Here is a 57671-nt window from a genome sequence, read left to right on the forward strand (position 1 = left end):
TTTTTTTACCGCTTTCGATCGAGAAGATCGAATCGCCGATAGAGCCAAACAACACCGCCCTATCAACTCCTTCAGCACTTCGATGAACTGAAGCGCCTGACTTGCCGAAACCATCTAACTCATTGAAACTCAAGGAGTTTTCCGTTTCGACTGCGCCGGAAGTGGGGCGAATTATAGACATCCAGAATTTGCCGTCAACCGTTATTTTCACAATTGTGTCATATCAGTCAGAAAGCCCCATAAATACAGAGGCCGACGCCCAAGGGCGCCGGCCTCTTCAGTTACCAACTACAGGCTTGGAAATGCAAATTGTGAAGCTTCATGGCTGGCACGCTGCGGCCAGCGTTGGGTAATGGCCTTGCGACGCGTATAAAAACGCACCCCATCCGGACCATAAGCATGCAGGTCACCAAAGAGCGAACGCTTCCAACCGCCAAAACTGTGATAAGCAACAGGCACTGGCAATGGAACGTTGACGCCGACCATGCCGACTTCAATCTCATCACAGAACAACCGCGCCGCCTCGCCGTCTCGGGTAAAGATGCAGGTCCCGTTGCCATATTCGTGATCATTGATCAGTTGCATCGCCTCTTCCAAGCTGTTGACCCGGACGATACACAGCACTGGCCCGAAGATTTCTTCCTTATAGATGCGCATCTCAGGTGTCACGTGATCGAACAGACAGCCGCCCAGGAAAAAGCCGTCCTCGTGCCCAGCGACACTCAAGCCACGGCCATCGACAATCAATGACGCCCCCGCCGACACGCCCTCTTCTATATAGCCACTGACCTTGTCGCGGTGTTGCCCGGTAACAAGCGGCCCCATGTCCAGTCCGCACGAAGTCCCCGCACCGATCTTCAATGCCTTGATCTGCGGAACCAACTTGGCCACCAGCGCATCCGCCACCTGATCACCGACACACACTGCCACCGAAATCGCCATGCAGCGCTCACCGCACGAACCGTACGCAGCGCCCATCAAGGCGCTGACTGCATTATCCAGATCGGCGTCGGGCATCAGGACTGCATGGTTCTTCGCACCGCCCAAGGCCTGGACGCGTTTACCGCGAAGAGTCCCCTCGGCATAGATGTACTCGGCAATCGGCGTCGACCCGACAAAACTCAGCGCCTTTACTTCCGGCGCTTCAATCAACGCATCCACCGCCGCCTTGTCGCCATGGACCACGCTCAACACACCTTTGGGCAAACCGGCTTCCAGCAATAGCTGGCCAATCAGCAATGTCGAGCTCGGATCACGCTCGGACGGCTTGAGGATGAAGCAGTTGCCACAGACGATAGCCAGCGGATACATCCACAACGGCACCATCGCCGGGAAGTTGAACGGCGTGATACCTGCCACGACACCCAAGGGCTGGAAGTCTGACCAGGCATCAATGTTCGGTCCTACATTGCGACTGTATTCGCCCTTCAGGATTTCCGGCGCGGCACAGGCAAACTCAACGTTTTCGATACCACGCTTGAGCTCACCCGCGGCATCTTCCAACGTCTTGCCATGTTCTTCGCTGATCAATTGGGCGATACGCGCTTCGTTCTGCTCCAACAGTTGTTTGAAACGAAACATTACCTGGGCGCGCTTCGCCGCCGGTGTGTTGCGCCAGGCGGGGAAAGCCGCCTTGGCAACATCGATCGCCTGTTGGACAGTCGCGCGATCCGCCAGCGGAACCTTATGGATGGCTCGGCCAGTGGAGGGGTTGAACACATCGGCCGTCCGAGCGCTGTCGCTCAACAGTTCGCCATTGATCAAATGCGGGATGAGGCTCATGGGGACTCCAGGAAATTCGGTCACCGGACGCTCAACAATGAGCGTCTCTTTATAAAGAAGAAATCAGTCGATCTTGTTCAGCACTTCACCAACCGCATCGAAAAGGCGATCCAGGTCGTGCGGCTTGCTGTTGAATGTCGGCCCGAACTGCAAGGTATCGCCACCGAATCGCACATAGAACCCAGCCTTCCACAGGGCCATGCCCGCCTCGAATGGGCGTACGATCGCGTCGCCATCGCGCGGGGCGATCTGGATAGCCCCGGCCAAGCCAAAGTTGCGAATGTCGATGACGTTTTTTGAGCCCTTCAAACCATGCAAAGCTGCCTCGAAATGCGGCGCGACCTCGGCCACGCTCTGCACCAGGTTTTCCTTCTGCAACAGGTCCAGCGCCGCCAAGCCTGCCGCGCACGCCACCGGGTGCGCCGAGTAGGTATAGCCATGGGGAAATTCCACGGCATATTCGGGCGTCGGCTGGCTCATGAACGTCTGGTAGATTTCGCTGCTGGCAATCACCGCCCCCATCGGAATCGCACCGTTGGTAACTTGCTTGGCGATGCACATCACGTCCGGGGTCACGCCAAAACTGTCGGCACCGAACATCGCACCGGTACGACCGAAACCGGTGATCACTTCGTCAAACACCAGCAAGATGTTGTGCTGGTCGCAGATTTCCCGCAGCCGCTTGAGGTATCCCTCCGGCGGCACCAATACGCCGGCGGAACCGGCCATTGGCTCGACAAACACCGCGGCGATGTTGGAAGCGTCGTGCAGCTCGATCAACTTCAGCAGTTCATCGGCCAAAGCGATGCCTCCCTCCTTCGGCATGCCACGGGAATAGGCGTTGCTGGCCAGCAAGGTGTGGGGCAGATGATCGACGTCAATCATGGCTTGGCCGAACAATTTGCGATTGCCGCTGACGCCGCCCAGGCTGGTACCGGCGATGTTCACGCCGTGATAACCGCGAGCACGACCTATCATCTTGGTCTTGGTGGCCTGCCCCTTGAGGCGCCAGTAGGCGCGAACCATCTTCACTGCGGTATCAGCGCATTCGGAGCCGGAGTCGGTGAAAAACACATGGTTAAGGTTGCCCGGGGTCAGGCTGGTGATTTTTTCCGCCAACTGGAAAGACAGTGGATGGCCGTATTGGAACCCCGGCGAATAATCGAGGGTGCCCAGCTGCTTGGCGACCGCCTCTTGGATTTCCTTGCGCGTGTGTCCGGCGCCGCACGTCCACAAGCCCGACAAAGAGTCGTAGACCTTGCGCCCCTTGTCGTCGGTCAGCCAGCTACCTTCGGCGGCCACGATCAGGCGAGGATCGCGCTGAAAATTGCGATTGGCCGTGTAGGGCATCCAGTGGGCATCCAGCTTCAACTGGCTGGCCAGGGAACCGACAGCGTGTTCGGGCATGTTCATCGACAAAACCTCGCAAGACATAAGCGGACTGAATCAGAGCGTTCTTGCGACTACGTTGCCACGGCGATAAAGTCGGTGAAATCCAGCTTTTCTAACCTTCAGTCAGCGGATCACTAAACTATGAGTCTTCGTCGTTCCGATCCGCTGGCCCAGGTCAGCGACTTCGATATCCGCTTGCTGCGCATTTTCCGCAGTGTGGTGGAGTCCGGTGGGTTTTCCGCCGCCGAAACGGTGCTTGGTATCGGTCGGTCGGCTATCAGCCAGCAAATGAACGATTTGGAACAGCGCCTCGGGCTGCGCTTGTGCCAGCGTGGTCGCGCAGGTTTTTCCCTGACTGAAGAAGGCCGCGAGGTCTATCAATCGGCCCTGCAACTATTGAGCGCGTTGGAAAGCTTCCGCACCGAGGTCAACGGCCTTCACCAACATTTGCGCGGCGAACTGATCATTGGCCTGACGGACAACCTCGTCACCCTGCCGCACATGCGCATCACGCACGCCTTGGCCCAGTTGAAAGAACGCGGGCCCGACGTGCAGATCCAGATTCGCATGATTGCCCCCAATGAAGTCGAACAAGGCGTGCTAGATGGTCGCCTGCATGTCGGCGTGGTTCCCCAAGCCAGCGCCTTGTCAGGTCTCGAGTACCAGCCGCTCTACAGCGAACGTTCGCTGCTGTATTGCGCAGTGGGACATCCGCTGTTCTATGTGGATGACCAACAACTCGAAGACGCTCGCCTCAATAGCCAAGACGCCATCGCGCCAACCTTCCGCTTGCCGGCAGACATCCAGGCCCATTACCAGGCACTGAACTGCACCGCCAGCGCATCGGACCGCGAAGGCATGGCCTTTCTGATTCTCACTGGACGCTACATCGGTTATCTGCCGGATCACTATGCCAATCTCTGGGTCCAGCAAGGTCGGCTGCGCGCCCTCAAGCCCTTGGCGCGTTTCTACGATCTGAGCCTGGCATCGGTCACTCGCAAGGGTCGTCGCCCTCATCTGGTGCTGGAAAATTTTCTCGAAAGCCTGGCAGCAACACGCTGATAGTCTCCACGATACGGCTTTTATAGCGGCAACACTTGTCGGATCCTCGCCGGTGCGCTATGAACGCATTTGGCCCGCACCCACAGACCCAGCCCGGAAACGTCCATGACCTTTGAAGTTCCTGCCCATGGTGGCAAGCCGACCGGCCGCATTCGTCAACAGAACGAAGAGACCATCCTCAGGGCCGCCGAGGATGAGTTCGCCCGTCACGGTTTCAAGGGCACCAGCATGAACACGATTGCCTTGAAAGCTGGATTGCCCAAGGCAAACTTGCACTACTACTTCACCAACAAGCTCGGACTCTACGTCGCGGTGTTGAGCAACATCGTCGAGTTATGGGACAGCACGTTCAACTCCCTGACGGCCGAGGACGATCCGGCGCAGGCGTTGACCCGCTACATCCGCGCCAAGATGGAGTTCTCCAGGCGCCAGCCCCAGGCATCGCGGATTTTCGCCATGGAAGTCATCAGTGGCGGCGAATGCCTGAGTGAGCATTTCAACCAGGATTATCGCGCCTGGTTCAGGGGCCGGGCGGCTGTTTTCCAGGCTTGGATCGATGCAGGCAAAATGGACCCGGTCGATCCGGTGCACCTCATCTTCCTGTTGTGGGGCAGCACCCAGCACTACGCCGACTTCGCCACCCAGATCTGCCGCGTGACCGGTCGCAGCAAGCTGACCAAGCAAGACATGACCGACGCCGGCGACAACCTCATCCGTATCATTCTCAAAGGCTGCGGCCTGACACCTGACCTCTAGGATTACATGCCTTATACCCTCGCCGGCTTTTGTGAGTACCGTGAAGAAATCCGCAAAAGCCGTTTCATTACCCTCGCCGCCCCCATCAACAGTCCCGCCGAGGCCCAGGCCTTTATCGAACAGCACAGCGACCTCGATGCCACGCACAATTGCTGGGCATGGAAACTGGGTGATCAGTACCGCAGCAGTGACGATGGCGAACCGGGCGGCACCGCCGGGCGGCCGATCCTGGCAGCCATCCAGGCCCAGGCCTGTGACCAGGTCGTGGTGTTGGTCATCCGCTGGTACGGCGGAATCCAGTTGGGTACCGGAGGGTTGGCGCGGGCTTATGGCGGCGGCGCAAACAAATGCCTGCAAAATGCCGAAAAGATCGAGTTGATCAGCCGCGTGGCGCTGCACTGCGTTTGCGGGTTCGCGGAACTGCCCTTGGTAAAACTACGTACAGCCGAATGCGGTGGCTTGGTAAATGCCGAGCATTTCACCGCTAACGGCGTGGAACTCCAATTGGCGGTGGGTGAAGAACACATTGAAACGCTGCAGACACGACTGGCCGACCTGAGTCGCGGGCAAATACGCCTGGACCGCCAAACAACCTGATGACAGATGTCCCTCGATTTGCCCACATGCGCTGTGCACCTGCTTGTGGATAACCTGGGCGCATCACGCTGTAACCCTTCTGTCATGCGGCTTTCGGCGATTTGTACGTTTTTTATACACGCGCCTCAAGGGTCGCCGAAATATTCAGGAAAACAAATGGTTGCAGTGCTTTATCGCCTTTAGAAGAAAGCCGCACGAGGCTTATGCCCGACTGTCCAGCTTGCACACAATTACTGTGGAGCAACCTGTGGATAACCCGTTCATGGCTCCGGCTGCACCAAGAGCAGCATGGTTTGCGGCCGCTTGATCATTTTTTAATCAATCGTTACGGTGATTGAGGAAGCTTCCTTGCGATCGACTCGACGCGCTGCGTCACGATCTGAAACAACGGCTCGGTAAACGCTGTCCATTAATCCCATGACCTTTTTTTTCAAGGATGCCCTCATGAATTACGCAAAAAACGCATTGATCATCGGCGCTTCCAGGGGCTTGGGCCTGGGTTTGGTGAAGACCTTGCTCGGCGATGGCTGGAACGTCATTGCCACCGTGCGCAACCCGCAGAACGCAGACGCGTTGAAAGCGCTGGGGCGGGTGCGCATCGAAAAGCTCGACATGGACGACCAACAAGCCGTCATCGCCCTGAGCCAACAGCTCAAGGACGACACCTTTGACCTGCTGTTCATCAACGCCGGCGTCAAGGGCCCGGACAACCAGAGCCCGGGCGGCGCAACGTTGGCGGAGGTCGGCCAGTTGTTCTTCACCAACGCCGTGGCGCCGATCAACCTGGCACAGCGCTTCGTCGGGCAGATTCGCGAGGGCAGCGGAGTACTGGCTTTCATGAGCTCTGTGCTCGGCAGCGTGACCATGCCCGATGCGCCGGAACTGGCGCTGTACAAGGCAAGCAAAGCCGCCCTCAACTCGATGACCAACAGCTTTGTCAGTCAACTGGGCGAGAAATCACTGACCGTACTGTCGCTGCATCCGGGCTGGGTGAAGACGGATATGGGCGGAGAAGGCGCCGACATAGACGTCGAGACCAGCACGCGTGGGTTGATCGATCAGGTCAATGCCTTCGCCGGCAAGGGTGGGCATCACTTCGTCAATTACAGGGGCGAGACGATTCCCTGGTAAAACGCCGCTCCCACAGTAAACCTCGCTGAGCACTGGATGGGTGCCGGATAAACTGAGTAAACTGCAAACCGCGCCCTTCCAAGGGCGCCCCTGGATCAGCAGACAGGGCATCACTGAGCTGGCTAACCTGAACCCACTTTCAGAGGAGCCGGCGACCATGCCTGCGACCCGTATCTGGTTAAAAAATCCCCTCGCCGTCTTCACGGCCAACGACCTCGATGCCCGTGGCGGTCTCGTCCTGCAGGATGGTGCGATCGTCGAACTGCTCGGCCTCGGCCAGCACCCCGACCATCCCTGCGATGTTGTCTTCGACGCCCGCGAGCATGTCATCCTGCCGGGGCTGATCAACACTCACCATCATTTTTATCAGACCCTCACCCGCGCCTGGGCCCCGGTGGTCAACCAGCCACTGTTCCCTTGGCTGAAAACCCTCTACCCGGTCTGGGCACGACTGACACCGGAAAAACTGGCCCTGGCAAGCAAAGTGGCGCTGGCCGAACTGCTCTTGTCGGGCTGCACCACGGCGGCTGACCATCATTATCTGTTTCCGCAAGGCCTGGAGAATGCAATCGACGTGCAGGTTGAAAGCGTCCGCGAACTGGGCATGCGCGCAATGCTCACTCGCGGTTCCATGAGCCTGGGCGAAGCCGACGGTGGCTTGCCGCCGCAGCAGACTGTCCAGCAGGGCCAAGTGATTCTCGACGACAGTCAGCGACTGATCGCCCGTTATCACCAACGAGGCGACGGCGCGCAGATCCAGATTGCCCTGGCGCCGTGCTCACCGTTTTCGGTGACACCCGAGATCATGAGCGCCAGCGCCGAGCTCGCGGAAAAACTCGACGTACGCCTGCACACGCACCTGGCCGAAACCCTCGATGAAGAAGATTTCTGCCTGCAACGCTTCGGCCTGCGCACCGTCGATTACCTGGACAGCGTCGGCTGGCTGGGTCCGCGTACCTGGCTGGCCCATGGCATTCATTTCAATCCGGATGAAATCGTCCGTCTGGGCGCAGCCGGCACCGGTATCTGTCATTGCCCCAGTTCGAACATGCGCCTGGCCTCGGGCATTTGCCCGACACTCGACCTCACGGCCGCCGGCGCGCCACTGGGCCTGGGCGTGGACGGCTCAGCGTCCAACGATGCCTCGAACATGATCCTCGAAGCCCGCCAAGCGCTGTACATCCAACGCCTGCGCTATGGCGCGCAAGCGATCACGCCGGAACGGGTGCTGGGTTGGGCGACCCGCGGTTCGGCGCGATTGCTGGGGCGCAACGACATCGGCGAACTGGCGGTGGGCAAACAGGCCGACCTGGGGCTGTTCAAGCTCGATGAGCTGCGCTTCTCCGGCAGCCACGACCCGATCTCGGCACTGCTGCTATGTGGCGCTGATCGAGCGGATCGGGTGATGATCGCCGGCGAGTGGCGGGTGATCGACGGACAGGTCGAGGGCCTTGACCTGAACGGGTTGATTGCCGATCACAGCCAGGCGGCTCGGGAGTTGATCGCAACATCCTGATCAAACCGAAAACGAATGTGGGAGCCAGCCGGCTCCCACAGAGACTATGACAAGTCAAAGCCCCAGCAACGACAACATCACAAACGTCGCAAACAACACAAAGTGGGTCATGCCCTCGATGGCGTTGGTTTCGCCATCGTTGAGGTTGATAGCGCTGACGATCAAGGTGATGAAGATCATCACCGTCTGCACCGGCGTCATCGCCATCTGGAAAGGCTGGCCGGTATAAAGCGCCATCGCCTCCATCACCGGCACGGTCAGGATCACGGTGGACAGCGACGCTCCCAACGCGATGTTGACCACCGACTGCATGCGATTGGCCAGGGCTGCACGCAGGGCGGTGAGGATTTCCGGCGCTGCGGAGATGGCCGCCACCAGGATAGCCGTGACCACCGGCGGCGCGCCGGAGCCTTCCAGTCCCAGATCGATGGCCTTGGACATGACCTCGGCCAGCGCACCGATCACCACCACGCCAAACACCAATGCGCCGATGGAGAATGCCAGGCTGATGGGTTTCGGCTCGGTTTCCACCGGCTCCTTTTTTCGACGTTTTTCCGGGTAGTTGTAGCTGAAGAAATAACTGTGGGGGCCCACCTGCATCCGCAGGAACAAGGCATACAAGACCATCATCGCGCCGATGGTGAACGCCGAATAATGCTTCCAGTTTTCTTGGGGAATGAACTCAGGCACCACCATCGACACGCCCATCGCGGTGAGAATCATCACGCTGTAGGTGCGCGCCGAATCGTCGTTATAGACCTGCTCGCCATGCTTGAGCCCTCCCATCAACGCCGCGAGCCCGAGGATACCGTTGATGTCGAGCATGACTGCCGAATAAATCGTGTCCCGTACCAGGGTGGGCGATGCCTCGTTACTCATCATGATCGCCAGGATCACGACTTCCACCAAAACCGCCGACAAGGTCAGGATCATGGTCCCGTAGGGATCACCCACTTTTTCCGCCAGGAGTTCCGCGTGATGAGCCACGCGCATGGAGGCAGAAACGATGAAACCGATCAGCACCAACCCACTTGCCAGCGCCACGGCCCGCCCGCTGCCCAGCAGCCAATGTTCCAGCGGGTAGGCAACGAAGGCGGCTATCAGGGCCAACAACAGCAGTTTTTCTTGCTTGATCAACGAGAACATCGCGGGCCTGGCAATGGACGGGTCATGAGCTACTAGACTGTGGCAGGCCGGGAACGTTTCGTGCGGATGCAGCACTGCACAGTGGATCACCCGGTCAGGTTTTACCCGACATCGGCGCCTACCCCCTGTAGAATGCCCGCCATTGATTCGCTGATGAGAAAAAGACATGTACGACTGGCTGAATGCCTTGCCCAAGGCCGAACTGCATCTGCACCTGGAAGGCTCGCTGGAGCCGGAGCTGCTGTTTGCCCTGGCCGAACGCAACAAGATCGCCCTGCCTTGGAGCGACGTGGAGACCCTGCGCAAGGCCTATGCCTTCAACAACTTGCAGGAGTTTCTCGACCTGTATTACCAGGGCGCCGATGTGCTGCGCACGTCCCAGGATTTCTACGACCTGACCTGGGCCTACCTGCTGCGCTGCAAGGCGCAGAACGTGATCCACACCGAGCCATTCTTCGATCCGCAGACCCACACCGATCGCGGCATTCCATTCGAAGTGGTGCTCAACGGCATTGCCGCCGCCCTCAAGGACGGCGAGCAGCAACTGGGCATCACCAGCGGCCTGATCCTGAGTTTCCTGCGCCATCTGAGCGAAGAACAGGCCGAGAAAACCCTCGACCAGGCGTTACCGTTCCGTGACGCGTTCGTGGCCGTGGGCCTGGACAGTTCGGAGATGGGCCATCCACCGAGCAAGTTCCAGCGAGTGTTCGATCGCGCTCGTAACGAAGGTTTCCTGACTGTCGCCCACGCTGGCGAGGAAGGCCCGCCCGAATACATCTGGGAAGCGTTGGACCTGCTGAAGATCCAGCGCATCGACCACGGCGTGCGGGCTATCGAAGACGAGCGGCTGATGCAGCGGATCATCGACGAGCAGATTCCGCTGACGGTGTGCCCGCTGTCCAATACCAAGCTGTGCGTGTTCGACGACATGTCGCAGCACAACATCCTCGACATGCTTGAACGCGGCGTGAAGGTCACGGTGAACTCCGATGACCCGGCGTATTTTGGCGGTTATGTCACCGAGAACTTCCATGCGCTGCACACTCACCTGGGCATGACCCAGGACCAGGCCAAGCGGCTGGCGCAGAACAGCCTGGATGCGCGACTCGTAAAACCTTAAGCCTGGCGTTCATCCCCTGTGGGAGCGAGCAGGCTCCCACAGGGGATCGTGTTCAATCCGCTACTGCGCCTTCGCTCAACTCCTCCAGCGTCTTGCCCCGCGTTTCCATTCCGAACAGCCAGACTACCCCCGCCGCCACGGCAAAGCACAGCGCACCCAGGGCAAACACACCGCCCTGCCCGGTGATGGGAAATACCAGCCCGGTCACCAAGGGCCCAAGCAGCGAACCGATGCGACCAACCGCCGAGGCAAAGCCCGATCCCGTGGCCCGCGCCGAGGTCGGATACAGCTCCGGCGTGTAGGTATAGAGCACCGCCCACATGCCGAACAGGAAGAACTGCATCAACAGTCCGGTGCCGATCAGCAGGCTGACGTTGCCACCAAACACCGCGCTCTGGCCATACAGGAAAGCCATGACCCCGCCGCCCAACAGCGTGATGATGCACACCGGCTTGCGTCCCCAGCGCTCAACCAGCCACGCCGCCATCAGGAAACCGGGGATCCCGCCCAGGGAAATGACCACGGTGTAGTAGACCGATTGCGTCACCGCGAAGCCCGATTGCTGCAACAACGCGCTGAGCCAGGACGTCAGGCCATAGAACCCGAGCAGGGCAAAAAACCAGACGCTCCAGATCATCACGGTGCGCTGGCGGTACAACGGTGACCAAATCTGCGCCAAGGCCGAGAAAAAATTGCCAGGGACAGTCGCCAGCCTCGGCAGGCGAATCGGCTCGGGCAAATCCCGCGTCCCCAACGAAGCCCGGACCTTGTCTTCGATCCGCTTGAGTACGGCATCCGCTTCATCGCCCCGACCGGCCTGTTCCAGCCAACGCGGCGATTCCGGAATGAAGAAACGGATCACCAGGACGAACACCGCCGGCACCGCCAATACCAGGAAGATGTCACGCCAGCCGATCACCGGCAGCAGGAAATACGACAGCACGCCCGCCGCCACGAAGCCCAGCGGCCAGAAGCCGTCCATCAAGGCGATGTAGCGTCCGCGGCGCTTGGCTGGAATAAGTTCGGAAAGCATCGACTGGGCGATCGGAAACTCCATGCCCATGCCGACGCCCAGCAGGATGCGAAACAACGTCAATGTCTCGATGTCCTGCGCGGTGGAACACAGGTAACTGGCCAGCCCCCACAGTACGATGCTCCATTGGAACACCGGTTTGCGTCCAAACCGATCGGCCAACATGCCCGACAGCGAGGCGCCCACCACCATGCCAAAGAAGCTGGAACTGGCCAGCAGCCCCGCCTGGGTCGAGCTCAGGCCGAACTCGGTTTTGATCGACCCCAGCAGGAACGTCATCATGGCGAGGTCCATGGAGTCGAAGAAAAACGCCAAGGCAATGATGATGAATATGACCCGGTGATAGCCGCTGATAGGCAATCGCTCCAGTCGTTCCGCAGCGCTGTAAACGTGAGTGTCCATTTGCATTCCCCAATCCGAAAGAACCCTGGACCGAGTGTGCGCGAACCTCGCCGGCGGTTATTGCTGATTGCGACCTGCCAACAGCCCTAGAGCGCCATTTCCAGGGTGTCCTGCCTGGCGAACCGATGGATTTCCTGCTGGCCGAGGGTGGTCACCTGCAGGGCCCTTGAATCATTTGGCAAGCTCAGCCAACCCGATTGCATGAACAATTGCAGCAACGCCGCCCCCAGCGCGCCTCCCAGGTGCGGCCGCCGCTCGCTCCAATCGGGACAAGGGCAAGCGATGCGCGCATTGCGATGAGCCAACGCCTGGATGAACAGGCCGTGCCCAGCCAATTGATTGGCGCCCTTATGGGAGACGATCACCCGTTGCTCAAGCTGTTCGAGCCACCCGGCATCCAGCAATCGCTGATAAAGATCAGCCGCCAGGGTCCCGCCCAAATGGTCATCGCAAAGCCTGGCGCGCATCAACGACGCCGGTGCCGTCGGCGCCTTGGTTGGCATGAGGCCGCGCTTGAAAACGTCTGGGATCTGCCGAGGCGTGCTGGCGAGGGTTGCGCTCGCCAACGCCTCGACGGCAGCGCCGATCTCGGGGGCCGCCAGGCGGAAAAACCGCTTGCGACCGCGGATCTCGACTTTCAACAGGCCACCTGTGGACAACCGCCCCAGATGGGCATTGGCCGAAGAGGGCGAAAGCCCGGCCAGCAAAGCCAATTCATCGGCCTGTCGGGCCGTACCATCCATCAAGGCCCACATCATTGCGCTACGCTTTGGGTCGGCCAGCAGCGTGGCAATCTGGCTGATGCAAGGTGCATGTTCCATGTATTCACTCCCTGTTGAATCATCTGTCTACTGCTTTGGGGCATATTGACCCGTGAGAAGGTGCCGCCCAAAGCGGCTGACCGCCTGGAAGACCGGCATGCCCATCCGGACGTCGCTCGTGTCGAGGCAAATGGCGGTTACCCCATTTGCCGTCGTGCCCGTTTCAGCGTCGACACAGGCGGCCGCTAGTATAAGCGTGCGGATCACGCTTTCCTGTCCTCCAGAAACCTTTGGAGGCGATTGTTCCTGAGGGAAAAATCTCTATTTGCACGCGACTAATGGTCATTATCAAAAAAACACTGAAAGAGCCTGTTGGTTTAGCCACTTTTACCCCGTCACCAAATAGCCAAACATGGGCGCCATCGTCCCCACTCACGGAGCCGCTTCATGAAAGCCATTGCCTATTACCAATCACTGCCCATCAACGATCCACAATCGCTTCAAGACATTGAGTTGCCGGAGCCCGTCGCGGGGCCGAAGGACCTGTTGGTGGAGGTCAGGGCCATCTCGGTCAACCCCGTCGACACCAAGGTCCGCCAGAATGTGCAGCCCGAAGGCGGCGCCGCCAAAGTGCTGGGCTGGGACGTGGCCGGCGTGGTCAAGGCCGTGGGCAACGAAGTCACACTGTTCAAGGCTGGCGACAAGGTGTTCTACGCCGGTTCCATCGCCAGGGCCGGCGGCAACAGCGAATTGCATGTGGTTGATGAGCGTATCGTCGGCCACATGCCCAAGACCCTCGGTTTCGCCGAAGCCGCCGCACTGCCGCTGACGGCCATCACCGCTTGGGAATTGTTGTTCGACCGATTGCAGATAAAAGAAAGCCAGGCCGACCTGGGCCAGACCCTGCTCATCGTCGGCGCCGCCGGGGGCGTGGGTTCGATCCTTACGCAACTGGCCAGCCAGCTGACTGGCCTCAAGGTCATCGGCACCGCTTCCCGACCGCAGACAGCGGATTGGGTACGTGGCCTGGGTGCTGACCTGGTGGTCGATCACAGCCAGCCGCTGAGTGAAGTACTCAAGAAGGCCGGTCAGGCCCAAGTGACCCACGTGGCCAGCCTGACCCAGACCGACCAGCATCTGGACCAGTTGGTCGAAGCCTTGGCACCCCAAGGCAAGTTGGCCCTGATCGATGATCCGAAATCCCTGGACGTGACCAAGCTCAAGCGCAAGAGCCTGTCGTTGCACTGGGAGTTCATGTACACCCGCTCTCTATTCGAGACAGTCGACATGCTTGAACAGCACAAACTGCTCAATCGTGTGGCCGGGCTGATTGACGCAGGCACCTTGAAAACGACGGTCGGCGAACACTTCGGCGTCATCAACGCCGAAAACCTGCGTCGGGCCCACGCATTGCTTGAAAGTGGGAAGGCCAAGGGTAAGATCGTGCTGGAAGGATTCTGACTGTTCCAGGCCGTCGCCCCTCAGACAATCCCGTGACGGGGGAGCTCGCTCCCTCGCCACCCAAGCCTGCACCGTCAGTCCGACAATTGACCGTTGTCACAACCGCGCCCGTATTCCGGTCTACACTCGAGGCCTTTGCAACGCAGTCTTTTACACGAGGAGGTCAGCAATGAAGATCCTGATAAAAGAAGTGGCAAAATCCCAGTGGCAAGTGCGCCTTGACCAGCATGTCGTGACCTTTCGCACCGAGGCCGAAGCCCAGGCTTTCGCCAATACCCTGCAAGCGCGCATCCGAGCGCCCCATCACTTTCCCGAACACCAGCAGCGCGCGGCCGGCTGACTCAATTTCGCTGACCCGCCTGGGCAAGCGCCAACGCGTTTTGCAAACGGCGAGTCAGCATTGCCGCGCCGACCACCAACAATCCGCAAAGACTGATGACAATCGCCATCGGCACCGCCGTGCCGTCATGTAGCGCGGCCACCAATGCGGCGGCACCCGCAGCGACGGAAAACTGCAGGCAGCCCAACATGGCCGAGGCACTCCCCGCCCGGGCGCCCTGCCCGTTCATGGCGCAAGCCGACGCATTGGGGAGGATGCAGCCCAGGCTGGCGATGCAGATGAACAACGGGATCAGCAACGGCCACAGCCGCTCCGGCTGGAAGGCGCTGACGGCCAACAGACTCAGCCCGGCAATCCAGTAGACCCAGACCGCGCGGGCCAGCAAGAAAGCCGGGCCGCGCTTGGACAACAATCGCGCGTTGACCTGCGCTACCAGGATGAAACCTGCCGCGTTGGTTCCGAACAACCAGCCGAAGTGCTCGGCGGGCACGCCGTAGAGCTTGATAAATACAAACGGCGAGCCGGCGATGTAGGCAAACATCCCGGCGATCGCGATGCCTCCTGTCAGGGCGTGGCCAAGGTAAACCGAGTCTTTTAGAAGACGACCGTATTGGCGCAGTGCGCCGGACAGCGGTTGGCGGGGCACATGGTCGGGCAGGCTTTCCGGCAACCACAAGGCAACCGCCGTTGCCGCGAGCGCACTGAACAGCGTCAGGCCAATGAAAATCGATTGCCAACCATAGAGGTTCACCAGCAAGCCGCCGAGCATCGGCGCAAGGATCGGCGCCAGGCCCATCACCAGCATCAACTGCGAGAACACCTTGGCCGAGCCCACCGCGTCGCATTTGTCGCTGACCACCGCCCGGGAAATCACCATCCCCGCGCATCCGCCCAACGCCTGCACGAAGCGCGCACCGATCAGCCATTCGAGGCTTGGCGCATAGGCGCAGGCCAGCGATGCCACGGTGAACAAGGCGACGCCCGTCAGCAGCGGGACACGTCGTCCGAAGCGATCCGCCACGGGCCCGTAGGCCAGTTGGCCGAGAGACAACCCCAGGAAATAGGCCGCCAGGGTCAGTTGGATATGTTTTTCATCGGTGCCGAAAGCGATTGCCATCGCCGGGAACGCCGGCAGATAAAAATCGATCGCCAAGGGACCGAAAGCGCTCAAGGCGCCAAGAATCAGAATGGTACGGAGGTTCATCAGGCGTCCAGCTCAGCGTCAGTCGGCAGCCCGACAGTCTAGCCGGGCTGGACGCTCTTGAACATTCCGATAGGTCGCTAACGATTAAAAACGTTCAGGCGGGGCTGGCTTCGTAGCCCTCCTCCCTGATTGCCTCGATCAGCGCCTCCTTCGGCAAGGTGCTCTGGACTTGGACGGTCCCGGCGCCCAGGTTCACTTGCACCTGAGCCCCTGGGTCCTTGGCCTGCACAGCCTGGGTAACGGCCTTTACGCAATGACCACAGGACATCCCTTGAACGTTGAAGGTTTGCATGAAATGACTCCTTGGAAATGAGGTTGCCCGCAGTTTCAAGCTTGCCATCATGGCAAGGTCAAGTTTTCGCAAAAACTGCCGGGCTGGCAATCGGCGTCGTGCTCGGCCAAGCTGCACCTATCAGGATTTCATACCGGAGGTTCAGCCATGCGCTGGTCAGCGTTCAGCCTGTTTTGCATGCTCGGTCTTTCAGCAGTGGCCCCCCAGGCATCGGCTGCCGGCGAAGACTATGGCGTCTTGATCATTTCCCGGGAGCGTCTGGAGGTACCGACCAGTTGCGAAATAGGCGTCTACATCCAGGACCAGTTATCTGGCAGGTTATTCCAGGAGCAAAGCACCTCGTTCAACCTGCCACCCGGTCGGATTTCCTTGCGCCTGAAACTGCTGCCAGGCCAGGCCGCAGGTTGCGCCCCGGGCATGCTCGCTCCAGGATCGCAGGACATCACCCTCAAGGCTGGCGATGTTGTGAAGTACCGCATCGCGGCGAATGAGCAAGGCATGTACCTCAAGCAGGCCGATCTCGGTTACTGACGCCCTGCGAACCCATGTGGGAACGAGCCTGTTCGCGAAGAGGCCGGTCAGTCCGGCACCTTCATCGGCTATGACACCGCTTTCGCGAGCAGGCGCGCTCCGGTAGAACGCAGGGGTCTTCGCAAACTTCTGAACTGGCGCTTGACCTTGCCAACATGGGAAGGTTGATCCTGTGGTCATCCACTACAGGGAGCCTGCACATGTCTGAATCCACCACTTTCGATCTGCCGATCTCCGGCATGACCTGCGCCAGCTGTGCCGGTCGGGTCGAGCGAGCCCTGAGCAAGGTCCCCGGCGCCAGCGCCGTCAGCGTCAACCTGGCGACGGAACAGGCGCGGGTCCAGGCACCGGAAGGCAGCCTGCCGGCCTTGATGGAGGCGGTCGAGCAAGCAGGCTATAGCGTTCCCGCACAGACCCTGGAATTGAACATCGAGGGCATGACCTGCGCCTCCTGCGTCGGTCGGGTCGAACGAGCGCTGAGTAAAGTCCCAGGCGTGAATCGCGCCAGCGTCAACCTGGCCAATGAACGGGCTCATGTCGAGTTGCTGGGCCAGATCGATCCGCAAATGCTCATCGACGCCGTCAAGCGTGCCGGCTACGACGCCAGTGTCAGGCAGGCCGAGCAACCTCAAAAAACCCAAGACGAGCGCCTGAACCGAGAGCGCCTGGCTCTGATACTGGCGATTGTGCTGGCGCTGCCCTTGGTATTGCCGATGGTATTGCAGCCGCTTGGCGTGCACTGGATGCTGCCGGCCTGGGTGCAGTTCGCGTTGGCGACACCTGTGCAATTCATCTTCGGTGCGCGTTTCTACGTTGCGGCTTTTAAAGCTGTCCGCGCCGGGGCCGGGAATATGGACCTGCTCGTCGCCCTGGGAACCAGTGCCGGTTATGGCCTGAGCCTCTATCAGTGGGCAATTGCCCAGCCCGGCAGCATGCCGCATTTGTACTTCGAAGCCTCGGCCGTGGTGATTGCCCTGGTATTGCTCGGCAAATACCTGGAAAGCCGTGCCAAGCGACAAACCGCCAGTGCCATCCGCGCCCTCGAAGCCTTGCGACCGGAGCGGGCAATCCAAGTGATTGACGGCAAGGAACAGGACGTTGCCATCAGCGCGCTGCGTGTGAATGACTGGGTGCTGGTCAAGCCCGGCGAGCGATTCCCGGTGGACGGTGAAGTGATCGAAGGCCAAAGCCATGCCGACGAGGCGCTGATCAGCGGCGAAAGCCTGCCCGTGCCCAAGCAACCCGGCGACAAGGTCACGGGCGGGGCGATCAACGGCGAAGGTCGTTTGCTGGTGCGCACCCAGGCCCTCGGCGCCGAGACGGTCCTGGCGCGCATCATTCGCCTGGTGGAAGACGCCCAGGCGGCCAAGGCCCCCATTCAAAAACTGGTGGATAAAGTCAGCCAGATTTTCGTACCGGTCGTATTGCTCCTGGCTGTCGCCACGCTGATTGGCTGGTGGCTCTACGGCGCACCATTGGAAACCGCACTTATCAACGCCGTTGCCGTGCTGGTGATCGCGTGCCCGTGCGCCCTGGGCCTGGCGAAACCGACGGCGATCATGGCCGGCACCGGCGTGGCCGCACGCCACGGCATTCTGATCAAGGATGCCGAGGCACTGGAGCGTGCCCATGAAGTCGACACGGTGGTGTTCGACAAGACCGGAACCCTGACCTCCGGCACGCCGCGCATTGCTCACTTGGCCGCGCTCGATGGCGACGAAGATGGGCTGCTGAGAATGGCCGGCGCCCTGCAACGGGGCAGCGAGCACCCGCTCGCCAAAGCGGTGCTGGACGCCTGCACCGAGCGCGACCTGGACGTAGCGGATATCAGCGACAGCCAGTCCCTCACCGGGCGCGGCATCGCCGGCACCCTCGACGGACGCCGCCTCGCGCTGGGCAATCGGCGTTTGCTGGAAGAGCTCGGGCTAGGCCCCGACTCGCTGGCCGAGTCGGCGCTGGCCTGGGAAACCGAAGGCCGGACGGTATCCTGGCTGATCGAACAAGCCTCGACACCTCGGGTCCTGGGCCTGTTTGCCTTCGGCGATACTCTCAAGCCGGGTGCCCTGGCGGCGGTGGAAGCCTTGAATCACCGCCGTATCGCCAGCCATCTGCTCACCGGCGATAACCGAGGCAGCGCCCGGGTTGTGGCCCACGCTCTGGGTATCACCAACGTCCACGCCGAAGTATTGCCGGCCGACAAGTCCGCCATCGTCGAGCAATTGAAAAGTCATTCGGTGGTGGCAATGGTCGGCGACGGTATCAACGACGCTCCAGCCCTGGCCGCCGCCGACATCGGCATTGCCATGGGCGGCGGCACCGATGTGGCGATGCACGCCGCCGGTATCACGTTGATGCGCGGCGACCCGCGCCTGGTGCCGGCAGCGCTGGACATCAGCCGCAAGACTTACGCCAAGATCCGCCAGAATCTGTTCTGGGCCTTCGTCTATAACCTGATCGGTATCCCCCTCGCCGCGTTCGGTTTACTCAACCCGGTACTGGCCGGCGCGGCCATGGCGCTGTCGAGCGTCAGCGTGGTCAGCAACGCATTACTGTTGAAGTTCTGGAAGCCTGCAGACCTGGAGGACAAGCGATGAACATCGGCCAAGCGGCCCGCCAGAGCGGCCTTAGCGCGAAGATGATCCGGTATTACGAATCCATCGGTCTGCTCAAGGCCGCCCATCGCACCGACAGCGGCTACCGGATCTACGGCACCGATGACCTGCACACGCTGGCGTTCATCAAGCGCTCCCGGGACCTGGGGTTTTCCTTGGAGGAGGTCAGCAAACTGTTGACGCTGTGGCAGGACCGTCAACGCGCCAGCGCCGATGTGAAGACCCTGGCCAAGCAACACATCGATGAACTGAACCAGAAGATCCGCGAACTGGCCGAGCTGCGCGATACCCTCCAGGACCTGGTGGAACACTGCCAGGGCGACCACCGTCCCGACTGCCCGATCCTCAAGGAGTTGGAATCGGGGTGCTGCAAGGATTGATGCTCCTTGAGGGAGCACCGATAAAAAACCCGGCCTGGGCCGGGTTTCTGGGTCAACCGATCATTGCATCCAAGGCGGAGGCGGCTCCTCGGTCTTGCCTGGCGGCGCATCGTCGGCGGCGCGCACAGCCTGGCGTCGTTCTTCATCCAGCCGCGCGGCCTCGATCTCTCGCATGATCCCGCCAACATCCGCCAGCTCTTCTGGCTCGTCGAACTCACCGGTCAACACGCTGCCCGGGTGCAACGTGCCGGCTTCATAGAGCGCCCACATTTCCTTGGCGTACCGGGTGCGCTTGAGCTCAGGGGCGAAACGGCCAAAGTAGGACGCCATGTTGCCGACATCCCGCTCCAACATACTGAAGGCGTGGTTGTTGCCGGCGGCATCCACCGCTTGCGGCAAATCGATGATGACCGGGCCTGTCGGCGTGAGCAGCACGTTGAACTCCGACAGGTCACCGTGCACCAGGCCGGTACAGAGCATCAGTACGATCTGGGAAATCAGATAGGCGTGATATTCACGGGCCTGATCCGGCTCCAGCACGACGTCGTTCAGGCGCGGCGCTGCATCGCCGTATTCATCGGCCACCAGCTCCATCAGCAGCACGCCTTCAAGGAAGTCGTACGGCTTGGGCACTCGCACACCGGCGTTGGCCAAGCGGAACAGCGCGGCCACCTCGGCATTCTGCCAGGCGTCTTCCGTTTCCTTGCGTCCGAACTTCGAACCTTTCGCCATGGCGCGGGCCTGACGGCTGTTACGAACCTTGCGACCTTCCTGGTATTCGGCCGCCTGGCGAAAACTTCGCTTGTTCGCCTCCTTGTAGACCTTGGCGCAACGCAGCTCATTGCCGCAGCGCACCACATAGACAGCTGCTTCTTTACCACTCATGAGTGGGCGCAGCACCTCGTCGACCAGACCGTCTTCGATCAGGGGTTCAATGCGTTTTGGAGTCTTCATCAGCTTTTATTCTGGGTCCTTTATTACCAAACACGCGAATGACAGGTCGTTATACGGCAATCCTCTCCTCACGGGGAGGGGTTGCGACCTATGAAGCCGCAATGCACACACTGTGCCGGATCAGCTCAACCCCGCCAAATCATAGCCGCCCCCCGTCCTGATGCGGATCATTGGATGGGCATGTATTTGCGACAAAAGCTGACAATGACTCAGTGCTTGAATAATTCGCCTGGGGTGAAACCGAACAATCCCTTGAATGCGGCGATGAAAGCGGACGTCGACTCATAGCCACAGGAAAGCGCCGCGCCGGTCACGCTGTCGCCTCTTTCCAGCGATCCCAAGGAGGACAGCAGCCGCATGCGCTGGCGCCACGCACGAAAGCTCAGGCCGGTTTCGCGCAGGAACAATCGCATCAGGGTTTTCTCCGACATGCCCAAGCGCTCTGCCCAGGCTTGCAAGGTCACATTGCCCTCGGGCTGTTCGATCAGTTCGTTGCACAGCGCCAACAAGCGGGCATGTCGCGGCAGCGGAAGGGAAAACCCCACCTCGGGCAACGCGGCCAACTGGTCCAGCAACACCTGCACCAGGCGCGCCTCCTGGGTATCACCTTGTGGATAGGTGACGGGAAACTGACAGAAGACCTTGATCAGCTCCCGCGCCAACGGTGTGACCTCCAAGACCCGGCAGCGCTCGCCTGCCCACAGGCAAGCCTGGCGATGCACATAAAGGCTGCGCATTTCCGCCCGGGTGGACGTCACCACTTGGTGCTCGACGTCGGCCGGGATCCAAATGCCCCGTTGCGGCGGCGCAAAGAAACTGCCCTCGGCGGTATGCACGCCGAGCACTCCGCTGATGGCATAGGAAAATTGCACCCAATCGTGTCGATGAGCCTGGGTCCACGAACCCGCGTCCAAGCTTTCGACCCGGGCATAAAGTGGCCGGGGCAGCTCCGTCAGGTCAGGAATGCGCCGTTCAAGCTGTTGATGTCCGTTTGTCGGCATTGATTGGCCTTATGTCGCAAGACGACTGTTTAAAGCGACGTTAGGCTAAGTCGACTTCTCATACAACTTGCGGTGCCCCATGCACATCTTCAGACACCTCAAACGCCTGGTGACCGACTGGTTCCTGTGCGGCATGTTGCTTGCCACCCTGCTGGCGTACTTCTTTCCCCGCTTCGGCGCCACGGGCGGCGCGATGCATGCCGAGTGGGTGGTCAATATCGGCATCTTCGTGGTGTTCTTCCTCCACGGGATCAACCTGTCCGGCGAGCAGATCCGCCATGGCTTGAAGAACGTCCGGCTGCATTTGATGGTGCAGGGTTTTACCTTCGTCGTGTTTCCATTGATCTGGCTGGCCAGTGACTGGCTGTTGGGCAGCCATGTCCCGCCGCTATTGATGCTGGGCTTTTTCTACCTGTGCGCCCTGCCCTCGACCATTTCTTCATCGGTGGCCCTGACAGGCAGCGCGGGCGGTAACGTGCCGGCGGCGATTCTCAACGCGAGCCTGTCCAGTGTGTTGGGGATTTTCCTGACGCCATTGCTGCTCAGCTTCGTGGTCGGCAGCGGTGCCGGTGGCATCGACCTGGGCTCGACCCTTCTCGATCTGTGCCTGATGTTGCTGCTGCCCTTGGTGCTTGGGCAGTTCCTGCGGCGCTGGCTGGGCGCTTTTTTCGCCCGATACAAGCGCTACACCAGCATCATCGACAAACTGGTCATCCTGCTGCTGGTCTACGCGGCGTTCTGCAACTCGATGGTTTCCGGGATCTGGCGCGAACAAGGCAATGGCGTGTTGCTCAGCGCCGTGCTCGGCAGCGCCGTGCTGTTGGCGATCATCCTGTGGCTGACCACCCGCACCGCTCGCGCCCTGCGGTTCAGCAATCCGGATGAAATCGCCGCGGTATTCTGCGCGAGCAAAAAATCCTTGGCCGCCGGGGTGCCGATGGCAGCGTTGATCTTCGGCAACAACCCAGGCCTGGGACTGATCCTGCTGCCGATCATGATCTACCACCCCTTGCAACTGATCGTCTGTTCGATCCTCGCCGAACGCTACGCCAGCCGCCAGCGAGCCCAGGCCGCGTCCAAGCGCGAGGCGATGGTCAGCGCTCGATGATGGCCGTCACACCTTGGCCAGCCGCCGCGCAGATGGAAATCAGCCCTCGGCCCCTCCCGGCCGCATCCAACAGTTTGGCCAGGTTGGCGACGATGCGCCCGCCAGTCGCGGCAAATGGATGTCCGGCGGCCAGTGAGCTGCCTTTCACGTTCAACCGGCTGCGGTCGAGGGGGCCCAGCGGCGTGTCGAGCCCCAGGCGGGACTTGCAGTAGTCCGGGTCTTCCCAGGCCTTCAACGTGCACAACACTTGGGCGGCGAACGCCTCGTGGATTTCGTAGTAATCGAAATCCTGCAACGTCAGGCCGTTGCGTGCCAACAAGCGCGGCACGGCGTAGACCGGCGCCATCAGCAGGCCCTCGGCGCCATTGACGAAATCCACCGCCGCCGTTTCACCGTCACGCAGGTAGGCCAGGATCGGCAGCCCGCGGGCCTTGGCCCACTCTTCGCTGCCCAACAGTACGAGCGAGGCACCGTCGGTGAGCGGCGTGGAATTGCCTGCTGTCAGGGTGCCCTTGGCGCTTTTTTCAAAAGCGGGCTTGAGGGACGCGAGCTTTTCCAGGGTCAGGTCTGGGCGCAGGTTGTTGTCGCGGGTCAGGCCCAGGAACGGCGTCATCAAATCGTTGTGCCAGCCTTCGGCATAGGAAGCGGCCATTTTCTGATGACTTTCCAGCGCCAGGCGGTCCTGTTCGTCCCGGGGGATCTGCCAGGCCTGCGCCATCAGCTCACAATGTTCGCCCATGCTCAGGCCCGTTCGCGGTTCGTTGATGCGCGGCAGGTCGGGGACCAGGTGCCGGGGACGCAGTTGCAGGAAGGCCTTGAGCTTATCGGCGGTGGTCCTGGAGCGATTGGCTTGCAGCAGAATCCTGCGCAGCCCTTCGTTGACGCCGATGGGCGCGTCGGACGTAGTGTCCACGCCGCCGGCGATGGCGCTGTCGATCTGGCCCAGGGCGATCTTGTTCGCCACCAGCAGCACGGTCTCTAACCCGGTGCCGCACGCTTGCTGCACGTCATAGGCCGGGGTGCTGGGCGACAGTCGCGAGCCGAGCACGCATTCGCGTGTCAGGTTCATGTCCCGGGAAAACTTGAGCACCGCCCCTGCGGCCATTTCCCCGATGTGCACACCGTGCAGGTTGTAGCGCTCGATCAAGCCTTCGAGCGCAGCCGTCAGCATCGCCTGGTTGCTGGCGGTGGCATAGGGCCCGTTGGAACGGGCGAATGGAATGCGGTTACCACCGATGATCGCGACGCGGCGTAGCTGTGCCATGAAAAACTCCCCTGTATGCGCGAATGTGCGAAATAAGCCTGCTGTAACGTGCCCCAGCCACAAGCTTAGGCTTTATCCGGGCGATCGAACGACCGATTGCCAAACATGGTCCACACTTGGAACCTCATCAGCCGGAGTGTGTTCCATGTCAGACCGATACATAGACTTCGCCAATTCGCCCATTGGCCTGCGTCTGGTTGGCGCGCTGGGCTTGCCCTCGCCGGTGCGCCTGGAACGCTGGCAAGCCGGGCGGCTAAGGCCAATCGAAGGCGCGTTGCTGTTGGGCGGTGGCCCGTTGACCGAACAGGTCGGCACGTTCGCCAAGCGCCTGACCGACGCCATTTTCATCTACGGTGGCGAACCGACGCTGGCGGCCGAATGGATCCCCGGCCACGGCCCGAAAATCAAGGCGGTGGTCTACGACGCCAGCCACTTGGTGCAGGTCGACCAGCTCAAGCAATTGCGCGAATTTTTCCAGCCGCTCATGAAGAACCTCGACCACAGTGCCCATGTCGTGATCCTCGGCCGCGCCCCGGAAAACCTCGGCGATCCGTTTGCCGCCAGCGCGCAGCGGGCGCTGGAAGGCTTCAGCCGGTCGCTGGCCAAGGAACTGCGCCATGGCGGGACGCTGCAGTTGCTCTATGTCGGTGACGGTGCCGACGCGCAGTTGGAGGGCGCCCTGCGGTTTTTCCTGTCGCCCAAGAGTGCCTACGTTTCCGGACAGGTTATCCGCCTCAAGGCCTGCGAGACCCAGGTCCAGGATTGGACGCGACCGCTCACCGGGCTCAAGGCGCTGGTGACCGGCGCCGCCCGCGGCATCGGCGCGTCCATCGCCGAAACTCTCGCCCGTGACGGTGCCGATGTGATCCTGCTGGACGTCCCGCAGGCCAAGGCCGACCTGGACGCCCTGGCCGCACGCCTGAGCGGGCGCAGCGTGACGCTGGACATCTGCGCCGAAGATGCCGCCGCGCAACTGATCGAACACCTGCCCGACGGCGTCGATATCGTGGTGCACAACGCCGGCATCACTCGGGACAAGACCCTCGCCAACATGACGCCCGAGTTCTGGGACGCGGTGCTGGCGGTCAACCTCAACGCGCCGCAGGTGCTGACCAAGGCCCTGCTCGACAGCGGCACCCTGCGGGACAACGGCCGGATCGTGTTGCTGGCTTCCATCAGCGGCATCGCCGGCAATCGCGGCCAGACCAACTACGCCGCGAGCAAGGCCGGGCTGATCGGCCTTGCCCAGGCTTGGGCGCCCAGCCTGGAAGCGCGGGGAATCAGCATCAACGCGGTGGCGCCGGGCTTTATCGAGACACGCATGACCGCCGACATTCCCTTCGCCCTGCGAGAAGCCGGGCGCCGCATGAGTTCGCTGGGCCAGGGCGGCTTGCCCCAGGATGTCGCCGAAGCCGTGGCGTGGCTCGCGCAACCAGGCACCGGCGCCGTGACCGGGCAGGCACTGCGCGTCTGCGGGCAAAGCTTGTTGGGAGCATGACCATGACGAACCAATGGGAGGAGATAAACACTGCGCCCTCGATGTCCGTGCTGTATGCCAAGGCCGCGACACGCCGCAAGATCACTGGTACGGCCCTGCCTGACGTCGGGCTGCGCCAAGTGATCCAGGTCGACCAAAAGAACCTGGCGGCCTATCGCAAGGTGTGCGGTTTCAGCGAAAGCGGGCTATTGCCGCCGACTTATCCGCACGTGCTGACGTTCGCCTTGCAGATGCAATTGCTGACCGCTCGCGACTTTCCGTTCCCCTTGCTGGGCTTGATTCACCTGAGCAACCGCATCCGCGTGCTGCGGCCCATGGGCGGTGTCAGCCAGGTGCGGGCCAGCGTCAACGTCGAGAACCTCCAGCCTCATGCCAAGGGAGCGGTGTTCGATCTGGTGACCCGTATCGAAGATCAGTTGGGACCGTTGTGGGAAGCCGAGAGCCGGATGCTTTGCAAAGGTGTCCAGCTCGACGGTGCGCTGGTAGAGGATCCGCCGTCGTCGGCCCTCGATTTGATAGAGGTGACGCGCTGGACCGCACCCGCGGACATCGGCCGGCAGTACGCCAAGGTGTCCGGCGACTACAACCCGATCCACTTGAGCAGCGCCAGCGCCCGGTTGTTCGGCTTCCCCACCGCCATCGCCCATGGCCTGTGGAACAAGGCACGGACCCTGGCCGCGCTGGATGACCATTTGCCCGAGGCCAACATCGAGATCGAAGTTGCCTTCAAGAAGCCGGTACGCCTGCCCAGCGAGGTGACGTTGCTGGCAAGTGCGGCAGGTTCCAGTGGGCATTTGCGACTGGTGGGCGCTGGAGACCTGGAGCACATGCTGGGAAGTTGGCAGCCGGTTTGATTGTTCCGCATTCAGCGGGGTGGATAGTTGGACAGGATCCGCCCCACCGTCTCGCGCACCTTCGCACTGCGGTCCATCGGGTTGGGTGAATCGCTGAGCAATTGCTCGTCGCTGCCACGCCAGACGAGCTTGCCGTCCTTGCCGTCGAGCAGGTCGATCTGCACGGTGGCGACCTTGTAGCTGAGGTTACGGGTCTCGTTGTACATCGGCCCACCCCAGTAGCCATTCCACGGGCCGCCCCAACCGCCGCCGTAGTTGGTCGTCACCTGTTGCTGGCGATCCTCGACGATCAGGTAGGCCTGGACTTGCACATCGCCGCCAGCACCGCTCGCAGCCAGGCGCAGGCCACGCTGGTCGAGCTGATCGGCGACCGCCTGGCGGATTCTCTGCTCGGTCAGGTCGCTCTTGATGCGCGGGTCGTCCGGGCGATATTGCAGCGCCGGCTCCTTCCAGCTCCAACTGCGGTAGGCCGCGAAATCGCGACTGGTGTCGAAGTCATGGTTGACCTGGTTGGAAGCACAGGCGCCGAGCAACAGGGCAAGGGCAAGCGGGACAAGACGGCGAAACATGGTTTTTCTCCGTTGCGTGAATCAACTGGGAGGATAGGCCGACATGGCCTTTTCCACTGCATCACGAATGGCATCGGTGCGCTCGCTCTGATTGCCCCGCTGGCTGGTCTCGGCGCTGGCGCTCCACACGGGCTGGCCACTGCGAGCGTCGAACAGATCCACCCGAACCACCACGACCTGCTCCTGATAGGTGCGCACCACGGGAACGGTGTTGTACATGCCATACCCCGGCCCATAGCGGTTGTAGCCGCCGTAGTAGCCCGCGTCGTAATCGTCCCGGACCTGGCGCAGCCGAGTCTCCAGGCGCAGGTCGGCGCTGACGAAGAGATCAGCCGGGCGATTATCGTGCAGAGGACGCAGCCCGCGTTGATCCAGGGCAGCGCTCACCGCTTCGGCCACCTGGGCAGAATCCGCCCAGGCAGTGCCCGGGGGCAAGCGCCCATTGAGCCAGGCCCAACTGCGATAACGTCCGTAATCACGGGGCGGCGCCGGATAGGCGCTGCGATCAAACACTTTGGCGGCCTCGGGCGGTGCCGGCGGCAACTGATTGGATGTCGCGACATAAGGGTTGCTGCCCTGGCAAGCAGCCAAGCCGAGGCATACCACCAATAACCCTGAACGACCTTTCATTTCGCTCTCCAATTGCGCTCCGGATCAGAGCGGCCGGCAGACCCAGTGCAGATAGCGTCCCAACCCGGCAAACGCCGGATGACGACGGTGGGCCAGTTCCATTTCCAGCAGTTGCGCCAGTTCCACGCGGCCCTGGAATTCCACTGGCATGTAGTCATGGAAAACCCGTACGCCACTTTGGCTTTCGACCTGCCACAGGCCTTCAAGTTGCGCCGCCAACTCCCGAGGATCAAGCGGCTGTTGCGGGGTCAGGCTCTGTTTCTCGCCAGCCATGGCGTTTTTGCGCAGCTTGCGAAAATGCCCTTTGAGCAAGTTGCGATAGACCAACGCGTCGCGGTTGTAGAACGCCAGCGATAACCAGCCGCCAGGCCCCGTCAATTGATGCAGGACCGGAAGGATCGCGTGGGGCTCGGCCAGCCATTCGAGCACTGCGTGACACAGCACCAGGTCGTAAGGCTCGGTGAGCTGGCCGAGCAGATCCTGCCACGGTGCCTGGATGAACGTTGCGTCCTGCCCTGCCTCGGCAAACCGCTGGCGGGCGCCCTCGAGCATGGGCTCGGCCGGTTCAGCCAGGGTGACCTGGTGACCGCGCTCGGCCAGCCACAGCGACATGTGCCCCAGGCCCGCGCCGATATCCAGGACGCGCAGCGGGCGGTCCGGCAGGGTTTCGATTAGATCGGCCTGGAGCACGGCCAGGCGAATCGCGCCTTTGGCCCCGCCGTAGATTTTTTCCGCAAACCGTGTGGCGAGCTGGTCGAAGTGGCGGTCACTCATGGGCGAACCGCCGTTCGCTGTCGGCCAATTTGCTGCGCACCACGGCGTCCATGTCCAAGCCCAGTTCGCTGCACAGCAGCAACAGGTACAACACGATGTCGCCAACCTCCTGCCCGGCGTGGGCCAATTTATCCGCCGGCAACTGGCGCGACTGGTCCTCGGTCAGCCATTGGAAAATCTCGACCAGTTCGGCCATCTCGACGCTGGCGGCCATGGCAAGGTTCTTCGGGCTGTGGAATTGCCGCCAGTTGTTACGGTCACGGATGGCGTGCAGGCGTTCGGTCAGTTCAACAAGGTTCATCGGGCTCTCCTGAATGCGCATAGCTTCGGGGCGATGAGGAGGGAAGGCAAGCGTCTCGATACGAAGCGGCGAATTGCTCCATAATCGAACGATCACAGCCGCCACCACTCCTACACTCAGGAGCCGATGGCTCGATTCCAACTCTCTCCATCAGGATGCAAACATGCAGGCAGAAAGCTTCTTCGAATGGCTCGGCCAAGCGCTCGGTTCGGTGATCCGTTTCATCGTCGACCTGCTCAGCGGGCTGTTCAACACCCTGGCAAACGCCGGCGGAAATTTTGTCGATGGCCTGTCCCGAACGCTTGGCATGGACACTTCGATCATCAGCATCGTCGCGCTGATCCTCGGGCTGCTGTTGCTGTACTCGGCGATCCGCGCCTTCATGCGGGCGTCGATTGTCATGGGCATCATCTGGCTGGTGCTGGGGTTGTGGTTGCTGAGCTGGATCATTCACTGAAGACCAACAGGGCGACATCAGGAACGAACGCTGCGATAACGCTACAATCGCGCTCCATCCAGGAGCCACCATGTCCAACCTGATCGCCGACTGGCGCGACCGCCTCACCCATCGTCGGGTATGGGCTCTGGCCGCGCCGATGATTCTCTCGAATATATCCGTACCGCTGGTAGCACTGGTCGACAGCACCGTCATCGGCCATCTGCCCCACGCCCATCAACTGGGCGCCGTGGCGGTCGGGGCGAGCTTGTACACGGTGTTGGCCTGGGCAATGGGGTTCCTGCGGATGGGCTCGACCGGGTTCGCCGCCCAGGCAGCTGGGCGGGGCGATGGCGCGGCGCTGCGGCAGGTCTTGCTGCAAGGGCTGCTGCTGGCAACAGGGCTGGCGGTGGTGCTTGGGGCGATCGGGGTTCCGTTGAGTGGCGTGGCGTTGCATTTCATGCAGCCATCGGCCGAGCTCGATCAACTGACCCGGGACTTCTTCCATACTCGATTGTTCGGCCTGCCTGCGGCGCTGGCCAGCTACGCGTTGGTGGGCTGGTTTCTCGGGGCCCAGAATGCGCGGGCGCCGTTGGCGATCCTGTTGGTCACCAACCTGGTGAACATCGCCTTGAACCTGTGGTTCGTGATCGGCCTGGATTGGGGTGTGACCGGATCGGCACGCGCCTCGGTCATCGCCGAGTGGACCGGTGCGCTGGTGGGCCTGGGCCTGGCCCGAAGCACGCTGCGCGCCTGGCCCGGGCGGATCGCCTGGGCGGCCTTGGGCCTGTGGCAGAGCTGGCGACCGCTGCTGGCGGTAAACCGGGATATCTTCATCCGCAGCCTGGTGCTGCAATCGGTGTTTTTCCTGATCACCGTCCAAGGGGCGCGCCTGGGGGACGCGACAGTGGCAGCCAATGCGCTGCTGCTCAACGGCCTGCTGCTCACCGCCCATGCGCTGGATGGCCTGGCCCACGCGGTCGAGGCATTGTGCGGCCACGCTATCGGCGCCCGCGATCGCCTGGCCCTGCGCCGCTCGCTGGTGGTTGCCTGCGGTTGGTCCTTGATCGCTAGCATTGGCTTCGCATGCCTGTTCCTGCTGACGGGGCATCTGTTCATCGACATGCAGACCGACATCGCCGAGGTGCGCGAAACTGCCTACCGCTACCTGCCTTACCTCGCGGCGCTGCCATTGATTGCGGTGTGGAGCTATCTGCTCGATGGCCTGTTCATCGGCGCCACCCGAGCCCGGGAAATGCGCAACGGCATGGTGCTGACACTGTTGCTGGTATTGCCCCTTGCCTGGGTGCTGCAAGGATTGGGCAACCACGGATTGTGGATCACTTTCCTTTCTTTCATGACGCTGCGCTGCCTGACGCTCGGCACCGTCGCCTGGCGTTTGCACCGACACGATGGTTGGCTCGACGCGCGCGCCCGGTGACCGTTCAACCCTGGTTGCCTTGCCATAGCCGTCGCAGATGATCGAGACGCTCACGCTGCGAACCACCCGGCAGCGTCGACGCTGGCTGGGCATCAGGGTATTGCAGGCGCAGCCATAACCATCCGTCGAGAACTGCCTGCTCGCGAAACCCCAGCGCCTGGCCCTGTTGCAGGTAGTCCCAGAGCAACCAATAGTCATGCCCGGTAGAGCGCGACCAGCGCCAGACGTGACGCTCCATCAGGCACTCCTGCAATTTCATCTGCTGCCTGTTGGTGAGGCCATGCTCGTTTTCCAGCGCTGGCACCGGCAGCCTGGGATTGGAGAGTTGTTGCCACCCCTGGCACCCCGTCGTCCGATCGGACCAGGTGCCACCGAACCACCGCAACAGGCTGATCGGCCCCAGCCAACAACTGAGCTCCCGGGGATCGCAGGCATCGAAGAAGTAGCTGGCGGTGTACGGGTTGTAATAACTCAGGAAGGCCTTGTAATGCAGGCCCAGCGTCACCGTCAGCATGCGCCGCAAATGAGCCAGCAAGGACTCGGCTGACGTCGAGCTCACCAACAGCAGGCCAGGCCAGGATCGGGCGTCCAGATGGCACAGGCTGGCCAGCGCTGGTGATTGTCGCAGGTCCACCAGCAATGGTCCGTGCTCCTTCAGCCCAGCAAACTCGGTGCTTTCGAACAGGGCAAAACGTGGCGCCTCGGGGAACTGTTCCCGCAAGCGCTTTGCAGTCTCGGGTGCGCCTGGCACGTCGAGAAGCAACCATTGGGGGGCGGGACCCGGCAAGGTGGCAACGTTCATGGCGCAGCGCCTGCGCCCTGCCCCGTCAGCATGCGACAGGTGCACACCGGCTGGGCACAGGGACTGAAGCGCCCCCCGCCAGGCAAAAGGCATAGCAGGACCAGCGGCTCGCCCCCCTCGATCACGGACAACAAGGGCAAATCGATGCCAGGCGCCCCGGGGATCTGCTCGTCAGCAGGACTCGGGGATTTCGCTGGCACTGTCCGCGCGCTGGGCGCACAACCCAAGAATTCGCTGATCAAGGGACGGTCCGGGTCGCCCTCGATAAAACTCACCAATACTTCGGTGCCCTCGCAAATCTCATCTGCCCCACACGCCAGCAGCTCCGGTGCCAATGGCAGCCAGCAATGGCTGGGGTTGGCACCCTCTCCCTGATAGGCCCAGTCGAATTGCACCGCCACACGTCCGGCCACCCGTGGTTCATCCACCTCCACGACCCAACCGCGTTGCCGGCTCACCATGACAGGCTTGGCCGGGGCCCTGTCCACCACAAACGGTGTGCCCCAGGGAATGGCCTGGAAAAGATTGCCATAGGCGCCCGACTGCTCGCGATGTTCGACCTGAGTCAATAACCAGCGCTGATTCCACTTCTCGCAGCAATGGCCACTCAGCGCCAGGATCTGGCCGGCGCGCAAGTGTCTCAGGTCGCTCCGGCCCTGGGCGACCCATGTCCCGCGAATGTCCGTTTTCACCCCAAAAGCGTGTACTGCGGTGGCCTGTCCTTCAGCGCAATAGGCGGCCTTGATCACCGCCGGAACAAGGCCCGCCGTGTCCGCAAAAACCAGGCATTGCCCGTCCCGGGCGTGATCGAAATGAAAGTGGATATTTGCCTGGGCGCACACTCGCTGGAGGAAATACAGGTCGGATTCGCGGTACTGGGTACACAGATCCAGAGAAGGATAATCGCCACCCAGGTCCAGGCTCACGCTGCGGCCGCTGATGCCATGCCCGGCCAGTACCTGGCGGACGATTTGCGGCACCGAGCAGGCATTGAAGACCCGTTGGCTGAAGCGCTGGGCAAGACATGCCAGCTTCGGCCCGATGCGCACATGGCAGCTCTCGCCATGGTATTGGACGATTTCGTGAAGTTGCCCATGAATACCTTGATCGCCGGTACCGAAACACAACCAGACGTTGCGATACAGCAGTCCTGCCAGGTCCAGGGTCATGTCGCTGACCAACAACTGCACTTCGAAAAAGAAGGGCTCGCTGATGCTTTCATTGCCTGTCAGGGCGACGACAACGAAAGGTTCGGACAGGCCGGCTATCTCCAGACGAAAGGGTAGCTCGCAGGCTGGATCGGACATCGGCGTTTCTCTACAGGAGGGGCGACCGGGCATTCTCGCCGACAGCAGGGATCGAGTAGAGGGCTCAAGGACTATTTAGGAAAGGGACTACATGAAATTAGGACGCTGCCAGTTAAACAGCGTCTAGATGCCAGTAAACACGGCGCACTATTTTCTTCGATAAAAAAACATCGTGGCGAGAAAGCGTGCTCCCTCGCCACGATGAATTGCTCAAGCCTGGAACAGCAGGCCCCTCCAAGGGGCCGCCATCAGGAAGACAGGTAGGACGAACGCGTCAGCCCCAGGCGCAGCGCATCCAGGAACTGAGTGCGCTCGGCCGCCGTGATCCGGGCGCTGGCGCACTTGTCACGGTAGTGAGTCATCAGTTCCTCTGGCGACAGGTGCACGTAGCGCAGCATGTCCTCGATGGTGTCGTGGGTTTCGATACCCGCGTGGTACACACTGCCGTCGGCGTTCTGGTAGATGTTCACCGAGTCGGTATCGCCGAACAGGTTGTGCATGTCCCCCAGGATTTCCTGGTAGGCACCGACCAGGAAAATACCCAGCAGGTAGTCTTCGCCTGGGTTGAGCGAGTGGACCGGCAGGCTGGTCTCGATGCTCTGCTCATCGACGTACTGCTTGATCTTGCCGTCGGAGTCGCAGGTCAGGTCTTGCAGCACCGCACGGCGCAGTGGCTCTTCGTCGAGACGATGCAACGGCAGGATCGGCAGGACCTGGCCGATGGCCCAAGTATCCGGCAGGCTCTGGAACACCGAGAAGTTGCAGATGTATTTGTCGGCCAGCTTGTCGTTGAGCTCGTCCAGCACCTGGCGATGCGAGCGTTGGCGAGCCTTCAGCGAGTTGTGCAGGCGACGGCAGACGGCGAAATAGCACTGCTCGGCCAGGGCTTTTTCCGCCAGGGTCAGCTTGCCGTCTGCGTATTGGGCAGCCACGTCGCTCATGTAGTGGGTAGCGCGCCAGTAAGTCTCGGTGACCATCTCGATGTCGGTCGGACCCAACAGATCCACCAGCCATTGCACGGTTTCCGGCAGGCTTTCCTTGTTTTCGATGACCGGCACGTCATCGTGGTGTTTCTCCACGTCGGTCACTTGCACCACCAGCATGGCGTGGTGGGCGGTCAGCGAGCGGCCACTTTCAGAGAAAATGTGCGGATGCGGCAGGCTCTGGGCATCGCAGAATTCCTTGAGCATGCCCACCACGACACCGGCGTAATCGTCCATGTCGTAGTTGATGGAGCTGGCGTTACGTGAATGCGTACCGTCGTAGTCCACGCCCAGGCCACCGCCGACGTCGATGTGATCCACCGGCAGGCCGAGGTTGCGCAGCTCGCCGTAGTAACGGATCGCTTCCTTGAAGCCATGCTGGTAGTCCGCCAGGTTGGCGATCTGCGAACCCATGTGGAAGTGCAGCAGGCGGATGCCCTGGTCCAGGCCGGCGCCACGGAAGCGCTCGACTACAGACAACAGCTGCGCCGCCGACAAACCGAACTTGGATTTTTCGCCACCGGTGTCGGCCCATTTGCTCGATGCCAGGGACGACAAGCGCACCCGCAGGCCGACCTGTGGCTTGACCTTGAGCGACGCGGCTTCTTCGATCACCAGGCCGACTTCGGACTCTTTCTCGATCACAATGAAAACGTTGTGACCCAGCTTCTGGCCCATCAGCGCCAGGCGGATGAACTCGCGGTCCTTGTAGCCATTGCAAACGATAGTCCCGCCCTTCGGCGCCAGGGCCAGCACCGCCAGCAGCTCGGGCTTGGAACCGGCTTCCAGGCCAATGGACACATTCTGGGTCGCGATGATGTTCTCGATCACCGCTTCCTGCTGGTTCACCTTGATCGGGTAAAGCGCGGTGTATTGGCTCTGGTATTCCAGGCGCGCAATGTTGCTGTCAAACGCACCGGTGAGCTGACGCACCCGGTCTTGCAGGATGTCGGGGAAGCGCACCAGCAAGGGCAGCGAAAGGCCACTCTGGCGCAACTGGTCGACTTGCTCGTACAAATCGATGGGCGAACTGTCGGGGCCGTTCGGACGGACTTCGACGCGACCGGCTTCATTGATCGCGAAATACCCGGCCCCCCAATGGCGAATCCCGTAAACACTGCGGCTGTCCGCAACTGTCCATTGGCTGCCATCGTCTTTGCGTGTGCGTCGTACGGACATCGAAGTCCCCTATAAAGAAGTCAAAATGCACCATCCGGTCGGAGGCTGGCGCAGTCTAGAGAATGGAAATGACGATTTGCCTGTAAGCAAGGTAGACCCTGCCCGCAGCGCTGAGTTTAAAACCCGTTCAGAACAGGCTCTGTGAAAACCATGCGGGCGACTGACGAACCGCGGGTTCGGATCAAGCCGGGGTGGTTTTCACAGAGGCTGCTAGCCGCCGGATTTCTTCGCCTTGAAACCGTGCTTGGTGAGTTCCGCCAGCAGCAGATCGACGTGGTCGCCCTGGATTTCGATGACGCCGTCCTTCAACGCGCCGCCGGTGCCACAGCGTTTTTTCAGCGTCGTCGCCAATTCCTTGAGCGCGTCTTCGGCCAGCGGCACACCCGTGATGGTCGTCACCGTCTTGCCGCCGCGGCCTTTGCTTTCGCGGCGCACGCGGGCGATACCGTCCCCTGCGGGAATGGCAGTCTGCTTGCAGATGCAGGCATCCACCGGCTGGCGGCAATCGGGGCAATGACGACCGGCGTCGGTAGAAAATACCAGGCCGCCCAGGGCGGCGAAGGATGCGGCTTTTTTGGCCACCGGCAATCCTCTTCGGAGGACAAAGACTGGTCGAGGGGCGAAAGTGCCTCGACCGCGAAGCCCCACTCAGGCAGGGGCAGCGCAACTTGGCCGAACGATGTCGGCCAAGCTTGAAAAGTCGCGCAGTGTAACGACAAAAAGGCGACTTGCTAAGGGCCAATCGGCGCCAATTTACAGCTTCTTTGCGACACCGCATTCGCGGGCACGCAAATAGCGCCCAAGGGCCGCCAGGGAGTCTGGACAATAAGGCTTGTGGCGGATTTCATCGAGCACTTGCTCGACTGGCAGGAAACGCGCCTCCAGCACTTCTTCGGGCTGTAGCACCAGCGGGCCGTCCCACACGGCCGAGAACGCCGAGCACCACAGGCGGCTGCCGGTGTCTTCGAAATAGAAATGATCGTGGGCGACCAGTTCCACGCCGCTGACGCCAAGCTCTTCGGCAAGCTCGCGGGCCGCCGATTCGGCGTAGCTCTCGTGCGCCTGCACCATGCCTCCGGCCGCGACGTCCCAATAACCGGGATAGATCGCTTTGCTCAGGGTCCGGCGATGAACGCACAATTCACCAACAGAGTTGAACAGCATGATGTAGGTGCCGCGCCCGATCAGCCCTCGTTCGCGCAGGTCCGAGCGCACCAGGCTGCCGAGCAGGTTGTCCTGTTCATCGACCCAGGCAATGAGCTCTGCATCCGAAGCCGCGCGGTGAGCGGCGTCCCGACCACTTTCGTCCATCGATCAGCCCTGGTTCAGCAACTGCCGCAGGTCGATTACCGCTGCGTTGGCTCGGGAGATGTAGTTGGCCATGACCAGCGAATGGTTCGCCAATACACCGAAGCCGCTGCCGTTGAGGATCATCGGGCTCCAGACCGGCTCTTGCGAGGCTTCCAGCTCGCGAATGATCTGCCGCACGCTGACCGTGGCGTTCTTCTTGGCCAGCACATCGGCAAAGTCAACTTCGATAGCCCTCAGCAGATGAGACAGCGCCCAGGCTTGGCCGCGGGCTTCGTAGAACACGTTGTCGATTTGCAGCCATGGCGTTTCAACCACTTCTTCGTCGACCTGCGGCACTTGGCCCGGCGCCGGAACTTCGGTTTTCAGCGAAGTATTGAGCTTGACCCGGCCAACGCTGGCGGACAGACGCTGGGACAGCGAACCCAGGCGAGTGCCGACGTCACCCAGCCAGTTGTTCAGGTTGTCGGCGCGGGCATAGAACAATGCGCTCTTTTGTGCTGGATCGGAGAGGCGCGCCTGGTAACGGCTCAGAGAGTTGATGCCTTCCTGGTATTCCGACTCACTGGAGGGCAGCACCCAGCTGCGGTTGTCGAAGTTGAAACGCGGTTCGGCCTTGGCAAGGTCGGCATCTTCCGCGGACTGTGACTGCGAACGGGCGAAATCCTTGCGCAGGGCGCGGCTGAGGTCGCGAACCTGCACCAGCACGCCGTATTCCCAGCTCGGCATGTTGTCCATCCACAGGCCCGGCGGGAAGCGGTCGTTGGAAATGTAGCCGCCCTGCTTGGTCAGCAAGGTGCCGGCCACGGTCTTGAGGGTTTCGACGGTGGTGTAGCCAACCACCATTTGCCTGCCGTCCTTTTCGGCCGCCGCCTGGGCGTTCTGCTGCACGGGAAACAGCGCCGGCTCCTGACTCCAGTACCAGCCCACCGCAATGGTGACCAGCAGATACAAACCAATGAGCGTGGCCAGTGCCCGGCTGAAAAACAGCCCGCCCAGGTAGCTGCGGGTGTCCGATTTCGGCTCGGCGGCGCGTTCAGGCGCGCTGCCCGCGCGGTTCTTCCAGTCCAGCATGGCGATGTTCCTTCAATCACTTGAGTTCACGGTTCGACCACAACCTTACATCAACGTGCCTTGGCCGGCATCCGTCGTTGGGCTTATGGGAAAATTAACGCCACCCGACCAACAGAAACCTAAGGGTTTCCCTTAACCCCGCCCGCCATGAATCAGGAGCGAGCCAAATCGTCAGGCAGCCAGATGCCCAATCGAATCATGCTCATCTACACACCGAAGCGATTGGGAAAACAGTCCGTTAGCGCCCTGCAGCCCTTTATTTTCGGCTCTTTAGGCGTATCGGGCAGCCAACCAAAGACCGTACGGTCAGAAACTGAATTGCATCTCTTGGCAGTTTATTGACGTACGACACTCATGTAAGGGAAAAGAGGTGCTAGCATAGAGCCACCAGTCGACCTCAGCATGCCCCTTACTAGTAGTCAGGATATGACCGAGTCAGAAGACCCCAGCCGTGAGCGCCTCAAGCACCACTTTGCCCAGCGGGTAATTCATCAGGCTCGCCAGATCCTCGAGATATGGCAGCGCCTGCAACGCAGCGAGTGGTCGAGTAACGACCTGTCCGAGCTCAGCGAAGCCAATCTGCGCCTGCTGCGCTTTGCCGAGCGTTTCGAACAGCCCGAGCATTGCCAGCTTGCCCAAGGCATCAGCGAGTCGCTGCAGGCGGTGGATGCCAATCGCGGGCGCCTGAGCAGCCAATTGATCACCGACATCAATCGCTTGATGCAGCGCCTGTCCCGCACCGGCTTGCGCCATGGCGACCAACTCGAGCAGACCTTCCTGCCGCCGTTGCGCAAGCCCATCTACGTGATGCTGCAAGACCATGACCGCGCCGAACGGCTGGCCAAGCAATTGGAGTTCTTCGGACTCAGCGCCCATGCATTGAACAGTGTCGCGGCGTTCCGCGCCTCGATGGTCGAGCGCCTGCCCGCGGCGATCGTCATGGATGTGGATTTCAGCGGCCCTGGGGTGGGCCTGACGTTGGCGGCCCAAGCCCAGGAAGGACTCGACCAGGCCATTCCACTGCTCTTCTTCAGCCTGCTTGAAACCGATACGCCCACCCGCCTGGCGGCGGTGCGCGCCGGTGGCCAGGAGTTTCTCACCGGCACGCTCGAAGCCTCGAGCCTGTTGGAAAAGATCGAAGTGCTGACCTGCGTCGCCCAGTACGAACCTTATAAAGTGCTGATCATCGATGATTCCCGCGCCCAGGCCTTGCACACCGAGCGCCTGCTCAACAGCGCCGGCATCGTCACCCGGACATTGATCGAGCCGATCCAAGCCATGGCCGAGCTGGCGGACTTCCAGCCCGACCTGATCATCCTCGACATGTACATGCCCGCCTGCACCGGCACGGAACTGGCCAAGGTGATTCGCCACAACGACCGGTATGTCAGCGTGCCGATCATCTACTTGTCCGCCGAAGACGACCTCGACAAGCAGCTCGACGCCATGAGCGAAGGCGGCGACGATTTCCTGACCAAGCCGATCAAGCCCCGGCACCTGATCACCACCGTGCGCAACCGCGCTGCCCGGGCGCGCAATCTCAAGGCGCGGATGGTGCGCGACAGCCTCACCGGTCTCTACAACCACACCCACATCCTGCAGTTGCTCGAAGACTGCAGTTTCCGCGCCCGCCGCGAAGGCAAGCCCCTGAGCTTCGCCATGCTGGACATCGACCATTTCAAGCGAGTCAATGACAGCCACGGCCACCCCATGGGCGACCGAGTCATCAAGAGCCTGGCGCTGTTTCTCAAGCAGCGCCTGCGCAAGACCGATTTCATCGGGCGCTACGGCGGTGAAGAGTTCGCCATCGTCATGCCGGACACCGACATTGACGCGGCTTGCAAGGTACTGGACGAAATCCGCCAGCGCTTCGCCGAGATCCATTACCCGGCCCAACCCCAGGATTTGTGGTGCACCTTCAGCGCCGGGGTCGTGGAAATGAGCGAAGCGTCCGACAGCCTGATGATGGCCAGCCAGGCAGATGAAGCGCTGTACCGCGCCAAGCATGCAGGACGAAACAGGGTACAGAGCGCCAGGCAATCAAAGCAAAATGCCACCTTTTCATCGGAATCCACCGATTCGGTCATAAACGTGTAACGCAAACGCAATAACTTCAGGCACTTACGATTCTGCCCCCGGTAGACCCTTGATGCGCCTGAAGCTGCTCACCAATCTCAACACCCTTCTTTTAGTTGCCGTGTGCCTTGGCCTTGGCGCGACCCTTTGGTGGTCGCAAATTGCCCTGGAGCGACCTTACCTGCTGATGGAACGCTACTTGGGCCTGTCCCGGCAGTTCCAGGGCGAAGTGGCGCGCAACATCGAGGATTACCTGGCCAGCGGCGACGCCCTGCGCCTCAGCGCGGCCACCCAAGCGCTGGAGAGCCTGCAAAAGGAGCTGGACCAGTTCCCGCCGGACCTGGCCAAGGCCCTGCGCCCCAGCCTGTCGAACCTCGACAGCTTCAGCAAGACTGATCTGCTGGCCGCCGGCAAACTGGCCGGCGATCCCCAGGCGCTGTTGTTGCAGGCAGAGCGGGAGCTGAGCGCCAGTCTCGATCAGATCTCCCAATACGCCAACGGCGCCCCGGCCTACTTGCCTCCGTTGTTTGCCGCTTCGCAGCACCTGGGCCGGTTGTCCCTGGCGCGGGACAAACTGGTCAGCAGCGGCCGCAGCGAACTGGCCGCCGATGTCGAGCGGGAACTGACGAGTATCCGTGCCCAGGCGCAGCAGCTGGATAACTTGCCACTGCTCGGCGTCACCGCCAGCAGCCAATCGGGCAGCGATGATTTTGCCGCGTTGATGGGCCTGGAAACCCAGGAAAAAACCGTCGCCGAAGACGCCGGCATCGCCCTCAAGCGCGAACTCAACAGCTTGCTCGGCCGCTACCCCGCAGAGTTGGCCCGCACCCGGGAACTGATCCAGAAGCGCACCGAGCTGAGCAGCGCCACGCATCTGAAAATTGCGGATGTGCAGAGGGCCGTCGACACATTGGAACCGGCAGTACGCGCCCAGCACGGGCAGATCCAAAGGGAGGTTCGCTTGATCCAGGGCGTGATGATCGGCCTGATCCTGTTGATCGCGCTGCTCATCGACACCTTGCAGCGACGCCTGGCACGCACCTTGACGCATTTGGCGCCAGCCCTGTCGACCTGGGCCGAAGGGGATTTCAGCCGGGATATCCATGTGGGCGCCAGCAACCGCGAATTGCAAGACATCGAGGCCTCGCTCAATCGTCTGCGCGCTTATCTGGTGGACCTGGTGGGCACCATTCGAGTGAATGCCGAACAGGTCGCGGGGAGCAGTCGCGCCCTGGCCGAGTTGAGCGGCGAATTGCACAGCGGCGCCGAGGACCAGGCCGGCGACACCGCACTGATCCGCGACTCGCTCAGCGAACTGGAAGCGACCATCCAGCAGGTGGCCGGCGATGCCAGCCAGGCCGCGCAGGCCAGTCGCAGCGCCGGCAACGCCGTGGAGCATGGCCAACAGGTCATCGGCTTGAGTCTGGCCGGCCTCCATGCGCTGGTGGGCGAAGTGCAAGGCAATGCGCAGATGATCGAGCAACTGGCCGAGGAGTCGGCAACCATTGGCGGCGTGTTGACGGTCATTCGCTCGATTGCCGACCAGACCAACCTGCTGGCCCTCAACGCCGCCATCGAAGCCGCCCGCGCCGGAGAAATGGGCCGGGGCTTTGCGGTGGTAGCCGAGGAAGTCCGCTCCCTGGCCCAACGCACGGCCGGCGCCACCGCCGAAATCCAGACCCTGATCGCCCGCTTGCAACTGGCCGCGCGCCAATCGGTGGACGGCATGCGTGCCCAGGTCGAACATGCCGAAGCCACCGCCAGCCAGGCCCAGGCAGCCGACGGCGCATTGGATGAAATCGTCGGTGCCATCCAGACCATCGCCGACACGGCGGTCCGCATCGCCGACGTCACCGCCCAGCAAAGCGGCGCCGTCAGCGAGATTCGCGATCACAGCGAGCGGATTCATCAGCTGGGCGGCGATAACCTGCTACGCATCGGCCAAGGCCGGGAACAGGGCGATAACCTACTGGTGCTAGGTGGGCGGCTGCATACCGCTGTGCAGGCCTTTCGGGTTTAACACCCAGAAACTCTATTAACTACTGTGGCGAGGGAGCTTGCTCCCGCTCGGCTGCCCGGCAATCGTAGAACCTGCCTACTGTTTTTTCCGATACACGGTATTGAATGGTCTTGGGGCTGCTGCGCAGCCCGATGGGGTTTGTGGCATGGAGCAGGCTACGGAAATTTGTAACGACCCTCTTCATGCTAGGCTCCCGCCCCCTCAAGAAATTGCAAAAGGAGCATGCAATGAGGGTACCTGCGTCGCCACCCGGCGTTTCTGTCGAAGAAAATATGGCAGTGGCATTTCATAAAAAAAACGTTCTGAAAGCTGGATCGGCTTTTATCTACTCGTGGTTTTACACCCAAGTTAGAAATCGCGGACCTTGGGACTACAAGCAACTATCCGCCGAATACGAAGCCTTTGAAAATTTCAACTACGGTGCCACCGGAACCGCAGCAGGCTTCAGCGAAGACGTTCTTTTACGAGCAGCAGGCCTGGCCCAGAGCCGAGCAGGATCAACCGCGGCAGAGTTCGGCACATGGTGGGGGCGAGCCTTTCGGCGACGATCCGGCCGATCAACGATGGATCAAGGAGGGGATAAAATATGCCAAGTTCAGAAGCTACTAAAAAGCCCGCCTATCTCGCTGTCTTATGTGCATTGCTTGCCCTTGCCCTGGCTTGCATCAGTTGGCTGTGTTTCTTCCCTCGGAACATGCCCCAACTGACAGAGGTCGTCTTGCGAAAACCTTTGTCCAACGGAGCATTTATCTATGGCGTAAAGGATGATCGTGGCGGAGCAACGGTCCCTTTCAGTTATCGCTACTACGTCTATCGAACCTTGGCAGCCGACAGCGACATCCTTGCCGAGTTGAAAACCGCGACGCCATTCCTTGTCACTCGGGATGACTCAATAACCGTCGACATCCAGGAATCGACGATTACGGTGTCAGTTGATAAGGAAGTCTATGCCTACCACAGCGACACCCTCTATCGACATGCCGGGGGTGTCGACTACACACCCGTGAAGATCTATTTGCGTTCAAGTCCAACAGATTGAATGAAGGCGCGAGCTTGCTCGATAGCGGTGGGTCAGCTTGGCAGCCGTCACCGCGAGCAAGCTCGCTCCCATAGGGTTCGGCTCCAACCGTATGACCGGATCAGGGGGCCGGGTCACAAATTTCGCGCAAACATCGGTCAACGTGCTGGCTATTGCAGAGAACTGGACAGTCATAAAGGCTTTGCGGCATAGTCTCCGGGTTCTGACACCTGCTCACAGAGAACAAGGAACAGCAGATGGCGACCCTTTTGGTCCTGCACGGACCCAACCTGAACCTGCTTGGCACGCGTGAACCGGGCGTCTACGGCGCCGTGACACTGGCCCAGATCAACCAGGACCTGGAACAGCGGGCCCGCACGGCCGGCCATCATTTGCTCTATCTGCAAAGCAATGCCGAATACGAATTGATCGACCGCATCCATGCCGCGCGAGACGAAGGCGTGGACTTCATTTTGATCAACCCAGCAGCTTTTACACACACAAGCGTCGCATTACGTGACGCGCTGCTGGCAGTGAGCATCCCATTCATCGAAGTGCATTTGTCCAACGTGCACAAACGCGAAGCTTTCCGCCATCACTCCTACTTCTCCGATGTAGCGGTGGGAGTGATCTGCGGCCTTGGCGCCAGCGGTTACCGACTGGCCCTGGAGGCCGCCCTAGAGCAGCTTGAAAAACAGGCAACAGCTTGAACAACAAGCGTTAAACGCCCCTGACCGACCCTTGGGAGTTGATGATTCATGGATATCCGTAAAGTTAAGAAACTGATCGAGTTGCTGGAAGAGTCCGGCATCGACGAGCTCGAGATCAAGGAAGGCGAAGAGTCCGTACGCATCAGCCGCCACAGCAAGACCCCGGCCCAGCAGTTCTATGCACCGGCCCCGATGCAGGCTCCAGCCGCCGCACCTGCTCCGGCAGCAGCTCCGGCCGCCGCCGCAGCGCCAGCCGCTCCTGCGGCACCCGCACTGAACGGCACCGTTGCCCGTTCGCCAATGGTGGGCACGTTCTATCGCAAGTCTTCGCCAACCTCGCCGTCCTTCGTTGAAGTGGGCCAGACCGTGAAGAAAGGCGACACCCTGTGCATCGTCGAAGCCATGAAGATGATGAACCACATCGAAGCTGAAACCAGCGGTGTGATCGAGTCCATCCTCGTCGAAGACGGCCAGCCGGTTGAGTACGACCAACCGCTGTTCACCATCGTTTGAACCGCGGAGAGCCTTTGATGACTGCGAAGTTGGAAAAAGTTCTGATCGCTAACCGCGGTGAGATCGCCCTGCGGATTCTGCGTGCCTGCAAAGAGATGGGCATCAAGACCGTCGCCGTTTACTCCAAGGCCGACAAAGAACTGATGCACCTGGGCCTGGCGGACGAATCCGTCTGCATCGGTCCGGCGTCGGCTGCGCACTCTTACTTGCATATCCCGGCGATCATCGCCGCCGCCGAAGTGACCGGCGCCACTGCCATTCACCCTGGCTACGGTTTCCTGGCGGAAAACGCCGACTTCGCCGAACAGGTCGAGAACTCCGGTTTTGCCTTCATCGGTCCGAAAGCCGAGACCATCCGCCTGATGGGCGACAAGGTTTCGGCCAAGCACGCCATGATCGCTGCCGGCGTGCCTACCGTTCCAGGCTCCGACGGCCCGCTGCCTGAAGACGAAGAAACCGCTTTGCGCATCGGTCGTGAAGTCGGTTATCCGGTGATCATCAAGGCGGCCGGCGGCGGCGGTGGTCGTGGCATGCGCGTGGTGCACAAGGAAGAAGACCTGATTTCCTCGGCGAAACTGACCCGCTCCGAAGCAGGCGCGGCGTTCGGCAACCCGATGGTCTACCTGGAAAAATTCCTGACCAACCCGCGTCACGTCGAAGTCCAGGTATTGTCCGACGGCCAAGGCCAGGCGATTCACCTGGGCGACCGCGATTGCTCGCTGCAGCGTCGTCACCAGAAGGTCCTCGAAGAAGCGCCGGCACCGGGCATCGACGAGCAGGCTCGCCAGGAAGTCCTGGCGCGTTGCGTCAAGGCCTGTATCGACATCGGCTATCGCGGCGCCGGTACCTTCGAGTTCCTCTACGAAAACGGTCGCTTCTACTTCATCGAAATGAACACCCGTGTTCAGGTGGAGCACCCGGTTTCGGAAATGGTCACCGGTATCGACATCGTCAAGGAGATGCTCAGCATCGCCGCCGGCAACAAGCTGTCGTTCACACAGGATGACGTCGTCATCCGCGGTCACTCGCTGGAGTGCCGGATCAACGCCGAAGATCCGAAGACCTTCATGCCAAGCCCTGGTACGGTCAAGCATTTCCATGCACCGGGTGGCAATGGCGTTCGCGTCGATTCGCACCTGTACAGCGGTTATGCGGTTCCGCCGAACTACGACTCGTTGATCGGCAAGCTGATCACCTACGGGGCGACGCGTGACGAAGCCATGGCGCGCATGCGCAATGCGCTGGATGAGATCGTCGTAGACGGGATCAAGACCAACATCCCGCTGCACCGCGACCTCGTCCGTGACGAAGGCTTCTGCAAAGGCGGCGTCAATATCCACTACCTGGAACACAAGCTGGGCAACCAGCACTGATGTTTCAAGTGGATTAAAAAGACCCCGGCCCACTTGGCCGGGGTCTTTTTTTGCCTCGCAATCAGCTCAGCACAACCATGGAGAACTCGTTCAAGGCAAGCTGTGCCGCCGTCGCCGGCCTGCCCTGCAGGGTGCGAACGGCCCCGTTGGCGGTTGCCATCAGCGGCTCGCTGCGCACGCGCTTCATGAATCCACGCGCCCGCACCGATACCGGATCGGTGCCAAGCCTGGCCCTCGCCAGCACGGGCGTGTAGTAGCGCTCGACCAGATCCTGTGAAGTCTTGAACACGGAAGTGACTCCCGTGCGCAAATCGAGTGCAACACCATAGGTGTTGCCGAAGCAGGAAGAGTACGACCAATGATCCCAGGTAGGCTGCAGGCCCTGGCGCCGCATCATCAGCCTGACCGGTTCGCCGATGTCCGTTCCCGTCAACCAGTCGCCCCCCACCAAGGTAGCGCGAATGTTCCTGGCTGCCCCCCCCAGGCGCTGCTTCACCTCGCGAATACTGCGTTCGATCAGTGCGCGGATATTGTGATCGAAATGAATCACCGCCCCCATCCGAGTGGCCGGGTTGTACAACGAAGCGACCACGCATGTCTGCGCGTTAAGCGAGAACAGGTAGTTGTCCGCCGCTGCCTCGCTGAACCTTGCCACTACGGCTTCACCCTGGAGCGCTCCCCTTGTCACATCCGGGGAAACATGCCCTGGGAACGCCTCACGCAAATCCCTCACTCGTCCCAGGTTGCGCACCTCATCGCTCCCCCCTCTCAGGCCAACCGGGTTGTGTACCCACTTGCCCTCCGCCACCCGGCGTATGGGAAGCTTGTAAAACGCACCGGGACGGCGAGCGTCCACCAGGCACAAACCGTCGAAATAAGCATCCTTCCTGACTTGGTAATACTTGCCCGCGTTTTTTATGTAGTAGGTGCTTTGCGGTTGCGTGGCACTGGGAGGACTGCGATAGGTGCCATGGAAAATACTGTCATCGGTCACCAATTGCAGGTCGTCAGGCGTTTTCCTGAGTGCCTGGCTTGGCTTGAAACGCAGGCCCCTGACGGCCGGCCCGCTTTCCTTGACGGCAACCGTGGTCACGTTTCTCAAGCGCTGGGCAGCCAACGACATAGGCCTGACGAGCAGATTCAGCCCCTTGATGGCCCATCCGAGCGACTTGGCGACCATCCATGGCCCCAGCGTGGCGAACAGCGCCCCCCAAGACACGGCCAGCCAGTGGCCGAGTGCTTCCTGCGTATCGCCTTGCCTGTGCGCGTCGATTGCCTGCGTGGAGGTCATGCCGATAAACATGACGTCCAGCAGCAGCGCAAAGGGAGGGTAGACCATGCAGACGGGAGCAGCCGCGAACAGCAGCCCTTTGACGATCTGATGCTTGATCACCTCCGCACGGCTGGTGGTGATGGCTTGCACATCGGTGATCGCACGCTCGATGTACATATCGTATTGCGCGCTGATATCAACGACCCGGTTCAGCTCGCGCACCCCATCCACACGAATGCTTCCGGCCGCCAGAGCGTTCAGCGATGTGCGCACGGCGTCACGCGCGGTCAGCGCGACTCGCTCCAACACGTAGCCATGCAGCTGTGTCACCACGCTTGCGGTGAATTCAACGTATCGGCGAAAGGCGATACCGTCAGGCGCATCAGGCGTATACAACCAGTAAGCACTCCGGGAAGCAAAATAAGCGAAAACGTACACACCCAACACAACATGACCGCCGATGGTGAAATTCATCACGCCTTCGCTCGCCACCAGGTTTGTGGAATGCACACGCTTGCGCCCAGGCACCCAGCGGCTCAGCAGCGTGACTTGCCGTGCAAGCCATTGGTATTCGTCGTCGCTCAACACCGACTGGCCATAGACGATTCGCAAGTCACGATCCATCCGTGTCAGCAGCATGTAGCGAAAGGCATCGCGGCGCCTGGTGTACTCCGGAGCCTGGCTATCCAGGAACTTGCTGCGGATTTCCCTGGCGTACTGGTCGCCCAGGTAGGCCTGTCGAATATAACTTCCCAGATCGGCGCTGCGGACCTGCCCCAGATCCTGCCCAATCGAGGAACGCACCCCTTTGGCAGGGTGGTCGATACCTGAATTATCGTCATACCCATAGATAGCCAAGTCCAGCAGACTGGCGACCTTCATGTCATTTCCCAACCCCGGGCGGTAATCGATAAGGACCGTTGCAGGATCTACCGGCTCTTCCACGCCCCTGCTACGCATATAAGGTGCAATCGCCTGCGTGACAGTACGCTTGGCAAAGTCCATGAAGACTTCGTAGCCCTCAAGCTGCTCGTTGAAAACCTTCTGATGAACCAGGAACTCCTGGTTCAGGCCGCGGATCATTTGCCGACTGGCAAGCGGCAAAGCGCGATACCAGGCAGGCGAATCACTCAACTCCACCTGCAACAGGTTGTTTGCCAGCCCTGCCAGCACGGCGGCCTCCAGACAAGCCCTGAAGCCGCGTACTGGCCCCCTGGGATCCCGGCCAAGATCCCAATGAGTCGGCTTGTGCATCACACCGATAAAATATTCCCGCGCCTTCCCACGATCAGCCGGAGAGAGCTGCTGCAACAGGTATTCGCGACCGACTTCGCTTTCGATCCAAAGCCCCATTTCGGCGCTCACGGCACGAAGCGAAGGCAACTTGATCCACTCCTGGCCATCCGGTTTGCCGGGGGCATACAGCAGCAAGTCGCTGGCGTCACCCGGGCTATGTTCACGGTAGAACAGCAAGAGATCAGCACAGCGCATCGCATTGGGCAGTACGACATCGCAGACTTGCCGGATGCCGTCTTCTTGCGAGGACTGGCGGACCTCCTCGTAGTCGGCGTTGGTGATCTGGCCGGCGCAACGCGCAACAAACGCACCGTGTCGCAATCGCGTGCCGAACCAATCGAGCATGGCCGTTTTCAAGTCCACGCGGTCATAGCGACTTGAAAGCACCGGCCAATATTCGACAGAAACGTCCAGGCCCGACAGCAATCGTGCGACGAATTCGGGCGCAAGCGCCTGGTTGCGCAACATGCCGCCGTTCTCGACCAGGCGCACCGATATGACGTCCGGCCGAACTGGGCCCGCCGCTACCAACTCGGTCAAAGTGTAGGTTTGCAAGGGGCGACCCACTACGGTTTGCCACTGCAACTGCACCCGAACGCTGTCAGGTTCGACGTCCATGTCCAATTCATGCCTGACGTAATCCTTGACCAAGTGCCGGGCAAAGTCTTTCAGCGAGCCCAGGCCATCGAGTAACTCATCAACCCGGGCCTGCGCCTCGGCAACCTGCTCCTGGAGAACTTCCAGCCGCTTACGTTCCGCGTCGCCCAGCCCCCGCAGCCAGTCCGGCAACTGCGAGCGCGCCAATGCGTCCAGCGCCTGGCGCTCTTGCGCCGTAGCCAACTCGGCCAGTTGGCTCATCCGACGCCAGCCATCCTGGAGCGTTTCGATTTTCCCACGCAGCGCCGCGACATCCCGCCCCACCAGTTGCCCGGGCTGCAAAGCGCTTTCGACCGCCGCCAGATGCTTTTCCAGTTTCTGCTGGATAAGTCTTTCAAGCGAAGCGTCGAGCCCGACTGCTTCCCAATGTCGTCGCAGATAATCCTGGTAATGCCGAACGAAACTCGAGGCGGTACCTTCCACCACCTGGGCAACGGCATCCCGACGCTCGGCCGAAAAGCCCTGGTCGGCTCCGCCTGGCCAGCGATAAGGCGCATCCTGCTGCTCGTCATAAGCCATGAGGGCTTGATCTATCGTGCGCTGCAGCACCGCCTCAAGCAGCGCGCCGATAAAATATGAGTCGACATTGCCCTCGCTATAGTACGTGCGCAACTCGACCAGCAAATACTGCTCCAGTATTTCCAGAAGGGTCATCTGGGCCTGCAGTCGCGAGTCGATTGCAGACTGCCAACGCATCAACCTCTCCAGAATCGCCTGGGGCGTGGACGTTGCCGCTGCTTCGCCGTCCTTGTTTCGCTTCGACTCGGTGATGGTGTCCATACACATCTTTCCTCGTGGTGTGGGACCGGCACCTTATCGACGTCGCGACACACCGATGTCATACATATATATATGGAAACACCACGGTCAGACGCGCCTGACTCGCTTATCCACTTTGACGGCGACCTGGCGTACACTGCGCGCCTTTGCAGCCCCACGCTGCTCCCTGTCGATTTTTCAAAGGTGCCCGCCATGCCTTGGCTGCAAGTACGCCTGGCCATCAGCCCGGAACAAGCCGAAACCTACGAAGACGCTTTTCTCGAAGTAGGTGCCGTATCGGTGACTTTCATGGACGCCGAAGACCAGCCGATCTTCGAGCCCGAGCTCAATACCACTCCCCTGTGGTCCCACACCCATTTGCTGGCGCTGTTCGAAGGTGGCACCGAGGCGGCCAGCGTGCTCGCCCATCTGGAGCTGCTGACTGGCAGCCCGTTGCCCGAACATCACAGCGAGGTGATTGAAGATCAGGATTGGGAACGCAGTTGGATGGATAATTTCCAGCCGATGCGTTTCGGCCAGCGCCTGTGGATCGTGCCAAGCTGGCATGCCGCGCCGGAACCGGACGCGGTGAACCTGCTGCTGGACCCGGGCCTGGCCTTCGGCACCGGGACTCACCCCACCACCGCGCTGTGCCTGGAATGGCTGGACGGCCAGGACCTCAAGGGCTGCAATGTGCTCGACTTCGGCTGTGGCTCGGGGATCCTGGCCATTGCTGCCCTGCTGCTGGGCGCCAAGGAAGCGGTCGGCACCGACATCGATGTCCAGGCCCTGGAAGCGTCCCGCGACAACGCCGGGCGCAACAACATTGCCGACGAGCTTTTCCCGTTGTACTTGCCCCAGGATCTGCCGAAGGTACAGGCCGATGTGTTGGTCGCAAACATCCTGGCCGGTCCGCTGGTGTCCTTGGCGCCACAGCTGTCGAGCCTGGTCAAGCCGGGCGGACGCCTGGCGTTGTCGGGCATCCTCGCCGAACAGGGCGAAGAAGTCGCTGCCGCCTACTCCGCGGATTTCGACCTGGACCCAATCGCCAATCGCGATGGCTGGGTGCGCATCAGCGGACGTCGGCGCTAGAATGACCGCCTGTATCGACCGGATTGCCGCATGACCGACAGCTTCGTCACCCAGTGCCCGCATTGTCACACCAGTTTTCGCGTCAGCCATGCTCAATTGAGCGTGGCACGCGGGGTGGTTCGTTGCGGCTCGTGCCTGCAAGTGTTCAATGCCGCGAAGCAATTGCTGGAGCAGCGCGCCTCCAGGGACGTCGCGCCTCCCACGACTTCCCCGATGAAACCGGCGGTCGAAGCACCACGGGCAATCAGCCAGAAACAATGGACCGCCGCCGAGCTGGACCTCGATGACCTGGACAAGGAACTGGCTCGCCTGGAACGGCGCGACAAACGGGCTCCGGACACCTTTGGACGGCGTCGCGAAGACAACCTGAGCGCCCAGCGCGAGCATTCTGCGAGCGAGCAGGAGCCCTGGGCTGACAGCCTGTACAGCGAGTCTCCCACCGAGCGTGCCGAGGCCGTCATCCAATCCTCGCTGGAACCGTTCGAGCCCCACGAACCTGCCCGACCACCGCGGACCGAGCCATCCTTGTCCCTCGCCCTCGAGCCGCTGGAACCGGAGGATGAGTCCGTCGCCCCGCTGAGCCTCGCGCCGGATGACGAACCCCACGAACACCTTGAGCGCCTGTCCGCCACAGACGACCTGGACGATGAACCGGAGCCGCTGGCGGCGTCGCGCAAGAAACGCGAGCGCCATGAGCCCGGCATACGCGCCGAAGTACTCCAGGACCTTGACGACGACCCATTGCAACTGGACTGGCGCAAACGCCGCTCGCCCTGGGGGCGGCGCTTGCTCTGGAGCCTGTTGGTATTGCTCGGCGCCGCCGCCCTGGCCGGCCAGTACATCGCCTATCATTTCGAGGAACTGGCCCGCCAGGACCAGTATCGCCCGTGGTTCCTGCAGATCTGCCCCGTCATTGGCTGCGACGTCCCCTCCAAGGTCGACATCGCCAAGATCAAGAGCAGCAACCTGGTAGTGCGCAGCCATCCGGAATTCAGCGGCGCCCTGGTGGTGGACGCGATCATCTACAACCGTGCGCCCTTCTCCCAGCCTTTTCCGCTGCTGGAGCTGCGTTTTGCCGACCTCAACGGGCACCTGATCGCCAGCCGTCGCTTCAAGCCCGGGGAATACCTGGGCGGCGATCTCGAGGGCCGCGGCGAAATGCCGCCGCAGACGCCCATCCACATCGCGCTGGATATCCTGGACCCAGGTTCCAAGGCGGTAAACTACAGCCTGAGCTTCCATTCCCCCGAATGAACCCGGCCAGGGTCGGCCGATTGACGGCAGCTTTCTGACTGACCACACCCAGACCAAACCGCTGGCGATAACAAAATAGCTGTTCAGATTTTATCCAATTCGATCTTTATCCAGTCATCGAGAGCGGGTATCATGCCAACCCTTTTTCGAAGTCTCATGATCCGGCCCCACTTCAGGGAAGTCCTATGTCGGCGGTACGCATCGGCCCATATACATTGCAGAACGGCCTGGTTCTCGCCCCTATGGCGGGCGTCACCGACCAGCCCTTTCGTCAGTTGTGCAAACGATTGGGCGCAGGACTGGTGGTGTCGGAAATGGTTACCAGCGACATGAGTTTGTGGAACACCCGCAAATCGCGCCTGCGCATGATCCACGAAGGTGATCCCGAGCCCCGCTCGGTACAGATCGCCGGTGGTGATGCACAGATGCTGGCGGAGGCGGCCCGGGCGAACGTCGAGTTGGGGGCGCAGATCATCGACATCAACATGGGCTGCCCGGCGAAGAAGGTCTGCAACAAGGCCGCGGGCTCGGCGCTGTTGAAGGACGAAGCGCTGGTCACCGAGATCCTGCAGGCGGTTGTCGCCGCGGTTGATGTGCCGGTGACCCTGAAGATCCGTACCGGGTGGGACCGGGACAACAAGAACGGCCTGACGGTGGCGAAGATCGCCGAACAGGCAGGCATTACGGCGCTGGCGGTCCATGGCCGTACCCGTGCAGACCTGTATACCGGCGAGGCCGAGTACGACACCATAGCCGCGATCAAGCAGGCGGTGTCCATTCCGGTCTTTGCCAACGGCGATATCGACTCGCCCGAAAAGGCCCGGTACGTACTGGACGCGACCGGGGCCGACGGCCTGTTGATCGGCCGGGCCGCCCAGGGGCGGCCATGGATTTTTCGTGAAATCGAACACTACCTGCGCACCGGTGAAAAACTCGCTGCGCCGTTGTTGTCCGAGGTGGAACGTATTCTGCTAGAGCATCTGGCCGCGCTGCATGCCTTCTATGGTGAAGTCATGGGCGTACGCATCGCTCGCAAGCATGTGGGCTGGTATCTCGCAACCCTGCCGGGCGCCAGGGAGTTTCGCGCCCGTTTCAATCGTTTGGATGGTACGCAAGCACAATGCGCCGACGTTCAGGCGTTCTTCGCCGAACGTTACAAGAGCCTGACAGGGGACGAAGGGGTGGCCGCATGACGATGATGACCGAGACTTTAGTGAGTGGAACAGCACCCGTGAGCGACAACGTGAATTTGAAACAGCACCTCAATACGCCCAGCGAAGAAGGCCAGACCCTTCGCGGGAGCGTCGAGAAGGCGCTGCACAATTATTTCGCCCACCTTGAGGGCGCTGCCGTCACGGATGTGTACAACCTGGTGCTCTCCGAAGTCGAGGCGCCTCTGCTCGAAAGCGTGATGAACTACGTCAAGGGCAACCAGACCAAGGCCAGCGAGTTGCTGGGCCTGAATCGCGGCACCCTGCGCAAGAAACTCAAGCAGTACGACTTGCTTTAAGCATTCAATCAAACCAGAAAGGCGCCCGCGTAAAAAACGGTCGCCTTTTTTGCTGACTTCCCTTGCTTTTGATGGAACTTGAAATGACCGACCAGACCACCCGCCTGCCGATCCGCCGCGCCTTGATCAGCGTTTCCGACAAGACCGGGATCCTCGAATTCGCCCGCGAGCTGCAACAGCTGGGCGTCGAGATTCTCTCCACCGGTGGGACCTTCAAGCTGCTGCAGGACAACGGTATCGCCGCAGTGGAAGTCGCGGACTACACCGGTTTTGCGGAAATGATGGACGGTCGCGTCAAGACCCTGCACCCAAAGATCCACGGCGGGATCCTGGGCCGTCGCGGCATCGACGACGCCATCATGAATGAGCACGGCATCAAGCCGATCGACCTGGTGGCGGTCAACCTCTACCCGTTCGAAGCCACCATCAACAAGCCTGGCTGCGACCTGCCAACCGCCATCGAGAACATCGACATCGGCGGTCCGACCATGGTCCGTTCTGCGGCCAAGAACCATAAGGACGTGGCGATCGTGGTCAACGCCAGCGATTACGCCAGCGTGCTGGAAAACCTCAAGGCCGGTGGCCTGACCTACGCCCAGCGTTTCGACCTGATGCTCAAGGCCTTCGAACACACCGCTGCCTATGACGGCATGATCGCCAACTACATGGGCACCGTGAACCAGGCCGCCGACACCTTGAGTACGGAAGGCCGCAGCGAATTCCCGCGCACCTTCAACACCCAATTCATCAAGGCCCAGGAAATGCGCTACGGCGAGAACCCGCACCAGAGCGCGGCGTTCTACGTGGAAGCCAAGCCTGCCGAAGTCGGCATCGCCACCGCCACCCAGTTGCAAGGCAAGGAACTGTCGTTCAACAACGTGGCCGACACCGACGCCGCGCTGGAGTGCGTGAAGAGCTTCGTTAAGCCAGCCTGCGTGATCGTCAAGCACGCCAACCCGTGCGGCGTGGCTGTGAGCCCGGACGCCGAAGGCGGCATCCGCCAGGCCTACGAACTGGCCTACGCCACCGACACCGAGTCGGCCTTCGGCGGCATCATCGCCTTCAACCGTGAACTGGACGCCGAGACCGCCAAGGCCATCGTCGAGCGCCAGTTCGTCGAAGTGATCATCGCCCCTTCGGTCAGCGAAGAAGCCCGTGCCATCGTCGCCGCCAAAGCCAACGTGCGCCTGCTGGCCTGCGGCCAATGGTCGGCCGACCGTGCGCCGGCCTGGGACTACAAGCGCGTCAATGGCGGCCTGCTGGTCCAGAGCCGGGACATCGGCATGATCGGCAGCGAAGACCTGAAAGTGGTGACCCAGCGCGCCCCGAGCGAGCAGGAAATCAATGACCTGATCTTCGCCTGGAAAGTCGCCAAGTACGTCAAGTCCAACGCCATCGTCTATGCCAAGAACCGCCAGACCATCGGTGTCGGCGCCGGCCAGATGAGCCGAGTGAATTCGGCCCGCATCGCCGCCATCAAGGCTGAACACGCCGGCTTGCAGGTACAGGGCGCGGTTATGGCTTCCGACGCGTTCTTCCCGTTCCGCGACGGTATCGACAATGCAGCGAAGGTTGGCATCACTGCGGTGATCCAGCCGGGTGGTTCGATGCGTGACGCTGAAGTGATTGCTGCGGCTGATGAAGCCGGCATCGCGATGGTGTTCACCGGCATGCGTCACTTCCGTCACTAACAAGGCAACGGCCGTACTGAAGCCGGCATCTGCTGCGTTGGGGCCGACCTCGATGATGCTCATTGCCAAAAGGCAACTCCGCTCACCGAGGTCCACTCCGCCTTGCATCTACCGGCTTCATTGCGACCTCCTACGGCGCATGACGCCCTAGGCTCCAAACAGAATCAGCGTCATCCGAGGTTTTTGAAATGAATGTTTTGATCATTGGCAGCGGTGGCCGTGAACACGCCCTGGCCTGGAAAGTAGCTCAGGATCCGCGCGTGCAGAAGGTGTTTGTCGCACCGGGCAATGCTGGCACCGCCATCGAAGCCAAATGCGAAAACGTTGCGATCGACGTGCTGGCCTTGGAACAACTGGCCGATTTCGCCGAAAAAAACGTCTCGCTGACCATCGTCGGTCCGGAAGTACCGCTGGTCGCCGGCGTGGTCGATCTGTTCCGGACTCGCGGCCTGGATTGCTTCGGCCCGACCGCCGGTGCTGCGCAGCTGGAGGGTTCGAAAGCCTTCACCAAGGATTTCCTGGCGCGTCACAAGATCCCGACCGCCGATTACCAGAACTTCACCGAAATCGAACCGGCCCTGGCGTACCTGCGCGAAAAAGGCGCACCGATCGTGATCAAGGCGGACGGCCTGGCCGCCGGTAAAGGCGTGATCGTTGCCATGACCCTGGCCGAGGCAGAAGAGGCCGTGCGCGACATGCTCGCCGGCAATGCCTTCGGTGATGCCGGTTCCCGCGTCGTGATCGAAGAATTCCTCGACGGCGAGGAAGCCAGCTTCATCGTCATGGTCGACGGCAAGAACGTCCTGCCGATGGCAACCAGCCAAGACCACAAGCGTGTCGGCGATGGCGACAGCGGCCCGAACACCGGCGGCATGGGCGCTTACTCCCCAGCGCCAGTTGTCACGGCCGAGGTACACCAGCGCGTGATGGACCAGGTCATCTGGCCGACCGTGCGCGGCATGGCCGAGGAAGGCAACGTCTACACTGGTTTCCTCTATGCTGGCTTGATGATTGACAAGGCTGGTAACCCAAAAGTCATCGAATTCAACTGCCGTTTCGGCGATCCTGAGACCCAGCCGGTGATGCTGCGCCTGCAATCGAGCCTGGTGCTGCTGGTCGAAGCCGCCCTGGCGCAGGCGCTGGATAAGGTTGAAGCTCAATGGGACCCGCGTCCGAGCGTCGGCGTCGTGCTGGCCGCTGGTGGTTATCCGGGCGACTACGCCAAAGGCCGTGCGATCAACGGCCTGGAAGCAGCCGCCCAACTGGAAGGCAAGGTTTTCCACGCCGGTACGGCACTGAAGGACGGCCAGGTCGTGACTGCCGGTGGTCGGGTGCTGTGCGCCACGGCCATGGGCATCAGCGTTGATGCCGCTCAGCAGCAGGCCTACAAGCTTGCCGCGCAGATTGATTGGGAAGGCTGTTTCTACCGCAAGGACATTGGCTACCGTGCCATTGCCCGCGAACGTGGCGAAAACCTGGAATAACCCTGCCATTCAGACAGGCAGGAGCCCAGGGCTCTTGCCTGTCTGCTCGGGCGCCGCGCATAGTTATAATCTGGCATCAACCTACGAAGGGATTTCGCCGTGCGCTGGCTCAGGATTGCCATAAGCTTGACCGTTACCCTGCTGACGCTGCTCTGCGTGCCGGCCCAGGCGGCGCCCGGCAGTGGCTGGGCGGTTTTGCTCGACGAACAGGGCGACCTGAAGCTGAGCGACATCCGCTCTGCACGCTATACCAACCAGTTCAGCCCCATTGATCTGGACCACCTCAAGGCAGCCGAACCTGGTGGTGCCCTGTGGCTGCGCTTCCGGCTTTCCCCCGACCGGCATGAACAGATCCTGCGTGTCTTCGCGCCTGATCTATCGCGCCTGAATCTCTATGTATTGGATGGCGACACTCTCGTCGGCCAACAAGTCAGCGGCAACGCCATGCCGCATACCGAACCCATGGTGCCGAGCAGCGATTTCATGCTGCCCTTGCCGCGCAGCGATAAATCGCTGGACGTGTACCTGAGATTGGCATCGCGCTACGAGCTGCGCCCCTATGTCACCTTGCAGCCGGCCGTCCTGGCGGCAGCCAACCAGAACCAGACGCTGGTCTATGGGCTGTTGTTCGGCTGCATCGCCATGCTGATCCTGCACAACCTCACCCGCTACGCCTATACCCGATCACGCAGTTGCCTGTGGCTCGCCGCCTGCGAAGGGTTGCTGATGCTCAGCCTGATATTGCTGCTGAACCTCGCGGGGGCCTGGCTGCCTGATTGGCCGGCAATCCAGACGCCGGGGGCCTACCTGGCCCTGTTGCTGACGGCGCCCTGCGGGCTGATGTTTGCCTATCGTTACTTCGCGCCGCTGGGACCGCACCCGCTGAACCGGCTTCTGCTGGGCGAAATAGTCTTCATCATGCTGTGTAGCCTGTTGCTGCTGTTCGTCAACACGCTGCCACTCAATATCATGACCTACGCCTTGGTGGCCCTGGCTGGCCTGAGCATGCTGTTCGTCAGCGCCTGGCACTGGCAGAAGGGCTACCGCCCGGCACGGTTGTTCGTCGCCGCCATGGTGGTGTTCAACCTGGGTACGCTGATCATCCTTCCGGCCCTGCAGGGGCTGACCGAAGTCGCGCCCCAAGGGCTGATCGTCACGTTGCTGGTCATTATCTGCATCAGTGGCCTGCTGATGAGCATCGCATTGGGCGAACGTCAGCGGTCGATCAATGAAAATCGCTTCAGCGTCAGCCGCGACCTAGCCGCGAGCAACGCCGAGATCAACGCCAAGGCCGAATTCCTGGCCAAGATCAGCCATGAGATCCGCACGCCGATGAATGGTGTGCTGGGCATGACCGAGCTGTTGCTAGGCACGCCGCTATCGGTCAAGCAGCGCGACTACGTGCAGACGATCCACAGCGCCGGCAACGAACTGCTAACGTTGATCAATGAGATTCTCGACATTTCCCGGCTCGAATCCGGGCAAATCGAGCTCGATGATGTGCAGTTCGACCTCAATGCGTTGATCGAGGACTGCCTGAGCATTTTCCGCGCCAAGGCCGAACAGCAGAACGTCGAGCTGATCAGTTTCATCCAGCCCCAGGTTCCTCGAGTCATCAGCGGCGATCCGACGCGCCTGCGCCAGGCACTGTTGAGCCTGTTGGAAAACGCCCTGAAGAAAACCGACGAAGGCGAGGTGCTGATCGTCGTCGCCCTCGACGAACGCAGCGACCAGCCACGCCTGCGCATCGCGGTACAGGACAGCGGGTCGCCCATGGATGCCGAAGAACGCGATACGCTGATGCATGCCGAGCTGCACAGCAAGAATGTTCTGTCCGCCACGCGCCTGGGTGGCAACCTGGGGCTGCTCATTGCCCGGCAACTGATCATGCTGATGCACGGCGAGTTCGGCATCAAGAGCGGCAGCAGCCAAGGCAGCACCTTG

The 57671-nt window shown here is 61.2% G+C and carries 51 protein-coding genes (1 of these 51 running past the window's edge); 30 read left to right on the plus strand and 21 right to left on the minus strand.

The features are described from left to right. Positions 1–288: 288 nt before the first annotated feature. A complete protein-coding gene (locus JZ00_RS22860) occupies positions 289–1782 on the minus strand; it encodes a CoA-acylating methylmalonate-semialdehyde dehydrogenase (RefSeq protein WP_039593564.1) in 1494 nt (497 codons plus the stop codon). Positions 1783–1845: 63 nt separating this feature from the next. Further along, positions 1846–3195 (minus strand): omega-aminotransferase AptA, encoded by a 1350-nt coding sequence (gene aptA, locus JZ00_RS22865; protein WP_039593563.1) that lies wholly within the window; start codon positions 3193–3195, stop codon positions 1846–1848. A 120-nt stretch (positions 3196–3315) separates the two neighbouring features. Between aptA and JZ00_RS22870 the strand changes: the two genes are divergently transcribed. From JZ00_RS22870 to JZ00_RS22890, 5 genes are all read left to right on the plus strand, one after another. Continuing rightward, complete coding sequence (locus JZ00_RS22870; RefSeq protein ID WP_039593562.1) at positions 3316–4236, plus strand: LysR family transcriptional regulator; 921 nt, start codon at positions 3316–3318, stop codon at positions 4234–4236. 105 nt (positions 4237–4341) lie between these two features. Continuing rightward, positions 4342–4992: a TetR/AcrR family transcriptional regulator gene (locus JZ00_RS22875; RefSeq protein WP_039593561.1), complete on the plus strand. Its 651-nt coding sequence runs from the start codon at positions 4342–4344 to the stop codon at positions 4990–4992. A 6-nt stretch (positions 4993–4998) separates the two neighbouring features. Further along, positions 4999–5589 carry an IMPACT family protein gene (locus tag JZ00_RS22880; RefSeq protein ID WP_039593560.1) on the plus strand — a complete coding sequence of 197 codons (591 nt, stop codon included), beginning with the start codon at positions 4999–5001 and terminating at the stop codon, positions 5587–5589. A 444-nt stretch (positions 5590–6033) separates the two neighbouring features. Next, positions 6034–6720, plus strand: a complete 687-nt coding sequence (locus JZ00_RS22885) for an SDR family oxidoreductase (RefSeq protein WP_039593559.1) — start codon at positions 6034–6036, stop codon at positions 6718–6720. 157 nt (positions 6721–6877) lie between these two features. Then, positions 6878–8236, plus strand: a complete 1359-nt coding sequence (locus JZ00_RS22890; RefSeq protein ID WP_039593558.1) for an 8-oxoguanine deaminase — start codon at positions 6878–6880, stop codon at positions 8234–8236. Positions 8237–8290: 54 nt separating this feature from the next. Here the strand turns inward: JZ00_RS22890 and JZ00_RS22895 are convergent, their stop codons facing one another. Beyond that, on the minus strand, positions 8291–9382 hold the full coding sequence (locus tag JZ00_RS22895; RefSeq protein ID WP_039593557.1) for a calcium:cation antiporter: 1092 nt from the start codon (positions 9380–9382) through the stop codon (positions 8291–8293). Between the two features lie 166 nt (positions 9383–9548). Between JZ00_RS22895 and JZ00_RS22900 the strand changes: the two genes are divergently transcribed. Continuing rightward, positions 9549–10502: an adenosine deaminase gene (locus JZ00_RS22900; protein ID WP_039593556.1), complete on the plus strand. Its 954-nt coding sequence runs from the start codon at positions 9549–9551 to the stop codon at positions 10500–10502. A 52-nt stretch (positions 10503–10554) separates the two neighbouring features. Here the strand turns inward: JZ00_RS22900 and JZ00_RS22905 are convergent, their stop codons facing one another. Beyond that, the gene (locus JZ00_RS22905) at positions 10555–11937 is read right to left on the minus strand and encodes an MFS transporter (protein ID WP_039593569.1); all 1383 of its coding nucleotides are present in this window, start codon (positions 11935–11937) and stop codon (positions 10555–10557) included. Positions 11938–12023: 86 nt separating this feature from the next. Next, positions 12024–12758, minus strand: a complete 735-nt coding sequence (locus JZ00_RS22910; RefSeq protein WP_039593555.1) for an ArsR/SmtB family transcription factor — start codon at positions 12756–12758, stop codon at positions 12024–12026. Between the two features lie 387 nt (positions 12759–13145). On the opposite strand from JZ00_RS22910, the gene JZ00_RS22920 reads away from it, so the two are divergent. Together JZ00_RS22920 and JZ00_RS31265 are read left to right on the plus strand one after the other, a co-directional pair. Beyond that, positions 13146–14159, plus strand: a complete 1014-nt coding sequence (locus tag JZ00_RS22920) for a zinc-binding alcohol dehydrogenase family protein (RefSeq protein ID WP_039593553.1) — start codon at positions 13146–13148, stop codon at positions 14157–14159. A gap of 169 nt (positions 14160–14328) precedes the next feature. Further along, on the plus strand, positions 14329–14499 hold the full coding sequence (locus tag JZ00_RS31265) for a hypothetical protein (protein WP_196304742.1): 171 nt from the start codon (positions 14329–14331) through the stop codon (positions 14497–14499). A 1-nt stretch (position 14500) separates the two neighbouring features. Here the strand turns inward: JZ00_RS31265 and JZ00_RS22925 are convergent, their stop codons facing one another. Both JZ00_RS22925 and JZ00_RS22930 read right to left on the minus strand, forming a co-directional pair. Next, complete coding sequence (locus JZ00_RS22925; protein WP_039593552.1) at positions 14501–15703, minus strand: multidrug effflux MFS transporter; 1203 nt, start codon at positions 15701–15703, stop codon at positions 14501–14503. A gap of 94 nt (positions 15704–15797) precedes the next feature. After that, the gene (locus JZ00_RS22930; RefSeq protein WP_039593551.1) at positions 15798–15995 is read right to left on the minus strand and encodes a heavy-metal-associated domain-containing protein; all 198 of its coding nucleotides are present in this window, start codon (positions 15993–15995) and stop codon (positions 15798–15800) included. Positions 15996–16142: 147 nt separating this feature from the next. Between JZ00_RS22930 and JZ00_RS22935 the strand changes: the two genes are divergently transcribed. From JZ00_RS22935 to cueR, 3 genes are all read left to right on the plus strand, one after another. Then, on the plus strand, positions 16143–16526 hold the full coding sequence (locus JZ00_RS22935; protein WP_039593550.1) for a hypothetical protein: 384 nt from the start codon (positions 16143–16145) through the stop codon (positions 16524–16526). 200 nt (positions 16527–16726) lie between these two features. Further along, positions 16727–19120: a heavy metal translocating P-type ATPase gene (locus tag JZ00_RS22940; RefSeq protein WP_039593549.1), complete on the plus strand. Its 2394-nt coding sequence runs from the start codon at positions 16727–16729 to the stop codon at positions 19118–19120. Then, a complete protein-coding gene (gene cueR / locus JZ00_RS22945) occupies positions 19117–19518 on the plus strand; it encodes a Cu(I)-responsive transcriptional regulator (protein ID WP_039593548.1) in 402 nt (133 codons plus the stop codon). Before JZ00_RS22940 ends, cueR begins: the two co-directional genes overlap by 4 nt. A 60-nt stretch (positions 19519–19578) precedes the next feature. Here cueR and JZ00_RS22950 read toward each other — a convergent pair whose 3' ends face one another. Beyond that, complete coding sequence (locus tag JZ00_RS22950; protein WP_039593547.1) at positions 19579–20472, minus strand: PA4780 family RIO1-like protein kinase; 894 nt, start codon at positions 20470–20472, stop codon at positions 19579–19581. Between the two features lie 209 nt (positions 20473–20681). Continuing rightward, positions 20682–21473: an AraC family transcriptional regulator gene (locus tag JZ00_RS22955; protein WP_039593546.1), complete on the minus strand. Its 792-nt coding sequence runs from the start codon at positions 21471–21473 to the stop codon at positions 20682–20684. A 79-nt stretch (positions 21474–21552) separates the two neighbouring features. On the opposite strand from JZ00_RS22955, the gene JZ00_RS22960 reads away from it, so the two are divergent. Beyond that, on the plus strand, positions 21553–22581 hold the full coding sequence (locus tag JZ00_RS22960; protein WP_039593545.1) for a bile acid:sodium symporter family protein: 1029 nt from the start codon (positions 21553–21555) through the stop codon (positions 22579–22581). Here JZ00_RS22960 and JZ00_RS22965 read toward each other — a convergent pair. Continuing rightward, a complete protein-coding gene (locus JZ00_RS22965; RefSeq protein ID WP_039593544.1) occupies positions 22568–23845 on the minus strand; it encodes an acetyl-CoA C-acetyltransferase in 1278 nt (425 codons plus the stop codon). The two genes, JZ00_RS22960 and JZ00_RS22965, sit on opposite strands and share 14 nt — an antisense overlap. 145 nt (positions 23846–23990) lie before the next feature. Here JZ00_RS22965 and JZ00_RS22970 point away from each other — a divergent pair, with 145 nt between their 5' ends. Then, entirely contained in the window at positions 23991–25343 is a 1353-nt protein-coding gene (locus JZ00_RS22970) for a 3-oxoacyl-ACP reductase (protein ID WP_039593543.1), read from the plus strand. Positions 25344–25345: 2 nt separating this feature from the next. Further along, entirely contained in the window at positions 25346–26197 is an 852-nt protein-coding gene (locus JZ00_RS22975) for a MaoC family dehydratase (protein ID WP_039593542.1), read from the plus strand. A gap of 11 nt (positions 26198–26208) precedes the next feature. Here JZ00_RS22975 and JZ00_RS22980 read toward each other — a convergent pair whose 3' ends face one another. Genes JZ00_RS22980 through JZ00_RS22995 form a run of 4 tightly spaced genes read right to left on the minus strand, consistent with a single transcriptional unit; the run spans position 26209 to position 28471 of the window. Further along, positions 26209–26766: a DUF4136 domain-containing protein gene (locus JZ00_RS22980; protein WP_039593541.1), complete on the minus strand. Its 558-nt coding sequence runs from the start codon at positions 26764–26766 to the stop codon at positions 26209–26211. Between the two features lie 21 nt (positions 26767–26787). Next, positions 26788–27396, minus strand: a complete 609-nt coding sequence (locus JZ00_RS22985; protein WP_039593540.1) for a DUF4136 domain-containing protein — start codon at positions 27394–27396, stop codon at positions 26788–26790. A 24-nt stretch (positions 27397–27420) separates the two neighbouring features. After that, positions 27421–28170: a methyltransferase gene (locus JZ00_RS22990; RefSeq protein WP_039593539.1), complete on the minus strand. Its 750-nt coding sequence runs from the start codon at positions 28168–28170 to the stop codon at positions 27421–27423. Beyond that, the gene (locus tag JZ00_RS22995) at positions 28163–28471 is read right to left on the minus strand and encodes a MazG-like family protein (RefSeq protein ID WP_039593538.1); all 309 of its coding nucleotides are present in this window, start codon (positions 28469–28471) and stop codon (positions 28163–28165) included. Before JZ00_RS22995 ends, JZ00_RS22990 begins: the two co-directional genes overlap by 8 nt. 163 nt (positions 28472–28634) lie before the next feature. Between JZ00_RS22995 and JZ00_RS23000 the strand changes: the two genes are divergently transcribed. Both JZ00_RS23000 and JZ00_RS23005 read left to right on the plus strand, forming a co-directional pair. After that, positions 28635–28928, plus strand: a complete 294-nt coding sequence (locus JZ00_RS23000; RefSeq protein WP_039593537.1) for a hypothetical protein — start codon at positions 28635–28637, stop codon at positions 28926–28928. Between the two features lie 70 nt (positions 28929–28998). Next, on the plus strand, positions 28999–30348 hold the full coding sequence (locus JZ00_RS23005) for an MATE family efflux transporter (RefSeq protein WP_039593536.1): 1350 nt from the start codon (positions 28999–29001) through the stop codon (positions 30346–30348). 4 nt (positions 30349–30352) lie between these two features. Here the strand turns inward: JZ00_RS23005 and JZ00_RS23010 are convergent, their stop codons facing one another. From JZ00_RS23010 to JZ00_RS23035, 6 genes are all read right to left on the minus strand, one after another. Beyond that, entirely contained in the window at positions 30353–31150 is a 798-nt protein-coding gene (locus JZ00_RS23010; RefSeq protein ID WP_039593535.1) for a DUF4123 domain-containing protein, read from the minus strand. Next, the gene (locus JZ00_RS23015; protein ID WP_039593534.1) at positions 31147–32457 is read right to left on the minus strand and encodes a type VI secretion system Vgr family protein; all 1311 of its coding nucleotides are present in this window, start codon (positions 32455–32457) and stop codon (positions 31147–31149) included. The genes JZ00_RS23010 and JZ00_RS23015 overlap by 4 nt, the downstream gene beginning before the upstream one ends. 248 nt (positions 32458–32705) lie before the next feature. Beyond that, complete coding sequence (gene speA, locus JZ00_RS23020) at positions 32706–34619, minus strand: arginine decarboxylase (RefSeq protein WP_039593533.1); 1914 nt, start codon at positions 34617–34619, stop codon at positions 32706–32708. 210 nt (positions 34620–34829) lie between these two features. Then, positions 34830–35201 (minus strand): translation initiation factor Sui1, encoded by a 372-nt coding sequence (locus tag JZ00_RS23025; RefSeq protein WP_039593532.1) that lies wholly within the window; start codon positions 35199–35201, stop codon positions 34830–34832. A gap of 171 nt (positions 35202–35372) precedes the next feature. Next, positions 35373–35930, minus strand: coding sequence for an NUDIX hydrolase (locus JZ00_RS23030; protein WP_039593531.1), 558 nt, complete (start codon positions 35928–35930; stop codon positions 35373–35375). Between the two features lie 3 nt (positions 35931–35933). After that, a complete protein-coding gene (locus tag JZ00_RS23035) occupies positions 35934–37001 on the minus strand; it encodes a DUF2333 family protein (protein WP_039593530.1) in 1068 nt (355 codons plus the stop codon). A gap of 426 nt (positions 37002–37427) precedes the next feature. Between JZ00_RS23035 and JZ00_RS23040 the strand changes: the two genes are divergently transcribed. The 7 genes from JZ00_RS23040 (at position 37428) to accC (ending at position 44711) form a co-directional block, all read left to right on the plus strand. Next, complete coding sequence (locus JZ00_RS23040) at positions 37428–39098, plus strand: GGDEF domain-containing response regulator (RefSeq protein ID WP_039593529.1); 1671 nt, start codon at positions 37428–37430, stop codon at positions 39096–39098. A gap of 52 nt (positions 39099–39150) precedes the next feature. Beyond that, positions 39151–41097, plus strand: a complete 1947-nt coding sequence (locus JZ00_RS23045) for a methyl-accepting chemotaxis protein (protein WP_039593528.1) — start codon at positions 39151–39153, stop codon at positions 41095–41097. Positions 41098–41369: 272 nt separating this feature from the next. Beyond that, positions 41370–41804, plus strand: coding sequence for a polymorphic toxin type 44 domain-containing protein (locus tag JZ00_RS30510; RefSeq protein WP_235433112.1), 435 nt, complete (start codon positions 41370–41372; stop codon positions 41802–41804). Next, positions 41738–42136, plus strand: a complete 399-nt coding sequence (locus JZ00_RS23050) for a hypothetical protein (protein WP_235433109.1) — start codon at positions 41738–41740, stop codon at positions 42134–42136. The genes JZ00_RS30510 and JZ00_RS23050 overlap by 67 nt, the downstream gene beginning before the upstream one ends. Before the next feature lie 236 nt (positions 42137–42372). Next, entirely contained in the window at positions 42373–42825 is a 453-nt protein-coding gene (aroQ, locus tag JZ00_RS23055) for a type II 3-dehydroquinate dehydratase (RefSeq protein ID WP_039593526.1), read from the plus strand. Positions 42826–42873: 48 nt separating this feature from the next. After that, entirely contained in the window at positions 42874–43338 is a 465-nt protein-coding gene (accB, locus tag JZ00_RS23060; RefSeq protein ID WP_039593525.1) for an acetyl-CoA carboxylase biotin carboxyl carrier protein, read from the plus strand. 17 nt (positions 43339–43355) lie between these two features. Next, complete coding sequence (accC, locus tag JZ00_RS23065) at positions 43356–44711, plus strand: acetyl-CoA carboxylase biotin carboxylase subunit (protein WP_039593524.1); 1356 nt, start codon at positions 43356–43358, stop codon at positions 44709–44711. A 61-nt stretch (positions 44712–44772) separates the two neighbouring features. Here accC and JZ00_RS23070 read toward each other — a convergent pair whose 3' ends face one another. Next, positions 44773–48717: a DUF6543 domain-containing protein gene (locus JZ00_RS23070; protein ID WP_039593523.1), complete on the minus strand. Its 3945-nt coding sequence runs from the start codon at positions 48715–48717 to the stop codon at positions 44773–44775. A gap of 192 nt (positions 48718–48909) precedes the next feature. On the opposite strand from JZ00_RS23070, the gene prmA reads away from it, so the two are divergent. From prmA to JZ00_RS23105, 7 genes are all read left to right on the plus strand, one after another. Further along, on the plus strand, positions 48910–49788 hold the full coding sequence (gene prmA / locus JZ00_RS23075; protein WP_039593522.1) for a 50S ribosomal protein L11 methyltransferase: 879 nt from the start codon (positions 48910–48912) through the stop codon (positions 49786–49788). Between the two features lie 30 nt (positions 49789–49818). Further along, positions 49819–51042: a DUF3426 domain-containing protein gene (locus tag JZ00_RS23080; protein ID WP_039593521.1), complete on the plus strand. Its 1224-nt coding sequence runs from the start codon at positions 49819–49821 to the stop codon at positions 51040–51042. A 185-nt stretch (positions 51043–51227) separates the two neighbouring features. After that, on the plus strand, positions 51228–52235 hold the full coding sequence (gene dusB / locus JZ00_RS23085) for a tRNA dihydrouridine synthase DusB (protein ID WP_039593520.1): 1008 nt from the start codon (positions 51228–51230) through the stop codon (positions 52233–52235). Further along, positions 52232–52552 (plus strand): DNA-binding transcriptional regulator Fis, encoded by a 321-nt coding sequence (gene fis, locus JZ00_RS23090; RefSeq protein WP_007921650.1) that lies wholly within the window; start codon positions 52232–52234, stop codon positions 52550–52552. The genes dusB and fis overlap by 4 nt, the downstream gene beginning before the upstream one ends. Before the next feature lie 83 nt (positions 52553–52635). Beyond that, the gene (gene purH, locus JZ00_RS23095) at positions 52636–54243 is read left to right on the plus strand and encodes a bifunctional phosphoribosylaminoimidazolecarboxamide formyltransferase/IMP cyclohydrolase (protein ID WP_039593519.1); all 1608 of its coding nucleotides are present in this window, start codon (positions 52636–52638) and stop codon (positions 54241–54243) included. A gap of 188 nt (positions 54244–54431) precedes the next feature. Next, the gene (gene purD / locus JZ00_RS23100) at positions 54432–55727 is read left to right on the plus strand and encodes a phosphoribosylamine--glycine ligase (RefSeq protein ID WP_039593518.1); all 1296 of its coding nucleotides are present in this window, start codon (positions 54432–54434) and stop codon (positions 55725–55727) included. Positions 55728–55826: 99 nt separating this feature from the next. Continuing rightward, positions 55827–57671 carry the 5' portion of a hybrid sensor histidine kinase/response regulator gene (locus tag JZ00_RS23105; protein WP_039593517.1) on the plus strand. It continues 927 nt past the right edge of the window, so only the first 1845 of its 2772 coding nucleotides appear in the window; it begins with the start codon at positions 55827–55829; its stop codon lies off the right edge, out of view.

This window comes from Pseudomonas frederiksbergensis, assembly GCF_000802155.2.
In the GTDB taxonomy this organism is placed as follows: domain Bacteria; phylum Pseudomonadota; class Gammaproteobacteria; order Pseudomonadales; family Pseudomonadaceae; genus Aquipseudomonas; species Aquipseudomonas frederiksbergensis_A.

Excerpts from the sequence above, each read along its gene's own strand:
- JZ00_RS22860 (WP_039593564.1), bottom strand. The coding sequence starts at position 1,782 with ATGAGCCTCATCCCGCATTTGATCAATGGCGAACTGTTGAGCGACAGC.
- aptA (WP_039593563.1), bottom strand. The coding sequence starts at position 3,195 with ATGAACATGCCCGAACACGCTGTCGGTTCCCTGGCCAGCCAGTTGAAG.
- JZ00_RS22870 (WP_039593562.1), top strand. The coding sequence starts at position 3,316 with ATGAGTCTTCGTCGTTCCGATCCGCTGGCCCAGGTCAGCGACTTCGAT.
- JZ00_RS22875 (WP_039593561.1), top strand. The coding sequence starts at position 4,342 with ATGACCTTTGAAGTTCCTGCCCATGGTGGCAAGCCGACCGGCCGCATT.
- JZ00_RS22880 (WP_039593560.1), top strand. The coding sequence starts at position 4,999 with ATGCCTTATACCCTCGCCGGCTTTTGTGAGTACCGTGAAGAAATCCGC.
- JZ00_RS22885 (WP_039593559.1), top strand. The coding sequence starts at position 6,034 with ATGAATTACGCAAAAAACGCATTGATCATCGGCGCTTCCAGGGGCTTG.
- JZ00_RS22890 (WP_039593558.1), top strand. The coding sequence starts at position 6,878 with ATGCCTGCGACCCGTATCTGGTTAAAAAATCCCCTCGCCGTCTTCACG.
- JZ00_RS22895 (WP_039593557.1), bottom strand. The coding sequence starts at position 9,382 with ATGTTCTCGTTGATCAAGCAAGAAAAACTGCTGTTGTTGGCCCTGATA.
- JZ00_RS22900 (WP_039593556.1), top strand. The coding sequence starts at position 9,549 with ATGTACGACTGGCTGAATGCCTTGCCCAAGGCCGAACTGCATCTGCAC.
- JZ00_RS22905 (WP_039593569.1), bottom strand. The coding sequence starts at position 11,937 with ATGGACACTCACGTTTACAGCGCTGCGGAACGACTGGAGCGATTGCCT.
- JZ00_RS22910 (WP_039593555.1), bottom strand. The coding sequence starts at position 12,758 with ATGGAACATGCACCTTGCATCAGCCAGATTGCCACGCTGCTGGCCGAC.
- JZ00_RS22920 (WP_039593553.1), top strand. The coding sequence starts at position 13,146 with ATGAAAGCCATTGCCTATTACCAATCACTGCCCATCAACGATCCACAA.
- JZ00_RS31265 (WP_196304742.1), top strand. The coding sequence starts at position 14,329 with ATGAAGATCCTGATAAAAGAAGTGGCAAAATCCCAGTGGCAAGTGCGC.
- JZ00_RS22925 (WP_039593552.1), bottom strand. The coding sequence starts at position 15,703 with ATGAACCTCCGTACCATTCTGATTCTTGGCGCCTTGAGCGCTTTCGGT.
- JZ00_RS22930 (WP_039593551.1), bottom strand. The coding sequence starts at position 15,995 with ATGCAAACCTTCAACGTTCAAGGGATGTCCTGTGGTCATTGCGTAAAG.
- JZ00_RS22935 (WP_039593550.1), top strand. The coding sequence starts at position 16,143 with ATGCGCTGGTCAGCGTTCAGCCTGTTTTGCATGCTCGGTCTTTCAGCA.
- JZ00_RS22940 (WP_039593549.1), top strand. The coding sequence starts at position 16,727 with ATGTCTGAATCCACCACTTTCGATCTGCCGATCTCCGGCATGACCTGC.
- cueR (WP_039593548.1), top strand. The coding sequence starts at position 19,117 with ATGAACATCGGCCAAGCGGCCCGCCAGAGCGGCCTTAGCGCGAAGATG.
- JZ00_RS22950 (WP_039593547.1), bottom strand. The coding sequence starts at position 20,472 with ATGAAGACTCCAAAACGCATTGAACCCCTGATCGAAGACGGTCTGGTC.
- JZ00_RS22955 (WP_039593546.1), bottom strand. The coding sequence starts at position 21,473 with ATGCCGACAAACGGACATCAACAGCTTGAACGGCGCATTCCTGACCTG.
- JZ00_RS22960 (WP_039593545.1), top strand. The coding sequence starts at position 21,553 with ATGCACATCTTCAGACACCTCAAACGCCTGGTGACCGACTGGTTCCTG.
- JZ00_RS22965 (WP_039593544.1), bottom strand. The coding sequence starts at position 23,845 with ATGGCACAGCTACGCCGCGTCGCGATCATCGGTGGTAACCGCATTCCA.
- JZ00_RS22970 (WP_039593543.1), top strand. The coding sequence starts at position 23,991 with ATGTCAGACCGATACATAGACTTCGCCAATTCGCCCATTGGCCTGCGT.
- JZ00_RS22975 (WP_039593542.1), top strand. The coding sequence starts at position 25,346 with ATGACGAACCAATGGGAGGAGATAAACACTGCGCCCTCGATGTCCGTG.
- JZ00_RS22980 (WP_039593541.1), bottom strand. The coding sequence starts at position 26,766 with ATGTTTCGCCGTCTTGTCCCGCTTGCCCTTGCCCTGTTGCTCGGCGCC.
- JZ00_RS22985 (WP_039593540.1), bottom strand. The coding sequence starts at position 27,396 with ATGAAAGGTCGTTCAGGGTTATTGGTGGTATGCCTCGGCTTGGCTGCT.
- JZ00_RS22990 (WP_039593539.1), bottom strand. The coding sequence starts at position 28,170 with ATGAGTGACCGCCACTTCGACCAGCTCGCCACACGGTTTGCGGAAAAA.
- JZ00_RS22995 (WP_039593538.1), bottom strand. The coding sequence starts at position 28,471 with ATGAACCTTGTTGAACTGACCGAACGCCTGCACGCCATCCGTGACCGT.
- JZ00_RS23000 (WP_039593537.1), top strand. The coding sequence starts at position 28,635 with ATGCAGGCAGAAAGCTTCTTCGAATGGCTCGGCCAAGCGCTCGGTTCG.
- JZ00_RS23005 (WP_039593536.1), top strand. The coding sequence starts at position 28,999 with ATGTCCAACCTGATCGCCGACTGGCGCGACCGCCTCACCCATCGTCGG.
- JZ00_RS23010 (WP_039593535.1), bottom strand. The coding sequence starts at position 31,150 with ATGAACGTTGCCACCTTGCCGGGTCCCGCCCCCCAATGGTTGCTTCTC.
- JZ00_RS23015 (WP_039593534.1), bottom strand. The coding sequence starts at position 32,457 with ATGTCCGATCCAGCCTGCGAGCTACCCTTTCGTCTGGAGATAGCCGGC.
- speA (WP_039593533.1), bottom strand. The coding sequence starts at position 34,619 with ATGTCCGTACGACGCACACGCAAAGACGATGGCAGCCAATGGACAGTT.
- JZ00_RS23030 (WP_039593531.1), bottom strand. The coding sequence starts at position 35,930 with ATGGACGAAAGTGGTCGGGACGCCGCTCACCGCGCGGCTTCGGATGCA.
- JZ00_RS23035 (WP_039593530.1), bottom strand. The coding sequence starts at position 37,001 with ATGCTGGACTGGAAGAACCGCGCGGGCAGCGCGCCTGAACGCGCCGCC.
- JZ00_RS23040 (WP_039593529.1), top strand. The coding sequence starts at position 37,428 with ATGACCGAGTCAGAAGACCCCAGCCGTGAGCGCCTCAAGCACCACTTT.
- JZ00_RS23045 (WP_039593528.1), top strand. The coding sequence starts at position 39,151 with ATGCGCCTGAAGCTGCTCACCAATCTCAACACCCTTCTTTTAGTTGCC.
- JZ00_RS30510 (WP_235433112.1), top strand. The coding sequence starts at position 41,370 with ATGGCAGTGGCATTTCATAAAAAAAACGTTCTGAAAGCTGGATCGGCT.
- aroQ (WP_039593526.1), top strand. The coding sequence starts at position 42,373 with ATGGCGACCCTTTTGGTCCTGCACGGACCCAACCTGAACCTGCTTGGC.
- accB (WP_039593525.1), top strand. The coding sequence starts at position 42,874 with ATGGATATCCGTAAAGTTAAGAAACTGATCGAGTTGCTGGAAGAGTCC.
- accC (WP_039593524.1), top strand. The coding sequence starts at position 43,356 with ATGACTGCGAAGTTGGAAAAAGTTCTGATCGCTAACCGCGGTGAGATC.
- JZ00_RS23070 (WP_039593523.1), bottom strand. The coding sequence starts at position 48,717 with ATGGACACCATCACCGAGTCGAAGCGAAACAAGGACGGCGAAGCAGCG.
- prmA (WP_039593522.1), top strand. The coding sequence starts at position 48,910 with ATGCCTTGGCTGCAAGTACGCCTGGCCATCAGCCCGGAACAAGCCGAA.
- JZ00_RS23080 (WP_039593521.1), top strand. The coding sequence starts at position 49,819 with ATGACCGACAGCTTCGTCACCCAGTGCCCGCATTGTCACACCAGTTTT.
- dusB (WP_039593520.1), top strand. The coding sequence starts at position 51,228 with ATGTCGGCGGTACGCATCGGCCCATATACATTGCAGAACGGCCTGGTT.
- fis (WP_007921650.1), top strand. The coding sequence starts at position 52,232 with ATGACGATGATGACCGAGACTTTAGTGAGTGGAACAGCACCCGTGAGC.
- purH (WP_039593519.1), top strand. The coding sequence starts at position 52,636 with ATGACCGACCAGACCACCCGCCTGCCGATCCGCCGCGCCTTGATCAGC.
- purD (WP_039593518.1), top strand. The coding sequence starts at position 54,432 with ATGAATGTTTTGATCATTGGCAGCGGTGGCCGTGAACACGCCCTGGCC.